The 55,491-nt window shown below is 63.1% G+C and carries 55 protein-coding genes and 1 pseudogene (1 of these 56 only partly in view); 39 read left to right on the forward strand and 17 right to left on the reverse strand.

Features of this window, described 5'->3' with window-relative positions; translation table 11 throughout:
• Positions 1-157 precede the first annotated feature (157 nt).
• The gene (locus HHL26_RS24050; RefSeq protein ID WP_254911526.1) at positions 158-271 is read left to right on the forward strand and encodes a hypothetical protein; all 114 of its coding nucleotides are present in this window, start codon (positions 158-160) and stop codon (positions 269-271) included.
• Positions 272-481: 210 nt separating this feature from the next.
• Here HHL26_RS24050 and HHL26_RS08410 read toward each other — a convergent pair whose 3' ends face one another.
• Together HHL26_RS08410 and HHL26_RS08415 are read right to left on the reverse strand one after the other, a co-directional pair.
• A complete protein-coding gene (locus HHL26_RS08410; protein WP_066559076.1) occupies positions 482-802 on the reverse strand; it encodes a hypothetical protein in 321 nt (106 codons plus the stop codon).
• Between the two features lie 40 nt (positions 803-842).
• Positions 843-1,202 carry a hypothetical protein gene (locus tag HHL26_RS08415; RefSeq protein ID WP_066559074.1) on the reverse strand — a complete coding sequence of 120 codons (360 nt, stop codon included), beginning with the start codon at positions 1,200-1,202 and terminating at the stop codon, positions 843-845.
• 113 nt (positions 1,203-1,315) lie between these two features.
• Here HHL26_RS08415 and HHL26_RS08420 point away from each other — a divergent pair, with 113 nt between their 5' ends.
• Positions 1,316-1,654 carry a hypothetical protein gene (locus HHL26_RS08420; RefSeq protein WP_066559071.1) on the forward strand — a complete coding sequence of 113 codons (339 nt, stop codon included), beginning with the start codon at positions 1,316-1,318 and terminating at the stop codon, positions 1,652-1,654.
• Between the two features lie 658 nt (positions 1,655-2,312).
• Here the strand turns inward: HHL26_RS08420 and HHL26_RS08425 are convergent.
• Together HHL26_RS08425 and HHL26_RS08430 are read right to left on the reverse strand one after the other, a co-directional pair.
• Entirely contained in the window at positions 2,313-2,579 is a 267-nt protein-coding gene (locus HHL26_RS08425) for a hypothetical protein (protein ID WP_145907345.1), read from the reverse strand.
• A complete protein-coding gene (locus tag HHL26_RS08430; RefSeq protein ID WP_066559068.1) occupies positions 2,579-3,364 on the reverse strand; it encodes a transglutaminase family protein in 786 nt (261 codons plus the stop codon). Before HHL26_RS08430 ends, HHL26_RS08425 begins: the two co-directional genes overlap by 1 nt.
• A 324-nt stretch (positions 3,365-3,688) precedes the next feature.
• Here HHL26_RS08430 and trxC point away from each other — a divergent pair, with 324 nt between their 5' ends.
• Positions 3,689-4,129 carry a thioredoxin TrxC gene (gene trxC, locus HHL26_RS08435; protein ID WP_066561884.1) on the forward strand — a complete coding sequence of 147 codons (441 nt, stop codon included), beginning with the start codon at positions 3,689-3,691 and terminating at the stop codon, positions 4,127-4,129.
• Between the two features lie 77 nt (positions 4,130-4,206).
• On the opposite strand, the gene HHL26_RS08440 is transcribed toward trxC, so the two are convergent.
• The 8 genes from HHL26_RS08440 to HHL26_RS08475 all read right to left on the reverse strand — a co-directional run bounded on the left by HHL26_RS08440 (position 4,207) and on the right by HHL26_RS08475 (position 13,970).
• Positions 4,207-4,464: a MoaD/ThiS family protein gene (locus tag HHL26_RS08440; protein WP_066559067.1), complete on the reverse strand. Its 258-nt coding sequence runs from the start codon at positions 4,462-4,464 to the stop codon at positions 4,207-4,209.
• Between the two features lie 11 nt (positions 4,465-4,475).
• A complete protein-coding gene (locus HHL26_RS08445) occupies positions 4,476-5,603 on the reverse strand; it encodes a glycosyl hydrolase (RefSeq protein ID WP_066559064.1) in 1,128 nt (375 codons plus the stop codon).
• A gap of 318 nt (positions 5,604-5,921) precedes the next feature.
• Complete coding sequence (locus HHL26_RS08450; protein ID WP_066559057.1) at positions 5,922-7,382, reverse strand: family 16 glycosylhydrolase; 1,461 nt, start codon at positions 7,380-7,382, stop codon at positions 5,922-5,924.
• 600 nt (positions 7,383-7,982) lie between these two features.
• Complete coding sequence (locus HHL26_RS08455; protein ID WP_066559054.1) at positions 7,983-8,735, reverse strand: SDR family NAD(P)-dependent oxidoreductase; 753 nt, start codon at positions 8,733-8,735, stop codon at positions 7,983-7,985.
• Positions 8,732-10,147, reverse strand: a complete 1,416-nt coding sequence (locus HHL26_RS08460; RefSeq protein WP_066559051.1) for an FAD-dependent oxidoreductase — start codon at positions 10,145-10,147, stop codon at positions 8,732-8,734. The genes HHL26_RS08455 and HHL26_RS08460 overlap by 4 nt, the downstream gene beginning before the upstream one ends.
• 4 nt (positions 10,148-10,151) lie before the next feature.
• Positions 10,152-11,000, reverse strand: coding sequence for an oxaloacetate decarboxylase (locus tag HHL26_RS08465; RefSeq protein WP_066559048.1), 849 nt, complete (start codon positions 10,998-11,000; stop codon positions 10,152-10,154).
• A 4-nt stretch (positions 11,001-11,004) separates the two neighbouring features.
• The gene (locus HHL26_RS08470) at positions 11,005-11,598 is read right to left on the reverse strand and encodes an isochorismatase family cysteine hydrolase (RefSeq protein WP_066559045.1); all 594 of its coding nucleotides are present in this window, start codon (positions 11,596-11,598) and stop codon (positions 11,005-11,007) included.
• Between the two features lie 62 nt (positions 11,599-11,660).
• Positions 11,661-13,970: a TonB-dependent receptor gene (locus HHL26_RS08475; protein ID WP_169576065.1), complete on the reverse strand. Its 2,310-nt coding sequence runs from the start codon at positions 13,968-13,970 to the stop codon at positions 11,661-11,663.
• Positions 13,971-14,111: 141 nt separating this feature from the next.
• Between HHL26_RS08475 and tcuA the strand changes: the two genes are divergently transcribed.
• Positions 14,112-15,563 (forward strand): FAD-dependent tricarballylate dehydrogenase TcuA, encoded by a 1,452-nt coding sequence (tcuA, locus tag HHL26_RS08480; RefSeq protein WP_169576066.1) that lies wholly within the window; start codon positions 14,112-14,114, stop codon positions 15,561-15,563.
• A 7-nt stretch (positions 15,564-15,570) separates the two neighbouring features.
• Here tcuA and HHL26_RS08485 read toward each other — a convergent pair whose 3' ends face one another.
• Positions 15,571-16,473, reverse strand: a complete 903-nt coding sequence (locus HHL26_RS08485; protein WP_066559036.1) for a LysR family transcriptional regulator — start codon at positions 16,471-16,473, stop codon at positions 15,571-15,573.
• A gap of 123 nt (positions 16,474-16,596) precedes the next feature.
• Here HHL26_RS08485 and HHL26_RS08490 point away from each other — a divergent pair, with 123 nt between their 5' ends.
• The 10 genes from HHL26_RS08490 to HHL26_RS08535 are packed head-to-tail and all read left to right on the forward strand — an operon-like array spanning position 16,597 to position 24,820.
• Positions 16,597-17,496, forward strand: a complete 900-nt coding sequence (locus tag HHL26_RS08490; RefSeq protein WP_066559034.1) for a VOC family protein — start codon at positions 16,597-16,599, stop codon at positions 17,494-17,496.
• 29 nt (positions 17,497-17,525) lie between these two features.
• Positions 17,526-18,413 (forward strand): alpha/beta hydrolase, encoded by an 888-nt coding sequence (locus tag HHL26_RS08495; RefSeq protein WP_066559027.1) that lies wholly within the window; start codon positions 17,526-17,528, stop codon positions 18,411-18,413.
• Between the two features lie 5 nt (positions 18,414-18,418).
• Complete coding sequence (locus tag HHL26_RS08500; protein WP_066559024.1) at positions 18,419-18,961, forward strand: flavin reductase; 543 nt, start codon at positions 18,419-18,421, stop codon at positions 18,959-18,961.
• A 23-nt stretch (positions 18,962-18,984) separates the two neighbouring features.
• The gene (locus tag HHL26_RS08505; protein ID WP_066561882.1) at positions 18,985-20,187 is read left to right on the forward strand and encodes an acyl-CoA dehydrogenase family protein; all 1,203 of its coding nucleotides are present in this window, start codon (positions 18,985-18,987) and stop codon (positions 20,185-20,187) included.
• A 1-nt stretch (position 20,188) separates the two neighbouring features.
• Positions 20,189-20,989, forward strand: coding sequence for an aspartate/glutamate racemase family protein (locus HHL26_RS08510; RefSeq protein ID WP_066559022.1), 801 nt, complete (start codon positions 20,189-20,191; stop codon positions 20,987-20,989).
• Positions 20,986-22,335, forward strand: a complete 1,350-nt coding sequence (locus HHL26_RS08515) for a flavocytochrome c (protein WP_066559017.1) — start codon at positions 20,986-20,988, stop codon at positions 22,333-22,335. Before HHL26_RS08510 ends, HHL26_RS08515 begins: the two co-directional genes overlap by 4 nt.
• The gene (locus tag HHL26_RS08520; protein WP_066559015.1) at positions 22,332-23,081 is read left to right on the forward strand and encodes a hypothetical protein; all 750 of its coding nucleotides are present in this window, start codon (positions 22,332-22,334) and stop codon (positions 23,079-23,081) included. Before HHL26_RS08515 ends, HHL26_RS08520 begins: the two co-directional genes overlap by 4 nt.
• Positions 23,078-23,848 (forward strand): electron transfer flavoprotein subunit alpha/FixB family protein, encoded by a 771-nt coding sequence (locus HHL26_RS08525; protein WP_066559012.1) that lies wholly within the window; start codon positions 23,078-23,080, stop codon positions 23,846-23,848. Before HHL26_RS08520 ends, HHL26_RS08525 begins: the two co-directional genes overlap by 4 nt.
• Entirely contained in the window at positions 23,829-24,614 is a 786-nt protein-coding gene (locus HHL26_RS08530; protein WP_066559010.1) for a fumarylacetoacetate hydrolase family protein, read from the forward strand. The genes HHL26_RS08525 and HHL26_RS08530 overlap by 20 nt, the downstream gene beginning before the upstream one ends.
• 5 nt (positions 24,615-24,619) lie before the next feature.
• The gene (locus tag HHL26_RS08535; protein ID WP_087574953.1) at positions 24,620-24,820 is read left to right on the forward strand and encodes a hypothetical protein; all 201 of its coding nucleotides are present in this window, start codon (positions 24,620-24,622) and stop codon (positions 24,818-24,820) included.
• A 152-nt stretch (positions 24,821-24,972) separates the two neighbouring features.
• On the opposite strand, the gene HHL26_RS08540 is transcribed toward HHL26_RS08535, so the two are convergent.
• A complete protein-coding gene (locus HHL26_RS08540) occupies positions 24,973-25,881 on the reverse strand; it encodes a LysR substrate-binding domain-containing protein (protein WP_066559005.1) in 909 nt (302 codons plus the stop codon).
• 205 nt (positions 25,882-26,086) lie between these two features.
• Here HHL26_RS08540 and HHL26_RS08545 point away from each other — a divergent pair, with 205 nt between their 5' ends.
• The 7 genes from HHL26_RS08545 (at position 26,087) to HHL26_RS08575 (ending at position 30,804) form a co-directional block, all read left to right on the forward strand.
• Positions 26,087-27,199, forward strand: a complete 1,113-nt coding sequence (locus tag HHL26_RS08545; RefSeq protein ID WP_066559002.1) for an S-(hydroxymethyl)glutathione dehydrogenase/class III alcohol dehydrogenase — start codon at positions 26,087-26,089, stop codon at positions 27,197-27,199.
• Positions 27,200-27,319: 120 nt separating this feature from the next.
• Positions 27,320-27,721 (forward strand): VOC family protein, encoded by a 402-nt coding sequence (locus HHL26_RS08550; RefSeq protein WP_066561877.1) that lies wholly within the window; start codon positions 27,320-27,322, stop codon positions 27,719-27,721.
• A gap of 10 nt (positions 27,722-27,731) precedes the next feature.
• Positions 27,732-28,574: an S-formylglutathione hydrolase gene (gene fghA / locus HHL26_RS08555; RefSeq protein ID WP_066561875.1), complete on the forward strand. Its 843-nt coding sequence runs from the start codon at positions 27,732-27,734 to the stop codon at positions 28,572-28,574.
• The gene (locus tag HHL26_RS08560) at positions 28,574-28,978 is read left to right on the forward strand and encodes a ketosteroid isomerase-related protein (protein ID WP_066559000.1); all 405 of its coding nucleotides are present in this window, start codon (positions 28,574-28,576) and stop codon (positions 28,976-28,978) included. The genes fghA and HHL26_RS08560 overlap by 1 nt, the downstream gene beginning before the upstream one ends.
• Positions 28,975-29,565, forward strand: coding sequence for a GNAT family N-acetyltransferase (locus HHL26_RS08565; protein ID WP_082748620.1), 591 nt, complete (start codon positions 28,975-28,977; stop codon positions 29,563-29,565). Before HHL26_RS08560 ends, HHL26_RS08565 begins: the two co-directional genes overlap by 4 nt.
• 41 nt (positions 29,566-29,606) lie before the next feature.
• Entirely contained in the window at positions 29,607-30,377 is a 771-nt protein-coding gene (locus HHL26_RS08570) for an NUDIX domain-containing protein (RefSeq protein WP_066558998.1), read from the forward strand.
• 154 nt (positions 30,378-30,531) lie between these two features.
• Positions 30,532-30,804, forward strand: a complete 273-nt coding sequence (locus HHL26_RS08575; RefSeq protein ID WP_066558995.1) for a DUF4242 domain-containing protein — start codon at positions 30,532-30,534, stop codon at positions 30,802-30,804.
• Positions 30,805-30,992: 188 nt separating this feature from the next.
• Here the strand turns inward: HHL26_RS08575 and trpE are convergent, their stop codons facing one another.
• Together trpE and HHL26_RS08585 are read right to left on the reverse strand one after the other, a co-directional pair.
• On the reverse strand, positions 30,993-32,495 hold the full coding sequence (trpE, locus tag HHL26_RS08580; RefSeq protein ID WP_066558992.1) for an anthranilate synthase component I: 1,503 nt from the start codon (positions 32,493-32,495) through the stop codon (positions 30,993-30,995).
• 25 nt (positions 32,496-32,520) lie between these two features.
• Positions 32,521-34,470, reverse strand: coding sequence for a peptidylprolyl isomerase (locus HHL26_RS08585; RefSeq protein ID WP_066558990.1), 1,950 nt, complete (start codon positions 34,468-34,470; stop codon positions 32,521-32,523).
• A 194-nt stretch (positions 34,471-34,664) separates the two neighbouring features.
• Between HHL26_RS08585 and tpiA the strand changes: the two genes are divergently transcribed.
• The 3 genes from tpiA (at position 34,665) to HHL26_RS08600 (ending at position 37,613) form a co-directional block, all read left to right on the forward strand.
• Positions 34,665-35,405: a triose-phosphate isomerase gene (gene tpiA / locus HHL26_RS08590; protein ID WP_066558983.1), complete on the forward strand. Its 741-nt coding sequence runs from the start codon at positions 34,665-34,667 to the stop codon at positions 35,403-35,405.
• A gap of 105 nt (positions 35,406-35,510) precedes the next feature.
• Entirely contained in the window at positions 35,511-35,888 is a 378-nt protein-coding gene (gene secG / locus HHL26_RS08595; RefSeq protein WP_066558980.1) for a preprotein translocase subunit SecG, read from the forward strand.
• Between the two features lie 90 nt (positions 35,889-35,978).
• A complete protein-coding gene (locus tag HHL26_RS08600; protein ID WP_066558977.1) occupies positions 35,979-37,613 on the forward strand; it encodes a CTP synthase in 1,635 nt (544 codons plus the stop codon).
• 91 nt (positions 37,614-37,704) lie between these two features.
• On the opposite strand, the gene HHL26_RS08605 is transcribed toward HHL26_RS08600, so the two are convergent.
• Positions 37,705-38,838 carry a PQQ-dependent sugar dehydrogenase gene (locus HHL26_RS08605; protein WP_066558974.1) on the reverse strand — a complete coding sequence of 378 codons (1,134 nt, stop codon included), beginning with the start codon at positions 38,836-38,838 and terminating at the stop codon, positions 37,705-37,707.
• A gap of 166 nt (positions 38,839-39,004) precedes the next feature.
• On the opposite strand from HHL26_RS08605, the gene rimP reads away from it, so the two are divergent.
• From rimP to HHL26_RS08680, 15 genes and pseudogenes are all read left to right on the forward strand, one after another.
• A complete protein-coding gene (rimP, locus tag HHL26_RS08610; RefSeq protein WP_066558972.1) occupies positions 39,005-39,529 on the forward strand; it encodes a ribosome maturation protein RimP in 525 nt (174 codons plus the stop codon).
• A 12-nt stretch (positions 39,530-39,541) separates the two neighbouring features.
• On the forward strand, positions 39,542-41,113 hold the full coding sequence (gene nusA / locus HHL26_RS08615; protein ID WP_066558966.1) for a transcription termination factor NusA: 1,572 nt from the start codon (positions 39,542-39,544) through the stop codon (positions 41,111-41,113).
• Positions 41,114-41,119: 6 nt separating this feature from the next.
• The gene (locus tag HHL26_RS08620) at positions 41,120-41,356 is read left to right on the forward strand and encodes a 4-oxalocrotonate tautomerase family protein (protein ID WP_066558962.1); all 237 of its coding nucleotides are present in this window, start codon (positions 41,120-41,122) and stop codon (positions 41,354-41,356) included.
• 162 nt (positions 41,357-41,518) lie between these two features.
• Positions 41,519-42,175, forward strand: a complete 657-nt coding sequence (locus HHL26_RS08625) for a DUF448 domain-containing protein (RefSeq protein WP_066558958.1) — start codon at positions 41,519-41,521, stop codon at positions 42,173-42,175.
• A 73-nt stretch (positions 42,176-42,248) separates the two neighbouring features.
• Complete coding sequence (infB, locus tag HHL26_RS08630; protein ID WP_066558956.1) at positions 42,249-44,855, forward strand: translation initiation factor IF-2; 2,607 nt, start codon at positions 42,249-42,251, stop codon at positions 44,853-44,855.
• A 48-nt stretch (positions 44,856-44,903) separates the two neighbouring features.
• Complete coding sequence (rbfA, locus tag HHL26_RS08635) at positions 44,904-45,299, forward strand: 30S ribosome-binding factor RbfA (protein ID WP_066558954.1); 396 nt, start codon at positions 44,904-44,906, stop codon at positions 45,297-45,299.
• 123 nt (positions 45,300-45,422) lie between these two features.
• Complete coding sequence (locus HHL26_RS08640) at positions 45,423-46,319, forward strand: alpha/beta fold hydrolase (RefSeq protein ID WP_066558952.1); 897 nt, start codon at positions 45,423-45,425, stop codon at positions 46,317-46,319.
• Positions 46,319-46,900: a thymidine kinase gene (locus tag HHL26_RS08645; RefSeq protein WP_066558944.1), complete on the forward strand. Its 582-nt coding sequence runs from the start codon at positions 46,319-46,321 to the stop codon at positions 46,898-46,900. Before HHL26_RS08640 ends, HHL26_RS08645 begins: the two co-directional genes overlap by 1 nt.
• Before the next feature lie 60 nt (positions 46,901-46,960).
• Complete coding sequence (truB, locus tag HHL26_RS08650; RefSeq protein ID WP_066558936.1) at positions 46,961-47,869, forward strand: tRNA pseudouridine(55) synthase TruB; 909 nt, start codon at positions 46,961-46,963, stop codon at positions 47,867-47,869.
• Positions 47,870-47,884: 15 nt separating this feature from the next.
• A complete protein-coding gene (gene rpsO / locus HHL26_RS08655; RefSeq protein WP_022681215.1) occupies positions 47,885-48,154 on the forward strand; it encodes a 30S ribosomal protein S15 in 270 nt (89 codons plus the stop codon).
• A gap of 291 nt (positions 48,155-48,445) precedes the next feature.
• A complete protein-coding gene (gene pnp, locus HHL26_RS08660) occupies positions 48,446-50,779 on the forward strand; it encodes a polyribonucleotide nucleotidyltransferase (protein ID WP_066558933.1) in 2,334 nt (777 codons plus the stop codon).
• Positions 50,780-50,923: 144 nt separating this feature from the next.
• Positions 50,924-51,936: pseudogene (locus HHL26_RS08665) on the forward strand (ATP-binding protein).
• 59 nt (positions 51,937-51,995) lie between these two features.
• A complete protein-coding gene (locus HHL26_RS08670; RefSeq protein ID WP_066561873.1) occupies positions 51,996-52,781 on the forward strand; it encodes an outer membrane protein assembly factor BamD in 786 nt (261 codons plus the stop codon).
• Between the two features lie 108 nt (positions 52,782-52,889).
• Positions 52,890-54,563 carry a DNA repair protein RecN gene (gene recN, locus HHL26_RS08675; protein ID WP_066558930.1) on the forward strand — a complete coding sequence of 558 codons (1,674 nt, stop codon included), beginning with the start codon at positions 52,890-52,892 and terminating at the stop codon, positions 54,561-54,563.
• 171 nt (positions 54,564-54,734) lie between these two features.
• On the forward strand, positions 54,735-55,491 hold the 5' portion of the coding sequence (locus HHL26_RS08680) for a WYL domain-containing protein (protein ID WP_082748618.1). 17 nt of this gene lie beyond the right edge of the window; the window shows 757 of its 774 coding nt (coding positions 1-757); it begins with the start codon at positions 54,735-54,737; its stop codon lies off the right edge, out of view.

Consider the following 55,491-nt stretch of genomic DNA (forward strand, 5'->3'; position numbering starts at 1 on the left):
CCGCGTCAGTGCCGGCAAGCAGCTGATCGAGAATGTCGTTCGGTATCGAGGGTTCTTTGCGTCGTGACATACCGGGTCTCCTTGTTCCCCATTATGCCTCGTCGCACACGAAATTCCTGACAGTCCCGCGATCGCCAAGAACGCTCGCGTCGACGCGATACATTCCGGCTACGGTTTCCTATCTGAGAACCCGGACTTCGCGGAAGCGCGCGCAGGCGGGGATCAAGTTCATCGGCCCGTAGCCCGACACGATGTGCTCCCTCGGCGATAAGGTCTCCGCGCATCGCGATCGAAGCCGGAGTTCCCGTCGTTCCGGCCAGCGACCCACTTCCCGACAATGACGACGAGATCAAGCGGATCGCGGCCGGAGTGGGCTATCCCCCGCAAACTATGCGCCGATGATTCTTGATCCTATCGACCCTTTGTCGCCATTCTGCTGCCGATTTTTATCTCCAAGTGCAGACCAGCGGCTTTCGCTCCGCTAGTCGCCGTTGGCATCGACCGTGAAAATCATCGTCTTGCCGCGTGACGCTGGATCCCATCCAGCGCACAACGCCGCCCGTACCCCCCTTGCGGCAATCGCGTCGTTGATGTGGGAACGCCCTTTGGGCAATCCTTTCATCAGGCGCTTGGGTGTTGGAAATTCGAGCACGGCCTCGCGCGGCATACCCTGCGCGCGCAATGAGACAGTCATGCCCTTCCACCCATCGTCAGAGGATAGCCGGGGCTCGCTCAGGAGTTGCCAATCAAATTTGGATCCGTCGATTTCGACGGTGCCGCCAAGGCTACGGGTATTGGACATGCAACGGCCCTAGCATGCCGATGGCGGCACTTCATCCTTTTCACTGATGGTGCAGCGCCTTCTCGAACCCCTCATTTGCCTTCGTCATCTTGACGAGCCTCCTGAGGTAGCTGCGAACATGCCGCTCGAACCGGACATCGTCATAGATGCTCGTCGCCGGATATTCGTCCTGGCCGATCAGTTCCTGAAGGCGTCTGGCGAACCCGGCTTGTTCATTCGTGCAATCGACAGCCTTCAGCACGCGGCAAACCCACTCTTCGGCAGCGGCCCTGTCATAATCGTCCCGCGCCTCATAGCCGCGCCGGTCCGCCGCAGCCTGATCCAGCCTCGATGCTTCGAACCGGCGCTCCAGCCATTTGCGGACCCGTTCGCCATCCCACGGCTTCAATGCTTCTGTCATCGCTGTTTCCCGTCGCGATTTTTTAGCAAGAGGCCGATTTATGAACTTACCAATATGATGCCGGCGTTCGCATCGCTATAGCCGAACCGAAATCAAGGCAGTTAAATCGATATATGGCCCGCAAGCGTTCGAAATACGATCCCTATGATCGTCTTCCGCAGGAAGACGAAGCTCCAGAGGAGCCGGTGGCCTGCTGGCTATGCGGCCGCCCGACCGGCAAGACCATCGTCTGGCATCACCCCATACCCAAGAGCCGTGGCGGTCGCGATGTCGTGCCGATGCATTCCATCTGCCAGCAAACGCTGATTGCCAATTTCACCAATTCCGAACTGCAGCGCCACGGGATGGAGGTCGCGGGTCTGCTGGAAAATCCGAATGTTCGCAAATTCGTTGACTGGGTCGCGAACAAGGATCCGGACTTCACGGCGACCATCGCAAAGAAGCAACGCTGATTGCGCGGATCATCGGCGCAATAGGGCCGCATTCGTGTACAAGCCTGATGGTCACATGGCCGTCGACCCGGCCAATCTAAACGCCATGGCTGGCCGATGACGAACGACGGCTTTGGATGCCGCCATTCGCAGGTTCGAATTCTGCCGCCCCAGCCAAGTTTTTCCCAACATACTGCCAAACCGGGGCTTTTCGAACGACGCCGGAACTGTGGTGGGGCGTTTGCTACAGAACCCTGCTACAAAGTTGGGGCTTGGTACGGATGGGAGGCATCCCGAATACGGTCAGGCGCGGGGGCGTCTATCACTTCCGGAGGGCAGTGCCGACGGCGTTGCGGGTACGGCTGGCACGCAGCGAATTGACATGCAGCCTCCACAGGCACCAATCAGGAGAAGCGCGGTTCCTGTCGCGCTGCCTGTATCTGCGGTCGGAGGAATTGTTCGTTGTTCTCGAAAGCGCCAATCTGGGCGGGGTGCCAATCTGAACATCGGCGATCGAAGCCGGGAATGCATGTCATTCGGGACGAAAAATTCTGGCTCCCCCTGATCGCGGTGTTCTCTGGAATGCGCCAGGAGGAAATCCGCCAGTTGCGTCTGGTCGATGTGCGTCAAACGGAAGGCATTTGGGTTTTCGATCTTAGGGAAGGCGAGGGACGCCAACTCAAAAACAGCAATGCAATCCGGAAGGCGCCGATCCATCAGAGCCTGATCCGGCTGGGTCTACCAATACAAGCAGCGTATCGAGATCGAGCTCATGCCGGTCGGCTAAGTTGGCGAGTTCGGCGCGTTCCGCATCGGTCCAAGCCCCTTCCGTTGCCTCACCGCCACCGGGCATAACAATATGGCTACCATTTTTGTTGGTCTGCTCGCTGCCCCAAGCGAGCCCACCATCTCTACATGAAAGCCGTCCGTCGACGAACATCATCATCAAGCCTCTTCTAACCGTGCGACACTGACCTGTTGGGTATTCAGTCTGGCTTCGCCAAAGGCTGTCAGGAAGGCGACGTCCGCCGCGTCCCGCCCGACGCCTATCTTCGCCATGTCGGCTTCCCGGGCCATGCCGGTCGCATCGACCAGATGCCATTCTCCGCCAAGAAACAGTTCAGCGACCGCGTGGAAATCCGGTGGTTCGACACCCAGCGCATAGACGCTGGCGATGCGCGCGGGAATGCCTGCGGCCCGGGCGAAGGTGATGAGCAGGTGCGCATAGTCGCGGCAGACGCCCTTTCGCATGATGAAGGTGTCTGCCGCGGTCGTGTCGCCATTGCTGGCGCCTGGAGCATAGCGCAAATGATCATGGACCCACTCGCGCATCGCCACCGCCATCGCGCCGCCCTCGGGCTCTGCAAAAGTCGCATCCACAAAGTCATGGAAACGATCGGACGGGCAATAGCGTGAGGGCATGAGATATTGCACTGTCTCGCCAGGCAATAGATGAAAGGGCACGCGATCGAGCTGACCCAAAGGCGTCAGGATGCGATTGATCGCGACGGTTGCGGTATAATCGACGATAAGTTGGTCCTGCGCGCGCATCCAGATGCGTTCTCCAATCCCGTCCTGCGCCGCGACGCTTGCGACATGCTCATAAGGGGGAAGAGTGAAAGACTGATCCTCCACCCGCTGCTCGGGGATTTGGGCCGCATGGACATGAAGCAGGATGTCCATCGGCCGCGCCAGTTCATAGTCGAGATGAATAGCAATTGAGAGCGTCATTGGCAGTTCCATTGATCGAGATAAGGCTTCCTCTGGGTGCAAGGAGCTTATGTCAGCAATAATGGCTGGAGGTCAGCCACCGGCAAACAGCCGGACGAATGGAGGGGGTCCAGGGTTCCTTGCCTCTACGGATATAACACGAAATCGACGCGAAGATTGTCATCGGAGGGACCGACCTCCTGGCCGGAAAAAGCCGACCCTTTACAGTCGTTAACCGGGACATATAGACTTCCCGGGGTGCGGACAGGCGGCTATTCGATGGCCATCGCGACCGGACGGTTTATGGCTCTCGCTTTCGCGAGCGTGAGGAAGCAAGGCAGTTTCATGACCCAAGACAAAGCTCTGATCATCGTCTGCCCACATTGCAGCGCCGCCAACCGTGTCCCACCGGATAAACGGCATGCAGGGGGCACATGCGGGCGGTGCAAGCAGCCACTTTTCGCGGGTGAGCCGGTTTCGCTAACCGCCGCCAATTTCGATGCGCATGCCGGTCGCAGCGGCGTGCCCCTCCTGGTGGATTTTTGGGCGTCCTGGTGTGGCCCCTGCCGCCAGATGGCGCCTGCTTTTGCCGGGGCAGCGCGCGACCTTGAACCCTTCATGCGCTTGGGCAAGCTCGATACGGAAGCCGAGCAGGGCATCGCCGCGCGCTACGGCATACGTTCGATCCCCACGATGATCCTGTTCTCGAACGGGCGCGAAGTGGCCCGGCAATCGGGCGCAATGCCGCAACAGGCCATCGTCGCATGGGCAAGGGCGCAATTGTAGGGGGACATCGGCGCGAGACACGCTAAAGCAAATATCGCGCAGGCTGCGAACCCGCAGCACGCCCGCGCCAACGATCGTCATCCCCCGCTGAGAGCCTGGAGGATGATGACTTCGTCCCAGGCGGACAGCGGCCTGCCTAGTTCGAAAACCTGTTCACCGTTGACGAAGCAGCGCATATTGCGGCGAAAGCGGTCCTGCTCGTCAATCATGCGAAAGCGGATGCCGGGATAGCGCGCATCAAGCGTAGCGAACAAATCGATAAGGTTCGCGCCCGACGCCTCAACCTGCGACGTGCCAGTATAGGATTGCAGCGCGCTGGGAATCGACACATTCATGCCACTTCTCCTCAGGCCAGGACGGCCGTTTCCACGGCATAGACTGGCGGTAGATGCTGCGCGATCATCGACCATTGCTCGCCTTCATCCGCGCTCATCCACAGGCTGCCGCTGGACGTGCCGACATAGATGCCGACCGGATCACAGGCATCGTTGGCCATCGCCTGGCGATAGACCGTCCACCAGGCGCCGTTCTGAGGCAGGCCGGCATCCTGTCGCGACCAGGACTCGCCGCCATCGCGAGTGATATAGGCTGCAGGCTTGCCCCCCGGGCTGGTGCGTGGCCAAACGTCGGTGCCGTCCATCGGGAATACCCAGGCAATCCGGTCGTCGCGTGGGTGGGTTATGATGGGAAAGCCAATGTCGCCGACCTCCGCCGGCATGGCGCGTCCGATCCGCCGCCATTGGTTCGACGGCCGATCGATCCGGTAAATACCGCAATGGTTCTGCTGATAGAGCCGGTCGGGGTTCGAAGGGCATAGCGCCAGGCAATGTGGGTCGTGAAAGGCCCATTGGCTGGCATCGAACCCGGCGACCACCTCCAGCCCTTCGATCAACGGCATCCAGGTCTGGCCGGCATCATGTGATTCGTGCACGCCCCCACCCGACATGCCAAGGTAGAGATGGGCCGCGTCGCGCGGGTCGACCAGCAACGAATGCAGCTTCGGACCATCGGGGGTTCCGTCCTGTGTGCCACCCAAACGGTCGCGATAGGCGGGGTTGTCGTTGAAGCCCGCGACGCCTTCCCAGGTCACACCACCATCCTCGCTACGAAAGAGCGCTTGTGGTGAGGTTCCGGCATACCAGACGCCCGGTTCGGTGGTGTGACCGGGGGTCAACCAGAAACTGTGATCGACGGCGCGGCCAACCTCTCCTTCTCGCGCCTTGGGAAAGGCTGGCGGACGGCTCGCCTCGCTCCAGTTCCTGCCCAGGTCGGTCGAGCGGAAGATCGTCGGACCCAGGTGCCCGGTCTTGGCGGCGGCCAGCAATGTGCGACCATCGCGCGGATCGAGTACCAGATGATGGATGATATGGCCCAGGAAGTGCGGACCATCGGCCTGCCATTCCCGCCGTCCGACATCGCTGCGATAGATCCAGGCACCCTTTCGCGTCGCCACCAGCAGGGCAAGCTCGTGCATGTCTCGGTCTCCCGCCGAAATGGGCCGCCTGACCAATTGGCGGCGCGCTCGGCTGCGACAGTCTCGGACGGAAAGCAGCCTTGGTCAAGTTGAACGATCGACAGCGATCAGGGGGCGCCCGTTAACCGGAAAAACGGCCCATCCCAGACATTAAGTGGCCAATTCGCTTCCGCAGGAGCGGCCCGTCCGGTCACCTTGCATTATACTGCGAAAATGGCCGCTTGCAGAATAACGGCTTAGGGTGAGGCCTATTGGGTGATTGGACATCCGGCGCCGCCTCCCTGTCATCCAGGGCCGCACCCAAATTCATTCCTTGCCTTAATTGGAATAAATCTTGATGTCTTTGACGATCATGTCACCTGAGCCATCCGCATAATCGCCGGTCGTCTTCACTGCGACATCCATGATCGGGTACCAGCGGAAGCCGGCGAAAGGATTGACGGCCTGGTAGGTCTCCTTGCCATCTATGAACCAGCTTATATAGTCCGGCTGTATATCCACGGCAAAGCTGTGGAAGCTTTTCGTAAAACCGCCGATGCCATAGACCTCCTCGGTATTCATGAATATTCCTTGCTGGAAGGTGCGGGTGATATTGGCACCGCCATGCAGCGTGTTGGCGGTATAGCGATCGAAATCCCACCAGCTCTCGAAGCCGAACCCCTCATAGATGTCGATCTCGGGGGGCCAGCCAGCTGTGGAGATGAGCCAGAAAGCTGGCCATGAGCCGCGCCGGTCCGGCATCTTGGCCGTGAATTCATATTGGCCATATCCGATCTGGACCGGCTTGGTATTGTGACCGCTCAGGACGACCGAACCATAATTATAGGGAACGCCATCCCACTCCAGCGGCTGTTTGAGCTTCTGGCTATGCATGACTAGTCCATCGTCCGTGTAGCGCAGGGGCGCCTCGATCCCGGCGTCACGGTAAACCCAGCCATCAAGATAAATCCCGGTTTCCTGGTTCCCCGGCTGCGAGCGGCCGTTTGGCAGCTTGGTCGACCAGGCCTTGTCATGGCCTGCATCCGACCATTTCATTGTATCCCGGCTCATCCTCCACTGAAGCGTGCCGCTCGGCGAAAAGGTCCGAGGCTCGCGCCCGACAGTCTGCGCCGGTGTGGCCTCTTTCTGAAAGTCGCACTGCACATAGGCGCGATCGGTTCCCATCTTACCTCCCCAGGGCGCTTCGACGAAACGGACGATGAAATCGGCTTGCGGGATCCCGAGGATGATCGGCACGTCGACGGTTTTTGTCAGCGGATCGCCTGGGCGGAAGATGACGGCTTTGTATATGGGCTGATAGTTGATCCCCGCAACGCCTCTCACCAGTCCGGTGCCGTCTTCGGTCATCACCCTAGCGATAACGGTGTTGGGCGTCGGCCGGTCAAGCGAGATCGGGACATGAGCCACATTAGCCCCAGGCTGATAAGTCGCGGGCCCAACCGACGCAGTGGCCCGCTCCGGATATCGGGTGCCGTTCGCAAAGTCGAAGCTGGAAAAATCGCCTGCATCTAATGATGAGAATGATGCAATGGCAGTCGTATCAGCGGCAGCCACGTGCTGCGCGGATGCGTTTTCTATTGCGGAGCGCATGAATTCCAATGTGTCGATTTTGGCATCTGAAGCATGCCTGTCCGTTGCCGCCCCCAACGCTGGCGCTTCACGATCTGAACGTGCAAAGAAGATCGCGTTCGAGGTTAAAGCCAAGGCGCTGAAACAAACCATAAAAAGGCATGCGAATAGAGCGCCCGAAAGCGAGCGTGAGAAAAATGTTTTTTTCATGATGCGACCCCTGTTGTTCTCTTGGATGAGACTGACCGCTTTGCCGATTCCTCCTTATCCTATGCAGATAGTGCCGCTGCCCCGTTTCGGGCCAGCGGATTCTCAGCTATCATTCTGTATATCAACCTTTTTTTAGATTCGGCGAAACGACTTTTACGTTCATCTCACCGGCTTCACGGCACGATTTGTCGCCGATATGCTGGAGGTGGGTTGTTTGGGCTTGGGCAAGCGACCTGCACGGATTTGCCCGCACGCGCCTCACCACGCCCGGCTCTCGACCTCAGTGGTCGCCCGTACGATCCGATGGGCATTTGCGGGAGAAATTCATAGTGGCCCGTCTCAGGCCCAACGACTTCGGTGGCAACGGCGCCGATGTTGACAATTCGAGCCTCGCGGGAGCCTTCCAGCGCTGGGAGAACTGCCTTCGCCGCGATCATGCTTCTGCGTCTTTTCGCGCTTGGGCTACAACTTCTCCCAGGCCTTGCGCGCCATTCAGTTAGAGCGCGCCGTTCTAACGACAGCATACGTCCCGAATGATATTCACGATGGTACCACCGATGCGTCGTGAGCTATGGCCATCATCTTGTCCCGTGCTTGTGATCAATCCATCCAGAGGCCGCCGTTCACGTCGACGATCTCGCCGGTGACGAAGGCGCTCTCTCGCGTGCAGAGCCAGGCGACCATGCCCGCCACCTCATCGGACCGGCCCATGCGGCCTGCCGGGATTTGCTGTACCAGCGTGGTAGGGAAGCTGTTCGTCATCGGGCTGGCGATCGGGCCGGGCGCGACGGCGTTGACGGTGATGCCGTGCGATGCCAGCTCCCTGGCGAGGTAGAGGGTGAGCGCATGCACGCCCGCCTTGGCCGCGCCATAGGCGGCGTTGCCTGCGCGCGTCTGTTCTTGCGGGTCGATCCAGGGGCGCGGGTTGCCGCCATTTTTGGCAAGCACTGACCCGATATTGACGATCCGGCCGAAGCCAGCCGCCTTCATCGGCGCGATCACCGCCTGATTGGCGAGGAACACGCCGCGCAGGTTGATGCCATGCACCCGGTCCCATTCCTCCAGGCTGATGTCCTCAAATGAACCCAGCGACGTGATGCCCGCCGCAGTGACGAGGCAGTCGATCCGGCCGAAATCGTGGACCACCGCATCGACCAGTTCGCGCACCTGCGCCGCGTCGGAGAGGTCGAGCGCATAGCTGCGGCTGTCACCCGCCGATGATGGCGCTTCCCGGTCGGCAAGTGCCAGCCGGGCGCCGCCTTCGGCCATACGCTGCGCGATCGCGCCGCCGATCATGCCGCCCGCTCCAGTGACCAGCACGGCCATATCGTCCAGCGCAAACCGCGTCTTCATGCGCCTGCGCTCGCGTGAAGTGCAGCCTGCCGCCCGAACACCGCGCCGCGCAGCACGGAGGTCGACCCGGTATAGGTGCGATAATAGAGGCCCATCGTCTCCCCGGCAGCATAAAGGCCATCGATGGCGCGGCCGTCCTGATCCAGCACCCGGGCGTGGCGATCGACCTTCAAGCCACCGAAGGTGAAGACATTGGCCGAGATCACCGGCCAGGCGAGATAGGGCGCCCGGTCGATCGGCCGCGCCCAGTTGGATTTGGGCGGCGTGAGGCCTTGGGTGGCAAGACCGTCACGCTCCAGCGGCTTGAATTCGCCTGCCCCGCAGGCTGCATTATAGCGGCCGATGGTGTCGGCCAACACATCGCGGGGCACGCCGATCGCGTCCGCCAACGCCTCTATGCTGTCGGCCCTGACCGGCGGCTGATCGGTGCGGCTGCCCTTCTGCCAGTTGGGGACATCGTCGATCTGCGCATCGACGATCAGCCAGGCGATGCCGTCGCGCTGCTGGAAGATGCGCCGGGTGACATTTTCATAATGGGCATCGACCGTGCCGGGTGCCTCGTCGGTGAAACGCAGGCCGTCCTTGTTGACCAGTATGCCATAGGGAAAGGTGAAGATCGCCGGTTCCGCGAGGCCCGAGCGGGGATCGATCGGTTCGGCATGATAGCTGCCGAAATCGCCATTGGGCGCGGCGCCGATGTCGAGCGCCATGCGGATGCCTTCGCCTTTGTTATAATGGCCGCCCCGCGCCACGGGGCGCAGGTTGATCGCCTGCGCGCCGACGTAGCGGGCCAGCATTTCCGGATTGCCCTCGAACCCTCCGCAGGCAAGGATCACGGCGTCGCTCTCGATTGCGCCGCGGCTGGTTGCCAGCCCGGTGACGCGCCCGTCCTGTACCAGCAGCGACCGGGCGGTTGTTTCGAAGCGGAAGTCGACGCCCTTCGCCTTGCATGCCTCCGTCAGCGTCTCGACCATCGCCAGCCCGCCGCCGACCGGCAGCAAGCGCGTGGTCGTGGTGGTGATGAACGCGGTGGGCAGGAAATCGAAGCGCAGCCCGGCCCGCTCCAGCCAGCGCAGGGTCGTCCCCGCATGGTCGGCAAAGGCGGAAAGCAGGTCCGGGTCGACCATCGACTGACTGCGCGCAATGGGTGACCAGTCGGCATGGTCGCGCACCATTTCCTGTTCGATGCTGGGGTCGGTATAGCCCCCGGCATTGGCCATGAAATGGTCGATAAAGTCGTCGGCCACCTCATCCATCGACTTCATGCGCAGATAGGCTTCGGTATAGCGGGTGTTGCCGCCATGCTCGCCCTCCGCAGCGCGTTCGATGAGCGTAACCCGCGCTCCGGCTTCGGCTGCGGTCAGCGCGGCGCTCAGGCCCGCAATGCCGCTGCCCACAACGATCAGGTGCATGATTTTACTCCGGTTTGAACCGCTGTTCGAGCGCGTCCCAATGATGTTTCGCCACCGCTGCTTGCCGTTCCTCGAAAGAGGCGAGCAGGTCATGAACGGCATCGAGCGAGCCGGTGGCCTTGAGCGAACCAAGCACGGTCGCGCTGGCCCGCACCGCTGCCTGCAAGGCCGCATTGGCATAGAGGACAAGGCCGAAGCCCATGTCGGCCAGCTCGGATTGGGGCAAGGGCGGGGTCTTGCCGCCATGGACTATGTTGGCGATCTGCGGCACGGACAAGGCGGCGATGCGACGCATCTGATCCGCATCGCGTGGCGCCTCGATGAAGGTGATGTCCGCGCCTGCCTCGACAAAGGCTTCCGCGCGCTCCAGTGCGGTGTCGATGCCCTCTACCGCCAGCGCATCGGTGCGGGCGATGATCAGCGTGTCACGTGTCCGCGCATCTGCGGCGGCGCGGATCTTCGGCAGCATCTCGCCAAGCGGGATCACGCCCTTGCCGTTGAAATGGCCGCAGCGCTTGGGGAAAAGCTGGTCCTCCAACTGAATGGCGGATGCGCCCGCCCGCTCCAGCACCTTCATCGTGCGGAACGTGTTGACGGCATTGCCGAAGCCGGTGTCGGCGTCGACGATCAGCGGCAGGCTGACGGCGTCGGCTATGCGCGACACGGTTCCGGCGATGTCGTCCAGCGTCGTCAGGCCGATGTCGGGCGCGCCCAATGCCATATTGGCGATCCCGGCGCCGGTCACATAAACGCATTCGAAGCCCAGATCCTCGATGATCCGCGCAAAGAGGGCGTTGGCGGCGCCGGGTGCCAGCACGGCTTCCCGGCGCGACGCGATTTCCCGCAGCGCCATGGGATCAGCCCTCCCGCGCCGCCTGGACGAACTGGCCGCTGTTGCTGACCGTGCCGACGGCGGGGGCGATCATCGTGATGAAATGATCGTGCAGCGCCAGATTTGGGGCGGCGCAGATATCCTCGATCACGACGGGCGCGAAACCGGCATCGTCCGCGAAACGAGCGGTGCTTTCCACGACCAGATGGGTGGCGACCCCGCCCATGTAGAGCCGCTTGATGCCCTTCTGCATCAGCCAGGTCATCAGGCCTGTGTTGAAGAAGGGATTGACGCACTGTTTGGTGATCACCAGCTCGCCATCGGCTGGCGCGACATCGGGATGGAATTCGGTGCCGAACTCCCCGACGATCGCGGCGCGATTGGATTTCAACCCGCCGATCCGGGCGGCGACGCTCAGGCAATCGGCATAGTCGGGACGAAAGCCGAGCCGGACATGGACCACCGCCATGCCGGCGCTGCGGGCCGCGTCGAGGCAGCGGCGGGCATTGGCCAGCACGCCCCGTTCCTCGACGATCTTGGCCAGCCCATGCGCTCCGACCTTGCCCTTGGGGTCGACCATTTCATTTTGCAGATCGAGCAGTAGAAGCGCGGACGTCATTCATCATTCTCCGGGTTTCGGGACAGGCCGGGCGGGGACAGGTCACCGACCGGCGGAAAGGATCAGTAACGGACAGAAAGCGTCGCGCCGTAGGTCGCCGGCATACCGGCGAAGCGGGCGGATACGTCCGCGATCTTGTAGGCATTGGTCCAATAATATTTATCACCGACATTGCGGCCCCAGATGCTGAAGCGCCAGCGGTCGTTGGCGCTGGCAATTCCGGCGCGCAGGTCGATAAGAGTATAGCCGTCGATCGCCAGCGTCGGATTTTGCCCGAGTGCGCCGTTGGTCTTGCTGCGGCCGTTGATATTGCCGCCAATAAAGGCGTTGAGCGTCTGCGATACCGGGAATTCGTAATCGGCGGCCACCGACCATTGCCAGCGCGGCGTGTTGGGGAAGGATTCGCCCTTGAAATTCTCGACCACGCCATAGGGATCGAAGTTCACGAAGTCCCCGATGCGGCTGCGGACATAAGTCACGCCTGCATTCAGCGTCAGCCCCCGCACCGGACGCAGCACCGCCTGTAGTTCGGCACCCGTCACCTTCGACTTGGGAATATTGACCAGCAGGTTCAACGGGCCGAATATATTGGGCGTCAGGATGACGCTGCCCAGAGTCTGCTTGTCGCGATAGTCATAGTGGAATACCGCACCGTTCAGTTGCAGTTTCCGGTCCAGCAGCGTCAGCTTGAAACCGGCTTCATAGGCGGTCAGCTTTTCCTGCGTCACCGGCGTATATTGCGAGTCCGACGATGCCGGGATCAGCGGGAAGGCGCCGACCTTGTAACCGCGACTGACGCTGGCATAGAGCAGCGTGTCCTTATTGGGCTTGAAGTCGATGCCACCGCGCCAGGACAGATTGTCCTGCGCCAGCTTGGTGCGCGTGATCGTCGGTTGCAGAGCGGCATTGAGCTGCGTGCATTGCGGGTTGGGGCCGAGCGCCGACGGATCGCCCTGGGTGATGATACCCAGGCCGACCGCCAGGCTGCCATTGGCGCTGTTGCCGGTGCAGCCGGTGAACTTGTCCGACGTGTCGGTGTAACGAAGCCCGCCATGCAGCGTGATGGTATCGCTCACCGCCAGGTCGACATTGCCGAAGACGCCATAGGTCTTGAACCGCTGCTCCGAAGAAATCGGGATCTGGTCGGGCACCGGCAGGCCGAAGAAGACGGCGAAGGGTGCGAAGCCGGACGCTTCGGTCGAAGTCAGTCGCTGGACTTCATCCACCTTGTTGTTTTCATGGTTGGCGCCGACGATCCAGCGGCTGCCGGAGCCGAACTCGCCCGAAAGCCGGACTTCCTGGAAGAAGGCCTTGATCCGCCCGCTGTCGATCGTGTCGACCAGCACCAGTGCGGTCCCGTCAGGGTCGACCACGTCATGCGGCTTATAGTCGGAATAGGAGGTGAGCGAGGTCAGCGTCACGCTGTCGCTGAGGTCATAGTCGAACCGGCCCGTCACCTGCCACTGGCGGTCGTCGCGGCGGGGATTGAGGCCCGCCGTCCAGTCGCCCACACGGGCGTCGGATGTGACGATCGGTTGGTTCGCCAGGCGCGGATCGACGAAGGGCGGCATCAGCGGATTGACCTGGATAAGCTGCGCCGCCTGCACGTCGGACTTGTCCCAGAAGGCGTTGAAGCCGATCTTTGCCTTCAAACGCTCCCCATTATAATCGATCAGGCCGCGAAGCTGGGTGAAATCCCGCTTGCCATTGCGGTCGCCGGGCCGGGTCGCGCTGTGCTGCCATTCACCCGATCCTTCATGCCGCGCAGCGATGCGCACAGCGACGTTGTCGCTGACGGGACCGGACACGAAGCCGCCCAGATCCCAGCTATCGAAGCGGCCATAGCTGGCGTCGGCCCCTGCGGTCAGATGGTCGGTCGGGCGCGCAGCGATATAGTTTACCGCGCCGCCGGTCGAATTGGACCCGAACAGCAAGCCCTGCGGCCCCTTCAATACTTCCACCCGTTCCAGGTCGAAACTGGCGCTGCGCGTCATCGCGGAAAAGGGCAGGGGCGCCTCGTCCTGATAGACCGTCACGGTCGGCGTAGAACCGATGTCGTAATTGTAGAAGCCCACGCCGCGCAGCGAATAGACCGGCGTGCTGTAGGCCGACTGGGTGAAGGTGAAGCCCGGCACGATCTTGCCCAGATCATTGGCGCTCTGGATGCCCGCCTTGACCAGCTCGTCCCCGGAAGCGGCGCTGATCGACATGGGAACATCGTTGATCGATTCCGCCCGCTTGGTCGCGGTGACGATGATGTCGGCGCCATTTTCCGGCTGTGATGCCTCTTGCGCCAGAGAGGGTCCGGCGGACAAAAAGGACATGGCAAGCGCGGTGCTGGACACCGCTGTTGCAAGGCGCGCGAACGTCATCTTCTTCTCTCCCATTGGCCGGCGGCTTGTTTTGGCTGCGCCTTGGCTTTCCTCTTGACCACAGGGCTAGAACATCGCCATCATCGAGTGAAGCGATAATTATCGATAGCGATTATCGTCTATGACGATAGGAGAGATGGAATGCGGAATGTCCTTGTGGTGGGTGCGGGTAATGCGGCGCTGTGTGCAGCGATAGCCGCGGCGGAGGCGGGCGCGCGGGTCACGGTACTGGAGCGGGCGCCCGAAGCGGCGCGGGGCGGCAACTCCGCCTTTACGGGGGGAGCCTTCCGCACAGTCTATGAAGGGGTGGAGGATATCGCCCATCTCGTTCCCGACCTGACCGAGCAGGAGCGGGACAGCAGCGACTTCGGTCGTTATGACGCGGAGAAATTCTACCTCGATCTGTGCGAACTCAGCGGCTATCGCGCCGATCCGCTGCTGATCGACATTTTGGTGCAGCAAAGCTTGCCTACCCTGTCATGGATGCGCGATCAGGGTGTGCGTTTCCTGCCCGCTTATGGCCGCCAATCCTTCAAGGTCGACGGGCGGAACATCTTCTGGGGCGGCCTGACCGTGGAGACGGCTGGCGGCGGAGTTGGCCTGGTGGACGCGCTGTTCCGCCGTGCAGAGGCGCTGGGCGTCACGATCCGCTACGACCACAAGGTCGAACATCTGATCGGCAATCGCCATGGGGTGGAGGGCGTCATCGTCAACGGCGAGGCGCTGCATGCCGATGCGGTCGTGCTGGCGGCGGGCGGCTATCACGCCAATGCGGAATGGCGGGTGCGCACTCTGGGGCAGGGCTGGGATCTCGCGAAGGTCCGGGGGTCGCGCTACAACACCGGCAATGTCATACAGGCCGCCTTCGCCATCGGTGCACGGTCGCATGGCAACTGGTCGGGCTGCCACAGCGTTTTCTTCGATGCGGGAGCCGAGGACTTCGGCAATATCGCCATGATCAACCAGCAGAAGAATTATTTCACGCTCGGTATAGTCGTGAACCGCAATGGCGAACGTTTCTTCGACGAGGGATCTGACTTCCGCAACTATACCTATTCGAAAATGGGCGCGGCGATTCTGCGCCAGCCCGGCGGCACGGGCTGGCAATTGTTCGACGCCCAGTCGATCCCTATCCTGCCCGACGAATATCGCGTGCCACGCGCCGCGCGATTCGAGTCGGATACGCTGGAAGGATTGGCGGCCAAGCTGGAAGGCATAGACCGCGACGCCATGCTGCGGACAATCGCGGAATTCAATGCAGCGGTGGATGAGGACGTGCCCTTCAACCCTGCGGTGAAGGATGGACGCGGCACCCGGGGTCTTGCGATCAACAAGAGCAATTGGGCGCGGGCGCTGCGCGAGCCGCCCTTTGTCGCTTATGAGGTCACATGCGGCATCACGCTGACCTTCGGCGGATTGGCGATCGACGAGCAGGCCCGCGTCCAGAGCGAGGAAGGCGAGGCGATCGCCGGGCTCTACGCGGCGGGCGAACTGGTCGGCGGCCTTTATTATGATCGCTATCCCGGCGGCGCGGGCCTGACCAGCGGCGCGGTGTTCGGCCGGATCGCCGGTGCCCACGCCGCCATGGGCTGATGCCGGACTACATAGCCATGATGTCGACCAGCGCCTGACGTAGCCAGGTCAGCGCAATGTCCTTCGATTGATCGGGCCGCCAGGTGGCCGAGATGTCGATTTCCGGGGTGGGAAGGGGAGGTTCGATCCATTTGAGCTTCCATTCCCCCTTCAGCGTCGTGGCCAGTCGCCTGGGCAGGATGGCGACCGCGTCGCTGCCTGCGACGATCCGGGCGAAGATCAGATAATTGCCCATGGTGAGGCGAAGGTTCGCGGCCTTGCCCAGCTCGTCCCACAACATGGTTTCATGGTTGAACGACACGCGGGGCAGCGCCGAATAACCGACATGGCGCAGCGCCAGAAATTCATCGGCCGACATTCCGGGGTAGAGCGCGTCATTATCCTCCGCGCCGATGCAGACATAAGTGTCGCGATAGAGCAATTCCCGTTCCATGCCCGATACGCGCAGCGCATTGGCCGGAAAGACGAACAGGTCGATGTCTGGCCGGGTCGAGCGGTTGAGGAATTGCGGCCGGATCTCGACAAAGTCGAAGGACAGTTGTGGAGCCTCTATAGCCGCCCGCGTCAGCAACGGCCCGCCAACCAGCGCCGCGACATAGTCTGCCGTCGCAATCACCAGCCGCCGCTCGACAGTATCGATCTGGCCGCGTGACTTGGTGATGACTGCCCGCACACCATTCAGCAATTGGGACACGTCCGGCATGATTTGTTCGGCCAGCGGCGTCGGCACCATTTCGCTGCCCGACCAGGTGAACAGTTCATCGTCCAGCGCCTGCCGCAGCCGGTTGAGCGCGGCGCTGACCGTGGACTGCGCCAGGTTCAGCGTCCTTGCGGCGTTGGATACGTTGCGGTTGGTCCAGATCGCCTCCATCGTGACCAACAGGTTGACGTCGAAATCCCTCAGTTGCATCGCTCTTACCTGCCAATCGTTTACCGCAATAGTGACTATCCAAATATATCGTTTTTGACAATAGGAAGGGCGCGCTAATCCAGTCCTATCAACTCGCGGCAAGCGAGATGCAGGAGTGGATTGATGGCAGAATTGCAAAATCTCGCCTATGTCGTCTTTGCCGTCAGCGACCTTGGAGCCTGGCGCAGCTTTGCAACCGACATCGTTGGCTTGGGCACCGTGACGACGCCCGACGGCGGCCTTGGCCTGCGCATGGACGATCATCCCTGGCGGATGCTCGCCACCCAGGGGGATGACGATGACCTGACCCATGCGGGTTGGGATGTCGGCACGGCGGAGGAACTGGACGCCTATGTCGCCGCCCTTCGCGCCAAGGGAGCGGATGTGCGCGAAGAAGATGCCGGGCGAGCGGCGGCGCGCTGCGTCACCCGGCTCTACAGCCTCACCGATCCCAACGGCGTCACCCATGAATTTTTCGGCGGGCGCACTGGTTTCGTTCAGGATGGCGGCCATCTTTCGCCCATATTGCGCGGCGCAGGTTTCACGACCGGCGACCTTGGCATCGGCCATATCCTGCCGGTCTCGCGTGACTATGACGAGGGCGTTGCCTGGTATCGCGACATATTGGGCCTGCGCTACAGCGACCGCATCCGGCAGCTCATCGCGCCGGGCGTCTATGCGGACGCGACCTTCTTCCACAGCGCTACAGGGCGTCACCACTCGCTCGCGACAGGCTCTTTCCCTTCGTCCAAGCGGCTCAATCACCTGATGCTGGAATATCGGGACATGAACGATGTCGGCCTGGCCTGCGATCGCGCCAAGAAGGCCGGTATCCCGATCGTGCTGGAACTCGGGCATCACCCGAACGACCAGATGTTCAGCTTTTACATGCGGACCCCCTCGGGCTTCGGGATGGAACTGGGTCATGGCGGTCTGGTGATCGACGATGCGAGCTGGGAGCCGCAAATCTACGACCGCATGTCGGACTGGGGCCACGCCCGCAACATGAACATGGCCGACTGAATAGTGGCCAATCCAATCAGGGAGTGATTATGTCTATCTGGATCGATTTTCTCAGCGCCGAAATCCGCTATGTCGACACGCCGAGCTTCGGCCGCGTGCGCATTGCCGAAGCGGGCAAGGGCAAACCCGAAGCGCTGTTCCTGATGCACGGCATCGGCGGCCATATCGAGGCCTATTCAAAAAATGTGGTGCCGCTGGGCGAGCATTTCCACGTCATCGCCTTTGATTTCGTCGGCCACGGCCTGTCGGAAAAGAAGACCGACATCGAATATCCCGCCAGCATCTATGCCGATCAACTCAAGGAGTTGATGGACGTGCTCGGCATCGAGAAGGCGCATATTTCCGGCGAATCTCTGGGCGGGCTGGTAACCGGCCTGTTCGCGGTCAAATATCCCGAACGCTGCCTGCGCCTGATCCTCAATACCGCCGGCGGCATTCCGATCATGACTGACAAGGGCCGCCAGGATCTGGTCAACCTCGCCACGCTGACCGAGAAGAATTACGGTAAGCCGCCCAGCTTCGAGAGCATCAAGGAACGGATGCAGTGGCTCATCTATGAAGGCAATTGGGATCTTCTGACCGATGAGCTGATCGAATCCCGCCTCGCCATCTATTCGCGGCCCGATTTCCAGAAGTCCGCGCCTCTGGTCTTCGCCCGGCTGAACCAGGCCAAGGCCGGCGGCGGCAAAGCGATGCCCGACGCGATGGAGCTGGAAAAGATCGAGCAGGAAGCCCTGCTGCTCTGGACCACGCATAACCCGATCCATGACGTCCCCGCCGCCGAGGCCGCCCTGCCGCGCCTCAAGAAAGGCAAGCTCTACGTCATGCAAAAGGATTGCGGTCACTGGCCGCAATATGAAAGCCCTGAGGAATTCGATGCCGTGGTGGTCAAATATCTGACCACCGGAGAGGTCTGACAGCCATGGCCGCCGCGCTCGCCCATCCCATCCCGTCGTCGCCCATGGCGCCCAAGCCCGACCTGTTCCGGCAGGGCATGCGGCGCCTGGCCGGGGCATGCACGATCATCACCTCGGTCGCGCCGGGCCAGGGGCGTGAGGGGTGGGCCGGGCTGACGGCGACGGCGGTGGCGTCCGTCACGGCCGAACCGGCGCGGCTGCTGGTCTGCATCAACCGCTCGACCTGGGCGCATAATATCATCAGCCAGTCGCGCATATTGGGCGTCAATGTGCTGGGTGATGATGCCCTGCCGCTGGCCAAGCGTTTTGCCGGGGGCGTTCCGCCGGAGGAGAAGTTCGCGCAAGGCAACTGGCTCACCGCCACCAGCGGCGCGCCCCTGCTCGGCAGCGCGCTCGCCAGCTTCGACTGCCTTGTGGGCGAAAGCATCGAAGCCAGCACGCACGATATCTTCATCTGCGACGTGCTGGGCGTGCTGCTGCGCGAACCGGGGGGCGACCCGCTCATCTATTTCGACGGGGCATTCCTGCCCGAACGCCCGATCCAGTGAACAAGATACAAGGAGAGCCCGCCATGTCCGTTGCCGTATTGGGCCAGAAGGCCAGTGAAATTCCTACAGCCAAGGAACTGGTCGCCCGCGCCGCCGCCATGGTTCCCGGCCTGCGCGCCCGCGCCGACGCGATCGAGGAGGCGCGCCGCGTGCCGGACGACGTGATCGACATGTTCCGCGAAGCCGGTTTCTTCCGCATCCTCCAGCCGAAAAAATATGGCGGATGGGAAATGAACCCGATCGTCTTCATGCGGGTGCTGGGGGAGCTTGGCCGCGGCTGCTGCGCCAGCGCATGGGCGATGATGATCCTGGGCGTGCACAATTGGGAATTCGGCGTCATGGACGATCGCGCCGCGCAGGATGTGTGGGGCGAGGATGACCAGACCATCATCGCATCCTCCTATCCGCCGGTGGGCGAATTGACCAAGGTGGAGGGCGGCTGGCGCCTCAAGGGCCGCTGGCCCACCTCCAGCGGCAGCGACCATGGCACCTGGGCCTTTATCGGCGCGCTGGAACGCAATGAAAAGGGCGTGCCGATCGACCGCCACGCCCTGCTGGTCAAGCGCGAGGATTATGAGATCATTGACGACTGGTATACGTTCGGCCTGTCCGGCACCGGATCCAAGAGCCTGCTGATCAAGGACGCCTTCATCCCCGATCACCGCGCCCATTCGATGATCGATTACAAGATGGACGACCGGCCGACCAATTATCTCTTCCCCTTTGCGATGGTCTTCTATTCGTCGGTGTCCTCGGTGATCATCGGTTTCGCGCAGGGGGCGATCGACGTCTTCATCGACCAGATGCAGGTGCGGGTCGACAATGGATCGGGCGCTGCGACGCGGCTCAGCCCCTATGTCAAGGATCGCCTGGCCAATGCCGTGGCAAAGGTCCGCGCTTCGCAGGCCCGCATGGAACAGATGATGGCGCATTGCACGCAGATCGTCGAACGGCGCGAACTGGTCTCCACCGAGGATCGCATCCATTATATGCTCGACATGGCGCGCATCGGGCGGGAGTGCGAGGAAGCGGTGCTGACGCTCTACAAATGCACCGGCGCGCGGGGCGTGTACAAATCCAACCCGATCCAGCGCTATCTGCGGGACACGCTCGTGGCCGCCAATCATGTCACCCAGGATGCCGATAACAATGCCGGTGCCTTGGGCGGCTATCTGCTCAGTGGCGAACTGCCGCCGCTGCTCTACGAAAAACCGAAGGCCGACTGAGATGGACATCCGCATCTGGCACCAAAGCTTCACCGTCCTCAGCGACCTTGCCGCCTATGACGACGCGTTGAAGGCGCATTTCAAGCAGGTGGCGCGGCCCGACACGGTGATCGACATGCACGGCATGCGCGAAGGCACCTATCGGACCAACTATCCGGGCGACGATATCAAGCATGTCGGCTTCCAGTTCCTGCACGCGATCCAGTTCATGCAGGGCGCGTTGATGGCGGAACGGCAGGGCTATGACGCCTTCGCGCTCAGCACCCTGCCGGAACCGGGGCTGCGGGAAATTCGTGCCCTGGTCGGCATTCCGGTGGTGGGCTATGGCGAATGCGCGGCGCGGGCGGCGGTGGACGATGGGCGGCGGTTCGGGGCGCTGCTGTTCATCCCCGAGCTGGCCGAACTCTATCGCGACAATGTCCGCCGCCACGGCATCGGCTGCCGGCTCGTCGGCGCCTGCGACGTCGGCTTCCGTTTCACTGACGTGCTTGCGGGTTTTGGCAGTCCCGGCCCGCTGATCGATCGGTTTCGGAGCGCGGCCCGTGACCTGATCGCCAGGGGCGCGGAGGCGATCGTGCCGGGGGAGGCGCCGCTCAATGTGCTGCTGGCGATGAACGGCGTCAGTGAGGTGGACGGCGTTCCGGTGATCGATTCCCTGGGCGCCTGGGTGCGGGCGGCGGAAGTGGCGGTGGATGCCCGCCGGGCGGGCAGGCAGGCGGCGGGGACAGGCTATTTCGGCGCAATGCCAGATCCGGTCAGACGCGACGAAATTCTCGATTTCTACGGATTGAACCCCGCATGACTGATGTGATCGTCATTGGCGGCGGGGCGGCTGGCTGGGCTGCCGCCCTGTCCGCCGCGCAGCATGGCCTGGAGGTCGTGCTGTTGGAAAAACTGGCCGAATCCGGCGGTTCCTCGGCCATGAGCGGCGGGTGCCTCGCCTTTGCCGGGACCGATCTTCAGGCGGCTCAAGGCGTGGCCGACAGTCCTGATCTGCTGTTCACCGACCTGCGCGAAGTGGGCAAGGACGTGAACGATGCGGATTTGGTCCGGGCTTATTGCGATGCGCAACTCACCACCTATGAATGGCTGAAGGCCGCTGGGGTGGCTTTCAGCCCTGTGATTGAGACGGCGGCGGGCCAGTCGGTGCCGCGCGTGCACAGCGTCGATCCCGCCGATATGGTCCGCGCAATCCATGCCGCCGCCGAAGAAACCGGCCATATCGATTATCGCCCGGGCACGGCTGCGCGCTCGCTGCTCCAGAATCCGGACGGGCGAGTCACTGGTGTCGTTCTCGAAAACGGCGAAACGCTCGAAGCGGCACGCGGCGTCATCATCGCCAGCGGCGGCTTTGCCAAGAACCCGTTGTTGCTCGACCGCTACGCCCCCCAATATGCCCCGGCCGTGTTCGTCGCCGGAGCGGGATCGCAGGGCGACGGGTTGCAGATGGCGCAGGCGCTGGGCGCGGACTTGCGCGACATGGATTATGTGAAGGGCACCTTCGGCAAGCATCCGACCGACGAGAGCAACGACCACAGCCTGCAGGCGGTCTACAAGGGGGCGATCGCCGTCAACCAGGACGGGCAGCGCTTCGTCGACGAGAGCATTTCCTACAAGCTGCTGGGCGATGCGGTGATGGCCCAGCCTTGGCATTGCGCCTATCAGATCATGGACCAGGCGATTTTCGATACCGGCGACAACCGCGTCCGTATCCTGGATTTCGGGCGGCGGCTGGAGGAAGGGCTCTTCTATACAGGTGATACGATGGCGGATCTTGCCGCGCAGATCGAGATGGATCCCGATGTGCTGTCAGCGACCGTGGATCGCTACAACGCCCATGTCGATGCCGGGCATGATCCCGATTTCGGGAGGTCGCATCTTGTGCATCATCATGGCGCGTTGCGCAGGATCGATCAGGGGCCGTTCTATGCCTATCCTTCGACCGCCGTGGTGTTCGGCACCTATTGCGGCCTGCGCATTGACAGCCAAGCGCGAGTATTGCGCGCCGACGGTGGCTGGATCGAGGGGTTGTACGCCGCTGGCGAAGTCACCGGCGGCTTCCATGGCGCCGCCTATATGACTGGCTCGGCCCTCGGCAAGGCGGTGGTGTTCGGGCGGATTGCGGGCGAAGCGGTGGCGGCGTCATGAGGATCATGGTGCTGATCGCAGGCGTGCTCGATCCCAAATGGCCGGTGGCGCCGGGACCGGGCGGCCTGCCCGAATGCTCCGGCGACCGGCTGCTGTTCAGTCCTTTCGATGCAGCGGCACTGGAAATGGCGCTGAGGGTCCGCGATGCCCAGCCCGATGTCGAACTGAGCGCGATCGTCGCGGGCGGTCCTGAATGCGACAAGCTGGCCCGCGCCGTCTCTGCGTTTCACGTCGCGGACGTATCGATGCTGGCTTTGGCGACGCCCTGGGATCAGGCGGCGACCGCGCGGGCGCTGGCTGTGGCGGCGCGTGGCGCGGACCTGATTCTGATCGGCCGTGAATTTGGCGATTGCGACGATGGACTGGTGCCCCCGATGCTGGCTGCCATCCTCGGCCTGCCCTTTTTCGGCCGCGTGCAGATGGTGGAGGCGGCTCCGCACCTGCGGCTGATGCGCGAAGTGGGTGCGCGTGAGGAATGGTTAGCGGTCACCGGGCCCATCGTCGCCAGCGCCACCAATGACCGGCGCACCCGGCTGCGCAAGCCGCTGATGAAGAATGTCGTGCAGGCTCGTCAGGCGCAGATCGAACGTCGGGAGGCTTTCGCGGTGGGCGCCACCGGATTCCAACTTGCTGGCAGCGGCGAATTGGCGGGCGCGCGGTCGCCCACCGATTGCCTGATGATCGCAGGCACGGTGCAGGAACAGGCGCGCGCGCTCGCGATCGTCCTCATGGGGGAACGGCTATGAAGGGGTGGCAGTGCATTCTGGTGGCGATCGGCGTGGGCAGCGATAATGATTCGGTACAGGACTGGCCAAGTGACCGCTCCCTGTTCATTCTACCAGCAACCCCCGAAGGCGAGGCGCTGGCGGGAGTTCTGGCGGCGCGTCTCGATGCCGTATTGCTGGGCCGCCTGACGGAGATCGGCGTGGACGGCGATGTGCTGGTCGCAAGGCGTCCGTCCTATGGGGGGCGTATCTTGTTTGACCTGCGGCTGACGCAGGGCATTGCCGTCGCCACCATGAACGAGCCACCCGCCTGCGACCGGATGGTGACGCTGCCGGCGCCCGGCATATCGGGGATCGACCATGTCGAACTGCCCGCCCGCGACGCCGCGCTGGAGGGCGCGCGTCTGGTGGTGAGTGGGGGGCGGGGACTGGACGCCGAAAGCTTCGCCACCCTCGGCCAAATCGCGCAACGGCTCGACGGGGCGCTCGGCGCGAGCCTGCCCGCGGTCGACCTCGGTCTTGCGCCTGTGTCGCGCCAGATCGGCCAGTCCGGCCATTTCGTGACTCCCCGGCTTTATCTGGCCGCCGGCATTTCGGGGACGCCGCAACATCTTGCCGGAATCGGCATGGCAAGCCGGATCATCGCGATCAACAGCGACGCTGACGCCCCGATCTTCCGCTATGCCGAGGTCGGGATGGTGGCTGATGCCAAGATATTGTTGCCTCTGGTGCTGCAATCGCTCGAAGAGAAAGAGAGGAACGAAATCGATGCCGTCCCCCAATCGTGAAGACCTCGCCAGCCGTTTGCGGAATGCCTATGCCGACGGTGCGGTGCCGCCGATGCGCGACGGGCTGGAGCCGCAGGATGCCGACGGCGCCTATGCGATCCAGACGATCAACACCCGTTATTGGGAAGCGCAGGGACGGCGCATCGTCGGCCGTAAGGCCGGGCTGACCGCCAGGGCGGTGCAGCAGCAACTGGGCGTCGACCAGCCGGACTTTGGTGTGCTGTTCGATGATATGCGGATCGCCGATGGCGGCACGCTCGATCCCGCACGGGTCTTGCAGCCCAAGGCCGAGGCGGAAATTGCCTTCATCCTTGGCGCGGACCTGCTCGATCCCGACACCACGCCCGCCATGGTCGGGCAGGCCGTCGCCAGCGTCCATGCCGCCATCGAGATCGTCGACAGCCGCATCGCGGACTGGAAAATCAGCTTTGCCGATACGGTTGCGGACAATGGCTCCTCGGCTTTCTTCGTCCTCGCGCGGGATGGAAAGCGGCTCGAAGGGCTCGATCTCTACAGTTGCGGCATGGTGATGGAAATCAACGGCGCACCCGTATCCTTTGGCGTGGGCGCGGCGGTGCTGGGCAATCCGCTGAACGCCGCCGCATGGCTGGCGCAGACGCTGGCGCGGCGCGGCGAGCCGCTCAAGGCGGGCGATATTCTGCTGGCCGGTGCGCTGGGGCCGATGGTGGCGCTCAATCCCGGCGATCAGGTCCGGGCCGTCATCGGCGGCATCGGCGAAACGAATTTCACCTATGGAAAGACTTGAAGGCCATGGCCAAGATCAAGACGGTTATCATCGGTTCGGGCAATATCCGCACCGACATGATGATCGAGATCATGCGCCTGCGTCATCATGACTTTCAGTTTGGCAATGCGCCGTCAAGCAGGTTGAACGCGACATCCTTGAGCGAGCCAGGAGGCGCTCATGCCGGCAAACGCTGCGGCAACCGCTCAAGTGAGACGAACAGGTGATGCGGCAGTTTTCCTAACCGGATCCTCTCGCTCTACTGGAACCAGACAGCTGGAGCATCGTCCGGAAAAGTGGGAACCGGTTTTCCGCTTAAAAGGATGCGACAACAAGGAATTAGAGCGCGCGCCCTGCGTCCGATTTAGCGCAGCGCGCTCTAAGAGGTAGGATGCGCTTCCCTCTTGGGGCGGTTCATCGCTGGCCCCAGCTCATGGAGCAGACAGTCCACTACCTTCTGCACCTTCGGCAAGAGATGGCGCCGCTGGGGATAGACTGCCCAGATGGGTTCGTCGTCCGGCTGAAAATTTTCCAGCAACAGCTCGACCATGCCGTGTTTAAGATAAGGCAGAATGTAGAAATCGGGCAGTTGGCAGATGCCAAGACCGGAGACGCATGCCTCCATGACAGCATGTCCGCTATTGCATCTGAAACGCCCTTTGGGCCGATGGATCATTTCCTCGCCGTCGACCTTGAAATGCCAAGTGCCTGCGGAGCCTGCAATACATTCATGCTCCCCTAGCGTCTCAACCTCCGTTGGACGTCCCGCCGACGCCAGATAGCTGGGCGCGGCGCAGGTATAGAGCGTACGTGACGCCACCCGCGTGGCAATCAGGCGCGGGTCGATGGTCGTGCCCGTGCGTACGGCCAGGTCGAACCCTTCGCCAACGAGATCGATGACGCGATTGGACAATTCGATCGACACGGCAAGCCTGGGATGCTGCATGGCGAAGCGACGGATGATCGGTGCCACGAACCTTTCGCCCATTGCGGTCGAACAAGTGACGCGCAACTCGCCCTGCGGTTCGCTTTGATCGCTGATCAGTGCGATGGCTTCGTCCCTGTCCTGGGCGATGCGCTCGCAACGTTCCAAAAACACCCGGCCGGTGTCGGTCAGCCGGACGGTACGGGTGGTCCGATGGAATAGCTGCGCCTGCACGCGCTGCTCCAACGCCATGATCGAACGGCTGACATGCGTGGTGGACACGCCCAATGCTCTTGCCCCTCGCGTGAAGGAGCCGGCTGTGGCGACGCTGATGAATTCATCGATGCCATCCCAATTCGACATCCGATTGTCCCATTCCAGAAATAATGATTTTTTAAAACACCATATTATCACCACTGCGGAATAGCGCTAGGGTGGCGTAGCAGAGAGAGAGGGCGTGCCGATGAAACGGCTTGGAAGAATTCCCGCATGGTTATGCGGGAATTCTTCCAATTGTGCCGAGCCATGCTCCTTCCTCTCGAAATTGGACCATGACGAGGAATGAGAGATGAAGACCCGCGCCGCCGTCGCCTTTGAAGCGAAGAAGCCCCTGGAGATCGTCGAGGTCGATCTGGAAGGCCCGAAGGCGGGCGAGGTTCTGGTCGAGATCATGGCGACGGGCATCTGCCACACCGACGCCTACACGCTGGACGGCTTCGACAGCGAGGGCATCTTTCCCTCGATCCTGGGCCATGAGGGCGCGGGCATCGTGCGCGAAGTCGGCGTGGGCGTGACGTCTGTGAAGCCGGGCGACCATGTGATCCCGCTCTACACCCCCGAATGCCGCCAGTGCAAAAGCTGCCTTTCGGGCAAGACCAACCTGTGCACAGCCATCCGCGCGACCCAGGGCAAGGGGTTGATGCCCGACGGCACGACCCGTTTCAGCTATAAGGGCCAGCCGATCTTCCATTATATGGGTTGTTCGACCTTCTCCAACTTCACCGTCCTGCCGGAGATCGCGGTGGCGAAGATCCGCGAGGACGCGCCGTTCCAGTCGAGCTGCTATGTCGGCTGCGGCGTCACCACCGGCGTCGGCGCGGTCGTCAACACGGCCAAGGTGCAGGTCGGCGAGAATGTCGTGGTCTTCGGCCTGGGCGGCATTGGCCTCAACGTCATCCAGGGCGCGAAGATGGTCGGCGCGGACAAGATCATCGGCATCGACATCAACCCGGACCGCGAGGAATGGGGTCGCAAGTTCGGCATGACCCATTTCCTCAACAGCAAGGGTCTGTCGCGTGAGGAAACCGTCGCGAAGATATTGGAGATCACGGACGGCGGCGCCGACTACAGCTTCGACGCGACCGGCAATACCGAAGTGATGCGCACCGCGCTGGAATGCTGCCATCGCGGCTGGGGCGAAAGCATCATCATCGGCGTGGCCGAAGCGGGCAAGGAGGTGAGCACCCGCCCGTTCCAGCTCGTCACCGGCCGCGTCTGGAAGGGCACGGCCTTCGGCGGCGCCAAGGGTCGCACCGACGTTCCCAAGATCATCGACTGGTACATGAACGGCAAGATCGAGATCGATCCCATGATCACCCACGTCCTCACGCTGGAGGAGATCAACAAGGGATTCGACCTGATGCACGCGGGCGAGAGCATCCGCAGCGTCGTGCTGTTCTGAACGGCAGATCTACCCGCCTGCACGGCAGGCAAAGTGTGGCCTGCGCCAAGTTCCGACCAGATAGTGGAGGCGCTTAAACCCCGCCGACGCGCCGATTTCAAGACAAGCAAGGAGGAATATATGGCAGTGATTTCCGGTGACGGCATATTCAGCCATGTTTTCATTGGCGCAGCCGATGTTGATGCTTCGGCCAAATTCTACGATGCTGCGCTTGGAGCGTTGGGCATCGGGAATCTCGGGCCGTTCGGCAATGGCTGGATTCTCTATGGCAAGGAGAAGCCTGCGTTCATCATCGCCAAGCCCGGCAATGGCGAAGCTCCATCGAGCAACGGCGTGACGATCGGTTTTGCCGGTGCCACTCCGGCGCAAGTCGATGCCTTCCACGCCGCCGGTCTGGCCAATGGCGGCACGGATGAGGGCGCTCCAGGCGCTCGCAGCCATCTGCCCGGCGCCTACGCCGCTTATCTCCGCGATCCTGCCGGCAACAAGGTCGTCAGCTACGCCTTCACGGACGGACACTGATCCCATGACATTGGAGCAGGTCAGCGCGAACAAGGCCTTTGGCGGGGTGCAGGGCGTGTATCGCCACGCATCCTCCGCAACGGGCACCGAGATGACCTTCTCGGTCTATGTGCCGCCTCATGAGCAAGGGGCGAAACTGCCGGTCGTCTGGTATCTGTCGGGGCTGACCTGCACCCACGCCAATGTCACTGAAAAGGGTGAGTTCCGTGCGGTTTGCGCGGAACTGGGCCTGATCTTCGTCGCCCCGGATACCAGCCCGCGTGGCGAGGACGTGGCGGACGATCCGGACGGCGCCTATGATTTCGGTCTGGGCGCCGGATTCTACGTCGATGCGACGCAGCATCCCTTTGCGGCCCATTATCGCATGTGGTCCTATGTGACCGAGGAACTGCCCGCGCTGGTCGCGGCGCATTTTCCCGCCGCCATGGAACGCCAGTCGATCATGGGGCACAGCATGGGCGGCCATGGCGCACTCACCATCGGGCTAAACCATCCCGACCGGTTCAGGGCGGTATCGGCCTTCGCGCCGATCGTCGCGCCGGGCAGGGTGCCCTGGGGACGGAAGGCGCTGGGCGGCTATCTGGGTGAGGATGTTGCGGCATGGCGGCGGCATGACGCGGTCGCGCTGATCGAGGATGGCGCTCGCGTCCCTGCGCTGCTGGTCGATCAAGGCATGGCCGACAATTTTCTCGAACAGGAATTGCGTCCCGAACTGCTGAAGGCGGCCTGCGAGACGGCGGGCATCGACCTGACGCTGAACCTGCGCGAAGGCTATGACCACAGCTATTATTTCATTTCCACCTTCATGGCCGACCATCTGCACTGGCACGCGGCTCGGCTCGTTAAGGACTGATGAGCGAGACTGTGCTGTCCCTTTATTATGATGCCTTCAACCGCGGCGATGCCACGGCGATGCTGGATCTGCTGACCGATGATGTGGTGCACGAACCCTCGCAGGGCGAGCCGCGTCACGGCAAGGCGGCCTTCGCGGCGTTCCTCGACCATATGAACCGCTGTTACAGGGAACGGGTGATCGACCCCGTTTTCCTGACCTCCGCCGACGGCGCGCGCGCAGCGGCGGAGTTCCATCTGGAGGGTGAATATCTTCAGACCGACAATGACCTGCCGCCCGCGAACGGACAGCGGTACCGTTTGCGGGTGGGCGCGTTCTTCGAAATCGTGGACGGTCGGATCGCCCGCGTCAGCAACCATTATAATCTGGCCGACTGGCTGCGGCAGGTGAGCGGCGCGGCATGACGACCGATCTTGTCGCGCCGCTGGTGATCGAGCGGATCGGCCGGGACGATATGTCCCTGCGCGCGCTCGCCACCCTGCGGATGACGGTGTTTCGCACCTGGCCTTATCTTTATGATGGCAGTCTGGATTATGAGGCCGGCTATCTGGCGGAATTTCTGAGTGACGCTGATGCGATCCTCATCGTCGCGCGAGTAGGCGAGATTCCAGTTGGCATGGCGACAGCCTCGCCCATGGCAACGCAGTCCGATGCGATCAAGGCCTCCTTCCTCGCAGCGGGCGTTGATCCCCGCGCGGTCCATTATTTCGGGGAATCAGTGCTGCTGCCGCAATTTCGCGGGCAGGGCATCGGCCATCGCTTCTTCGATGAACGGGAGGCGGCGGCAAAGGCGGCGGGCGCGGATTGCGCCGCATTCTGCGCGGTGGCGCGCGAAGAGAATGATCCCCGCCGCCCCGCAGGAGTCCGGGATTTGGCGGATTTCTGGCATAAGCGAGGCTACCGCATTGCCCCACTTCTGGTTGAAGAATATTTCGCGGGAGAACGGGGCAACGACCTTGGGGTCGGCAGTCCCTTCGCGGAATTGACCTAAGGGACTTTACCGCTTGCGATTTCAACGCCTATTGCGGTTCCATGACAGAGAATATGCCACAAGGACGCGCCGCCGCGACGGTGGTCATCCTGCGTCATCGACCGGGCGCGGCGCCGGAAATCCTAATGATGGAACGGGCGTCGAGCATGGCCTTCGCGGCGGGCGCGCTGGTCTTTCCGGGCGGAGCGGTGGATGTCGGCGATCATGCCCTGGCCGCGAAAATCGCCGGCGGCCTGCCGCTGGACGAAGCGGCGGCGCGCATCGCCGCGATCCGCGAGACGCTGGAGGAAAGCGGCCTGGCCATCGCCTTCACCCGTCCGCTGGAGCCGGACCGGATCGGCGCCATGCGGCGGGCGCTGGCGGAGGGAGCGGGCCTTGGAGACATTCTGGGCGCGCATGGGCTGGAAGTCGCGCTGGATGCGCTGGTCCCCTTTGCCCGCTGGCATCCAGCCCGACTGGAACATGCACGGCGCGTGTTCGATACCCGCTTCTACCTCGCCCGGGCGCCGGAGGGACAGGCGGCGAGCGTCGATGAAACCGAAAATGTGCAGCTTTTCTGGAGCGGCGCGACGGAGACGCTGGAGCGTTGCGATCGGGGGGAAGGACAGGTCATCTTTCCGACGCGGCGCAATCTGGAGCGGCTGGCGCAATTCGGCAGCTTCGATGATCTGGCGGCGCATGCCCTGTCGATCCCGGTCGAAAAGGTGACGCCCTGGTTCGAGGAGAGAAATGGAGAGAGGCATCTCTGCATTCCCGGTCACCTTGGCTATCCGGTGACGTCGGAACCAGCGGGAACCGTCCGGCGTGTCTGAAGCATGCGCCGGGTCCATGCCTTTTCCGCGCCGCCTCGTTCGTCTCGCGGCGGTTGGTGCTGGCGGCCTGTCGTGATGACTAACCCGATATCGCCTCTCGAACCGGGCGCGTGAAAGGCGTACACTCCGCCCGTCTTCAGATGGGGAGGATGCCATGCCGCAATATGTGATCGAACGGGACATGCCGGGCGTCGGCCAATTGTCGGGCGATCAGCTCAAGGGTGCGTCGCAAGGGTCTTGCAATGTCCTGCGCCAGCTTGGCCCGGATATCCAATGGGTCCACAGCTATGTGACGGATGACAAGATCTACTGCGTCTATCGCGCCCCCAGTGAGGAACTGATCCGCCAGCATGCGGAAATGGCTGGCTTCCCGGCCAACAGCATCGCTCAGGTGCGCGCGACGATCGATCCGACGACGGCGGATTAAAGCGTTCAGGGACTGAGTGCGTGGGAGCGGTGTCACCAAATGGGTAGAAGACGGACAGTCGTTGACGTGCTCCTGCGGAGGCAGGAGCCCAGTTCCGCCGTCTGATCTGGGTTCCTGCCTTCGCAGGAACACGGTGCACTCAATCGCTGAAAATGGCCCATTTCAACCACAGGCCAATCCCAATAGGGCTACTGCCCGAAACCCGCCGAGCGCGCCAATGCCACGGCTTCCCTTGCCGCAGCGAGCAGCGCGCCGCTCTTCGCTTCGCATTCGCGCTGTTCATATTCCGGCGTCGAATCCGCCACGATGCCCGCGCCCGCCTGGACATGCATCACGCCATCCTTGAGCACAGCGGTGCGCAGGACGATGCAGCTATCCATATTGCCGTCCGGCCCGAAATAGCCGACACCCCCGGCATAAGCCCCACGCGTCTCCGGCTCCAACTTCGCGATGATCTCGCAGGCGCGCACCTTGGGCGCGCCTGAAACCGTGCCCGCCGGGAAGCCCGCGAACAGCGCGTCCAGCGCATCCTTCTCCGGCGCCAGCCGCCCCACGACATTGGAGACTATGTGCATGACATGGCTGTAGAATTCGACGGTATAGCTGTCCGTCACGGTGACGGTGCCCGCCGCCGCGACCCGGCCGACATCGTTGCGGCCGAGGTCGAGCAGCATCAGATGTTCCGCCCGTTCCTTGGGGTCAGCCAGCAGGCTTTCTCGGTTGGCGGCGTCCTCGACGGCATTCTTGCCGCGTGGGCGGGTGCCGGCGATCGGGCGGATGGTGACTTCGCCGTCGCGCGCCCGGACCAGGATTTCCGGGCTGGATCCGATCAAGGCAAAGCCGGGCAGGTCGAGATAATAGAGGAAGGGCGAGGGGTTGATCCGCCGCAATGCGCGGTAGAGCGCGATCGGCGGCAGGGTGAAGGGGCTGGTGAAGCGCTGCGCCAGCACGACCTGAAAAATGTCGCCCGCGACGATATAGTCCTTCGCCTTGTTGACCATGGCGGCATAGCGGCCCGGCTCCAGCACCGGCGTCACCGCGACATCGGCAATCTCGGCCGGGGCGGTCTGTACGGGCAGGGGCGCCGCCAGCCGCGCAGCAATGGCGTCGATCCGCTCCAGCGCCTGTTCCACGGCGCGATCGGCGTCGGCAAAGCTGCCCTTCCACACCGGCGCGACCAGAAAGAGCGCGTCGGCCAGCCGGTCGAACACCAATATGACCGTCGGCCGCACGAACAGCATGTCGGGAAGCGCGATGGGATTTTCCGCGGGGCGGGGCAGCTTTTCGACCAGCCCGACCGTCTCATAGCCGAAATAGCCGACCAGACAGGCCAGAGCAGCGGGTAGTGCCGGATCAAGCTCCGCCCGGCACTCCGCGACCAGCGCCCGCAGCGCATCCAATGCGTCCACGCTTTCCGGCACAAAGGCTTCCCGGTCGGTCGCCCATTGGCGGTTGATCTCGGCCGCATGGCCCTGCGCCCGGAAAACGAGGTCGGGGGCCAGCCCGATCAGGCTGTAGCGGCCCCGCACCGCGCCGCCTTCGACCGATTCCAGCAGGAAGTCGCCGCGATCGGCCTCGAACAATTTGAGCGCGGCGGAAATCGGCGTGTCGGTATCAGCGATCTGGCGCCGCCACACCAGCGCGGATTGCCCCGCCGCCAGTGCCTTGCGCGCGCTCTCGATGCCGTCCATCCCTGCCGGTCCCCCCGCAACCATCTTACTGACCGCCATTATTGGCGCTGGCGAGAGCGCGCTGGACGCTGGCCACCGCATTGGCGTTGCGCTTGACGCCCAGCTCCTTCTCGACGGCGCGCTCGAACTGCTGGCCATATTCCTGGCCGACGACGTCGCTGAGCTGGTCGCGGACCTGATTGACCAGCGCCTTGTCGCTGCCCGCGTCACCGCGCTTGATGGCGTTCAACTGCACCACGAAATAGCCGCGATCCTGCCCGGCGGGCAGCGTCTTCACGCTGTTGGGCGCCATGGTGAACAGCATCGCGACCTCGGCGGGCGGACGCTGCCCGTCGCGCATGATGTCGGCGCGGCGACCACCCACCACCTGAGGCTTGGGCAGGGCGACACCGGCGGAGGCTACCGCCTCCTCCAGCTTCATGCCCTTGGCGACCTTGGCGCGGATCTGTTCGGCCAGCGCCTTCGCCTTCTCATTGCCCTGGGCGAGCTTGTACTGCATCGCCACCAGCGCCTTGACCTTGGCGAGCGGCGGCGGCGCGGCGGCTTGGATGTCGCCGGGCGCGGCCAGCGCATAGCGCTTGTCGGCAGCGATCGGGATCAGTTGCGCATCGTCATCCTGGCTCATCCCGAAGACGGGGGCGAGCAGCGGCTTCACATCGGGGGAGAGCTGATAGGCCGCATCCTCGACCTGCTTGCCGGAGGAAACGAGGAAAGGCGTGGTCTCCAGCTTCAGGCCATTATCCTTCACCACTTCCTCGAAGCTGCCGCCATTGGCGATCTGATCCTCGATCTTGCCGGTGAAGTCGTTCAGCAGCTTCTTTTCCTTCTGCGTCCGCAGCGTGGCGACGATTTCGCTCCGCACGGCTTCCAGGGCGCGCGCGGGCGTCGACTTGACGGCCGTGACGCGCAGCAGCGCCCAGCCCAGCGACCCGCGCATCGGGCCGACCAGCTCGCCCTGCTTCGCAGCAAAGCCCGCATTGGCCAGAGCGGCGGAAGAAGCGGCAGTCAGCGCCTCACGGCTCTGGTCGGTCAGCTCGGACACGGAGAGACCAGCGCCCTGCGCCGCGGCGGCGAGCGACTTGCCGCCCTTCACCTGATCTGCAATCGCCTTGGCGCCTGCCTCGGTCGGCAGGATCAATTGCTCGAAGCTGCGGCTTTCCCTGGCGGCATAGGCGGCCTTGTTCTGGTTGTAGGCGGCCGCGATCTCCGCCTCGGTCGGCTGTGCCGCCTGGGTGAAGCGTTCGGCATCGATCACCGCGTAGCGGATGCGGCGCTGTTCCGGAATCGTGTAGCGCGCGGCATTCTGCTTGTAGAAGTCATTGAGTTGCGCGTCGGTCGGATCCTTGATGTCCCTGAATGCGCTGGCGGGAACGACGGCGATGGTTCCCTGGCGCGCCTCCAGCAGCAGCGAGGCATAGGGCAGCACCATGGAGTCGGTCAGCTTCACGCCCAGGCCCAGGGGGGCGAGCATCTGCCGCTCCAATATTTCGCGGCTGATATCGTCGCGCAGCGCCTGTTCCGTGATCCGTTCCCGCAGCAGCAATTGCCGGAAATTCTCCTGGCTGAAATTGCCCGCCGCGTCCTGAAAGGCCGGGATCTGCGCGATCTGCGCGTCGACCAGCCGCTTGGAAATATGGACCTTCTGGTCGCCCGCATATTCCTTCAGCGTCATCGATGCGACGAGTTGATCATAGACTTGCGCTCCGCCGCCTTGGGCCAGGAAATCGCTGATCTGAAGGCCCGGATTGGAACGGCGCGCATTTTCGAACACGCGCTGCACCCGGTCCTGAAATTCCGTCATCGTCAGGCGCGATCCGCCCGCCTTCGCCGCGGTTTCTCCGGCGCCCAGCGACGTGCCGAACTTGCCGCTGGTGAGGTCCCCCATGATGAAGGCGGCCGCGACGATCCCAAGGAAGATCAGGGCCGCGAAGGCGCCGAATTTGGAGTGGATGAAACGGCGAAAGACTGAAAGCATGGAGGAAAGTCCGTAAATGCGGCTTTGATGGCGGCCCGCTTTAAGGGCGGATCGTCGCGTGGGCAAGGGGCGCGACGGGCGCAAGGCTGGACAAATGCCCGTGCGCCGTTCATCGGCTCGGCCAACTCGACGGTTCGCATTGGAGAGCGGCGCCGTTGGGCACCGTGCAGCAATAACCATAAGGGGAAAGATCGATGAGCAGGCGGAAGCTGGTTGTCGGGAACTGGAAGATGAACGGCCTTCGTGCCCAATTAGGCGAGGTGGAGGCGATCGGCGGCCTTGCGCGCGAATATCCGGCGGTGGATGTCGGGCTGTGTCTGCCCGCGACGCTGATCGCGGCGGCGGACGGCGTGAAAGGCGCGGCCTTCGTCGGCGCGCAGGATTGCCATATGAAGGCGAGCGGCGCGCAAACCGGCTGCCTTTCCGCTGCGATGCTGGCGGAGGCCGGTGCGAGCTGGACCATCGTCGGCCATAGCGAGCGGCGGCAGGACCAGGGCGAAACGGATGCCGATGTCGCGGCGAAAGCACTGGCGGCGAAGGCGGCGGGGCTGAAGGTCATCCTCTGCGTCGGCGAAAGCCTCGACGTCCGGGATGCGGGCAATGCGGAGGCGGTCGTATCGGCGCAATTGCTGGCATCTTTGCCGGACGGGGCGGCGGCGGACTGGCTGGCGATCGCCTATGAACCGATCTGGGCGATCGGCACGGGGCGAATCCCGACGATGGAAGCGGTCGCCGCCATGCACGCCGCCCTGCGCGCCGCGCTGGCGAGCCGGATCGGCGGGGAGGCCGATGGGATGCGAATCCTCTATGGCGGGTCGATGAACGGCGACAATGCGGCGGAGCTTCTGGCGCTGGCCGATGTCGACGGCGGCCTGATCGGCGGCGCAAGCCTGACGGCGGAGAAATTCGCTCCGGTAATCGCAGCGGCCGCCTGAATAAGCCCTCTGCAGGCGGGAGGGGAGAAGAGGGGCGGTTGCCCCCGCGCCCCTTCATCGCTATGTGCGCGGCAACGCACCCATTACCAGACAGAGTTCGCCCCCATGTTCACCTTCATCCTCGTCGTGCAGGCCATTGTCGCTGCTCTGCTGGTCACCGTCATCCTGATGCAGAAGTCGGAAGGCGGCGGCCTGGGCGTCGGCGGCAGCCCGGCGGGGTTCATGTCTGCGCGCGGCGCGGCCGATTTCCTGACCCGCTCGACCACGATTCTTGCCGCTATCTTCGTGACTCTGTCGGTCGTGCTGGCGGTCATCGCATCGATCCAGCACCGCCCGAGCGACATCGACACATCGCTCGTGAAGCAGGCGCCCAGCGCTCCGGCGACCGCTCCGGCTCCGGCCACCGGCAATGATCCGCTGGCCGGCGCTGCGGGCGCGGCGAGCAGCAACGCTGCAAATGGTGCGGTTCCGCTCGCGAACTGAACGACTTAACCGTCAATTTCGCTTTTTTTGCTCGCGCGTGGATTCGCGCGCTTGCTTAACTCGTTTGTAAAAGGCTAAGCCTCTCCTCCCATGGCGCGGTATATTTTCATCACCGGCGGCGTGGTCTCCTCGCTTGGCAAGGGCCTGATGGCCGCTTCGCTTGCAGCTTTGTTGCAAGCGCGAGGTTTCCGTGTGCGCATTCGGAAATTCGATCCCTATCTCAACGTCGATCCGGGCACGATGAGTCCGTATCAGCATGGCGAAGTCTATGTGACTGATGACGGGGCGGAAACCGACCTCGACCTTGGCCATTATGAGCGCTTTACCGGCGTTTCGGCGCGGCAATCCGACAATGTGACCCAGGGCCGCGTCTATCAGACCATCATCCAGCGCGAGCGGCGCGGCGACTATCTGGGTGCGACGGTGCAGGTGATCCCGCACGTCACTGACGAGATCAAGGCCTTTGCCCTCGCCGAATCCGACGATCTGGATTTCGTGTTGTGCGAGATTGGCGGGACGGTGGGCGACATCGAATCGCTGCCCTTCATGGAGGCGATCCGCCAGCTTCATAATGATCTGGGGCGCAGCCAGTCGATTTTCGTCCATGTGACGCTGGTCCCCTATATCGCGGCGGCGGGCGAGCTGAAGACCAAGCCGACCCAGCATAGCGTGCGCGAACTGACCTCGCTCGGCATCCAGCCCGACATATTGCTCTGTCGCTGCGAACATCCGTTGCCGGAGAGCGAGCGGCACAAGATCGCGCTGTTCTGCAACGTCCGGCCCGAAGCCGTCATCCCGGCGCTCGACGCGAGCAGCATCTATGCCGTGCCGACGCAATATCATGCCGAGGGGCTGGACGATGAAGTGCTGCGCGCTTTCGGCATGGAGGGTGCGCCCGAGCCGAAGCTCGACCGCTGGCACGACATCATGGACCGCCAGCAAAATCCCGAGGGCGAAGTCACCATCGGCGTGGTCGGCAAATATGTCGGCCTGCCCGATGCCTATAAGTCGCTTCACGAAGCCCTACACCATGGCGGTTTCGCCAACCGGGTGAAGGTCAACATCAAGTGGATCGACGCCGAATTGTTCGAGGAAGAGGGGGCGGACATCGCCGCCCGGCTTGAGCCGATGCACGGCATCCTCGTCCCCGGCGGCTTCGGCGTGCGCGGGTCGGAGGGCAAGATCGCCTCGGTCAAGTTCGCCCGCGAGCGCAATGTGCCTTTCTTCGGCATTTGCCTGGGCATGCAGATGGCCTGCATCGAGGGCGCGCGGAACACGGCGGGCATCGACAATGCCTCGACCACCGAATTTGGCGAAACCAGCGAGCCGGTCGTCGGCCTCATCACCGAATGGATGAGCAAGGAAGGCCTGCAAAAGCGCACGGCGGAGACCGATCTGGGCGGCACGATGCGTCTGGGCGCCTATCCGGCCAAGCTCACCGGCAACAGCGTCGTGTCGGGCATCTACGGCGCGAGCGAGATCAGCGAGCGGCACCGCCATCGCTATGAGGTCAATGCGGGCTATCGCGAACCGCTGGAAAAGGGCGGCCTGATCTTCTCGGGCATGTCGCCCGACGGCATGTTGCCGGAAATCGTCGAGCGGCCGGACCATTCCTGGTTCGTCGGCGTGCAGTTCCACCCGGAACTCAAGTCCAAACCCTTCGACCCGCATCCGCTGTTCGCCAGCTTCATCGAAGCGGCGGTCAAGCAGAGCCGGTTGGTTTGATTGCATGTGTCATCCCAGCGAAAGCTGGGATCTCGTGCGGCTATGTCTCGCGCTTCGGCTTGAGACCCCGGCTTTTGCTGGGATGACGATATCAGGCAGGCGTCAGCTTCAATAACCGTCCCTGCGACCCATCCTTGCCATCCTCCAGCAGCCAGAGCGCGCCATCCGGCCCTTGCTCCACCTCCCGGATTCGCGCGCCCATGTCCCACCGATCGGCTTTGACGGCCTTGTCTCCGTCCAGCTTCACGCGCACCAGCGACTGGCTCGACAGCCCGCCGATGAACAGCGAATTCTTCCACTGCGGGAACAGGTCGCCCGAATAATAGACAAGCCCACCGGGCGAGATCACCGGATTCCACCAGAGCTTTGGCGCTTCGAACCCGTCGCCCGGCTTGTGATCGGGAATGTCGCGCCCATCATAATGGCTGCCGTTGGAAGCGAGGGGATAGCCATAATTCAGCCCCGGCTTGATCAGATTGAGTTCATCCCCGCCTCGCGGCCCCATTTCCTGCTCCCAGAGCCGCCCGTCCTTGTCGAACGCGATCCCCAGCAGGTTGCGATGCCCATAGGACCAGACCGCCGGATGAAATCCCTTGGCCGCCAGCGGATTGCCCGCCGCAGCCGTCCCATCCAAATTCAACCGCAGCACCTTGCCCAATGTCGATTTCGGATCCTGCGCCGGATCGAATTTCTGCCGCTCGCCATTGGTGAAGAACAGATATTTCCTATCCGGGGAAAAGGCGATTCGCCCCGAATAATGGCCGTTGCCGTCGACATATTGGCTGGCACGGAAAATCACCTTCACGCCATCCAGCTTCGTCGTCCCGTCGCTTGCCTGATGGAAGGTGCCGGTGGCGAGCGCCACACCCTTGCCGCCCTGTCCGGTTTCGGAGAAGCTGAAATAAACCCTCTTGTCCTGCGCAAATCCGGGCGCCAGCACGACATCCATCAGGGCGCCCTGGCCTGCGCTGTCGACCTTCGGCATTCCCGCGACGGGAATTTTCGTTCCGTTTCCCGGATCGAACAGGATTATCTCGCCGGCCTTCTCGGTAATCAACATCCGCCCGTCCGGCAGGAAGGTCATCGCCCAGGGAGAATCGAAATCGGCAATCACCGACGTCTTGAATGGCTTGTCCGTCGAGGCGGCGCTATTTTGCCCCACGGCATTGTCCGGCGAACAGGCGATAAGCGCCAGGGGCAGGGCGGTCAGGGCGAATTGGCGCATCGAATCTCCTCTCGTCCGGGCATGAAATGCCCTGCAACAAATGTTGTTGCAGCAGCGCGGCATCCCGCCTATATCGCCGTTGCTTCCTTACATCGTCAAACATGTCGGGGTCGCAGGCAAGAGCCTGCGGCGACGAAGAAGCTGCACATTTGCTTTTGGAGACTGCATGGCGGACATCGCCGAACTGACAGCCCTGATCGAACCGGAGGTGAAAGCCCTGGGCTTCGCCCTCGTGCGCATCAAGCTGTTCGGATCGGGCGACGAATATACGCTGCAGATCATGGCCGAACGGCCGGAAACGAAGCAGCTCGTCATCGAGGATTGCGCCACCATCTCCCGCCGCCTCTCGGACGTGCTGGACGAAGCCGACCCGATCGAGGAGGCCTATCGCCTCGAAGTCAGCTCGCCTGGCATCGACCGTCCGCTGACCCGCCTGCACGATTTCATCGAATGGGCCGGGCATGAGGCGAAGATCGCCGCCGCCGAAACCGTCTCGGGCCGCAAGAGCTTCCGGGGCGTGCTGAACGGCGTCGAGGGCGAGGACATATTGTTCACCGACGTCAAGGCCGGTGAAGTGGTCATCCCTTTCGCGCTGGTCGGGGATGCCAAGCTGATACTGACCGACGCGCTGATTGCTGCTAGTATGCCGCTCTCCTCCGATGGGGCGGACGAGTTCGAAACCGAAGAATAAGGGTTCACGACCATGGCCAACGCCATTTCCGCCAACAAGGCCGAACTGCTCGCCATTGCGAACAGCGTCGCCAGCGAGAAGATGATCGACAAGGCGATCGTCATCGAGGCGATGGAAGACGCGATCCAGCGCGCCGCCCGCGCCCGCTATGGTGCGGAAAACGACATCCGCGCCAAGCTGGACCCGGAGACCGGAGACCTGCGCCTGTGGCGCGTCGTCGAGGTGGTCGAGGCTGTGGACGACTATTTCAAGCAGGTCGATCTGCGCCAGGCGCAGAAGCTGAAGAAGGATGCCGTGATCGGTGACTTCATCGTCGACCCGCTGCCCCCGATCGACCTGGGCCGCATCGACGCCCAGTCGGCCAAGCAGGTGATCTTCCAGAAGGTCCGCGACGCCGAGCGCGAACGCCAGCATGAGGAATTCAAGGACCGCGTGGGTGAGATCATCACCGGCGTCGTGAAATCCGTCGAATTCGGCCATGTCGTCGTCAATCTGGGCCGCGCCGAGGGCGTCATCCGCCGCGATCAGCAGATTCCCCGCGAAGTCGTCCGCGTGGGCGACCGCATCCGCTCGGTGATCCTGAACGTGCGCCGCGAAAATCGCGGGCCGCAGATTTTCCTCAGCCGCGCACACCCCGAATTCATGAAGAAGCTGTTCGCGCAGGAAGTGCCCGAAATCTATGACGGCGTGATCGAGATCAAGGCCGCCGCCCGCGATCCGGGCAGCCGCGCCAAGATCGGCGTCATCAGCCGCGATTCGAGCATCGACCCGGTCGGCGCCTGCGTCGGCATGAAGGGCAGCCGCGTGCAGGCCGTCGTGCAGGAAATGCAGGGCGAAAAGATCGACATCATCCCCTGGAGCGAGGACACCGCGACCTTCGTCGTCAACGCGCTTCAGCCCGCGCAGGTCGCCCGCGTCGTCATCGACGAGGAAGAGGAACGCATCGAAGTCGTCGTGCCCGACGATCAGCTCTCGCTCGCCATCGGCCGTCGCGGCCAGAATGTCCGTCTGGCCTCGCAGCTCACCGGCAAGGCCATCGACATCATGACCGAGGCCGACGCGTCCGAGAAGCGCCAGAAGGAATTCGTCGCCCGCTCCGAACTATTCCAGAACGAGCTGGATGTGGACGAGACGCTCTCGCAGCTTCTGGTGGCGGAAGGCTTTGGCGAGCTGGAAGAAGTCGCCTATGTCGGCGTCGAGGAACTGGCCGCGATCGAGGGCTTCGACGAAGACCTCGCCGCAGAATTGCAGAGCCGCGCGCAGGAAGCGCTGGATCGCCGCGAAGCCGCTGCCCGCGAAGAGCGCCAGGCGCTGGGCGTCGAGGACGCGCTGGCCGGCATGCCGCACCTCACCGAAGCCATGCTGGTGACGCTGGGCAAGGCGGGCATCAAGACGCTGGATGATCTGGCCGACCTCGCCACCGATGAGCTGATCGCGAAGAAGCGCGTCGACCAGCGCCGCCGCCGCAACGAAAGCAGCGAGGACAAGGGCGGGATTCTGGCCGAATATGGCCTGAACGAAGAGCAGGGCAATGAGATCATCATGGCCGCCCGCGCGCACTGGTTCGAAGACGAGGAAGCGTAAGAACAGATGCCCTTTGTCGACATCCGTCTGGCCGGAAACGCCACCCGTGAGCAGAAGGCGGCTATCGTCGCTGACGTCACCCAGTCGCTTGTCGAGCGGCTGGGGAAGTCGCCTGCTGCCGTGCAAGTGGTGATTTCCGAGATTTCGACGGAAAATTATGGGTCGGGCGGGCAGCTTATCGCTGACCGCGTGCCGGCCTCCAAACCTGGGGAGGACGCCAATGCTGCGGTCACTTCCCAATGAGAGGCTGAACGCCGACATCGCTGTTCGGCTGATGGGCTCCTGCGAAGGCAGGAGCCCATCCCCGCCGTCGCATCTCCTCGATAGCGCTGAACTGGGTTCCTGCTTTGGCTTGCGCTGCCCTTCGGGTCGCAGGAACATGGCAGTTGGCGGGGAGGCGCTGGCATGACCGAACGCAAATGCATTCTGTCCGGCGACCGCGCCGACCCGGAAATGCTGGTGCGCCTCGCCTGCGGCCCCAATGGCGAAATCCTGCCCGACATCCGCGCCAAAGCCCCCGGCCGGGGCGCCTGGATCGGCGTCACCCGCACCGAACTCGAACAGCCGCACATGAAAGGCAAGCTCAAGGGCGCACTGGCCCGCGCCTTCAAGACAGGCGAGTTGCAAATCCCCGACACGCTGCCCGCCCTCATCGAGGACGGCTTGCGCAAGGCTCTGCTGGACCGTCTGGGGCTGGAGGCGAAGGCTTCCATGGTCCTTACAGGTTCGGAAAAGATCGATGTCGCTTGCCGCAAAGGGGACGTGACCCTCTTGCTTCATGCCGCCGATGCGGCTGCAGACGGCAACCGCAAGCTCGATCAGGCGCTCCGCGTCGGGCAGGAGGCGGAGGGCACCGATTTGGCGGGCATCGTCTTGCCTGTGGACCGACACGCCCTATCTATGGCAATGGGGCGGGACAATGTCGTCCATATCGCAGTGACCGACTCGCGTGCGGCGTCGCGTCTGCGTGCGGCCATAGGCCGCTTGGAAAGCTATCTGGGTTGCGCTAACGAGGCGCCGGTGCATGGGGAGCAGGACTCTGCCGGTGCGCTGGGCGCCTGAAGTGGTTGTTGGAATTGAAAGGCGCCGGCGGGCCTTACCAGCCGGGTTGATGTGAAGGGTATAGTTCAGTCGTATGAGTGACAGCAAGGAAGACAAGCCGGTTCTGGGCCGCAAGCCGCTGGGGATCAAGCGCACGGTCGAGTCCGGTCAGGTGCAGCAGCAGTTCAGCCATGGCCGCAAGAATACGGTCGTGGTTGAGGTGAAGCGGCGCCGCATCCTGGGCAGGCCGGGTGAAGCCGGCGCCTCTGCGCCTGAGCTTCAGGCCGATCCCGCGCCTGCGCCTGTCGCTCCGGCGGCTCCGGCTTCCCCGCCGCAGCAGACTCGCGCGCCGCAGCCTGCCGCTCCCGTGCGCCAGTCGCCGCCGCAAAGCCTGATGTCGCGTCAGGAATTGCAGGCCAAGCTGCTGCGCGAGGCGGAAGAGGCCCGGATGACCGCGCTGGAAGATGCGCGCCGCCGCGAGGATGCCCAGCGTCTTGCCGCGACCGAGGAAGAAAAGCGCCGAGCCGAGGAAAATCGCTTGGCTGCCGAAGCCGCTGAGGCGGAAGCCACGCGTCAGGTCGAGCAACAGGCCAAGGCTGTCGAGGAAGTCGACGAGGCTCCGGCCGCGCCTGCGCCAACCGAAGAAGCTGCGCCTGCCGCCGAAGCCGCGCCCGCTGCCGCCGATCAGAAGCCGGCAACGCCCGGCGCCTCCGCCATGCCTCCGCCGCGCCGCTTTACCCCGGTCGCGCCGGTCAAGCGTCCGGAACCGGCCAAGCCCGACCGCGCCAAGCGTGGCGACGACAATCGCCGTCAGGCCGGCAAGCTGACCGTGACCCGCGCTCTGGCGGACGACGACAGCGCTCGCGCCCGCAGCCTCGCCGCGCTCAAGCGCGCCCGCGAGAAGGAACGCCGCGCCCATTATTCGGGCGGTGCCCAGGCTCGCGAAAAGCAGTCGCGCGATGTGGTCGTGCCGGAAAGCATCACCGTTCAGGAACTCGCCAACCGTATGGCCGAAAAGGGCGCGGATCTGGTGAAGGCTCTGTTCAAGATGGGCACTGCCGTCACGCTCAACCAGCCGATCGATCAGGATACGGCGGAATTGCTGGTCGAGGAATTCGGTCACCGCATCCAGCGCGTGTCCGATGCCGACGTCGAAATCGGCATCGAAGGCGATGTCGACGCGCCCGAGACGCTGAAGCTCCGTGCGCCGGTCGTAACCATCATGGGCCATGTCGACCACGGTAAGACCTCGCTGCTCGACGCGCTGCGCGGGACCGATGTGGTCGCGGGCGAAAGCGGGGGCATCACCCAGCATATCGGCGCCTATCAGGTGACGACCAAGGGGGGCGACGTCATCACCTTCCTCGATACGCCGGGCCACGAAGCCTTCTCTGAAATGCGCGCGCGCGGCGCCAACGTCACCGACATCGTCATCCTCGTGGTGGCGGCCGATGACGGGCTGATGCCGCAGACCATCGAAGCCATCAACCACACCAAGGCCGCTGGCGTCCCGATGATCGTGGCGATCAACAAGTGCGACAAGCCGGAAGCCAATCCGCAAAAGGTGCGCGAGCGTCTTCTGGAGCATGAGATCGTCGTCGAGGATATGGGCGGCGACGTGCAGGACGTGCAGGTATCGGCGCTCAAGAAGACGGGTCTGGACGAGCTGATCGAGAAGATTCTGCTCCAGGCCGAGGTCATGGAACTGACCGCCAACCCCGAACGCGCTGCCGAAGGCAATGTGATCGAGGCGCAGCTCGACAAGGGCCGTGGCGCGGTTGCCACCGTGCTGGTCCGCAGGGGCACGCTCAAGGTCGGCGACACCTTCGTCATCGGCGCGGAGAGCGGCAAGGTGCGTGCTCTGATCAATGACAAGGGCCAGAATGTGAAGACCGCCGGTCCCTCGACTCCGGTCGAGGTGCTGGGTCTTTCGGGTGTTCCCATGGCGGGCGACCAACTCACCGTCGTGGAAAATGAAGCCCGCGCCCGCGAAGTCGCCGCTTACCGTCAGGAACAGGCGACCAAGAAGCGCACCACCACCGCTCCGACCAGCTTCGAGCATATGTTCTCGGCGCTGAACACGACCGTCATCGAATATCCGGTGGTGGTGAAGGGCGACGTGCAGGGTTCGGTCGAAGCGATCGTGTCGTCGCTCAACCGCATCTCGACCGACGAGATCAAGGTGCGCATCCTGCATTCGGGCGTCGGCGCGATCACCGAAAGCGACGTCACGCTGGCAGCCGCCAGCCGTGCGCCGCTGATCGGCTTCAACGTCCGTCCCAATGCCAAGGCGCGTCAGTTGGCGGAGCGCGAGAAGATCTCGCTGCGCTATTATGACGTGATCTACGACCTGCTCGAAGAAGTCCGTGGCGAAATGGCGGGCCAGCTCGCGCCGGAGCGTATCGAAACCATCGTCGGCCGGGCCGAGGTGCTTCAGGTGTTCCCGGCGGGCAAGAAGGACAAGGCGGCCGGTCTGCTCGTCCTCGACGGCATCATCCGCAAGGGTCTCAATGCGCGCCTTACCCGCGACGATGTCATCGTGTCGCGCACCCACATCGCCTCGCTGCGCCGCTTCAAGGACGATGTGTCCGAAGTCCGTGCAGGCATGGAATGCGGTGCGGTGTTGCAGGACACCAACGACATCAAGCCCGGCGACACGCTCGAACTGTTCGAGGTCGAGGAACGCGCCCGCACGCTGTAACCATCGAATGAGCTACCCCGGTGCAAGCCGGGGTGGCCAGGATTTGCAATGGCTCAACAAAATGAAGGCCCCTCCGTTCGTCTGCTCCGTGTAGGCGAACAGGTGCGCCATGTCCTTTCCGACATCCTCCAGCGCGGTGACGTGCATGACGATGTGCTGGCCAGGCATGTCGTCAGCATCACCGAAGTCCGCATGTCACCCGACCTGCGCCACGCGACCGTGTTCGTGAAGTCGCTGCTGGGACAGGATGAGGAAGCGGTGCTGAAGGCTCTGCGCACCAATACCGCCTATCTCCAGCGCGAGGTTGCGACCCGCATCCGCCTCAAATATGCGGCGAAGCTTAAATTCCTGGCGGATGAGAGTTTCGATGAGGGTACCCACATCGACAAGCTGCTTCGCGACCCCAAGGTTGCCCGCGATCTGGAAACGCCTGAAGACGAATGAGCGCGCAGTGCTTCTGTGCGGGACTAGGCTCTCCGTGAAGCGAACTGATTCTAATCCCGTCGACGGGACGGCGCAGCCCGGCTAACAACGCCTCTCCCGGACAAGAACCAAGGGGCAGGGCATATGAAAAGAATCGGGATATTTTCGGGCGGATTATTGGCCCTCGCTGCGCCGCTGGCGGCGAAGGAAGCGCCGATCCACCCCGCCGTCATCAGCGATCCCGCGCCCGACAGCGCCTATCCGGCTGGCGTGAGCGCCTTCGTCATCCCCTCCGAGGATGGCGCGCTGAACGCGGTTCTCTATACCGCTGCCGGATCGGGCCTTCACCCGACTCTGCTTCTGCTCCACGGCTTTCCCGGCAATGAGCAGAATCTGGACATCGCCCAGGCCGCCCGCCGCGCCGGATGGAATGTCCTGACGCTTCACTATCGCGGCTCCTGGGGCAGTCCCGGCAGCTTCTCTTTCACCCACGCCTCGGAAGATGCCTGGAACGCGCTGCAATATCTCCAGCAATCCGCCACCGTGGCCAAATATCGTATCGATACCAGCACCATCGTCGTCGCAGGCCACAGCATGGGCGGCTTCATGGCCGCTGATGTCGCCGCCGCCGAACCCCATGTCGCCGGCCTGTTCCTGATCGACCCCTGGGACCCGGCCGAAACCGTTGCCGCGCTCTCGACGCCGCAGGGCGAAGCCGCCTGGAAGGCCGAAGTCGCCAGTGACCTGCCGCCGCTTGAAGGCGCGACCTATGACAGCCTGACCGGCGAAATCCGCGCCCAGCCGCAAAAATTCGACCTCGGCCGCCGACTGGTCGGCTATGGCCGCCGCCCGCTCACCATCATCGGCGCGGAGCGGGGCATCGGCGCTATGGCCCGCAAGGTCACCGCTGACGCGCAATCCGCCAATCCGGACACGCGGCTGATGGTCTGGCCGACCGACCATAGTTTCTCCGACAAGCGCATTGCGCTGGGAGATGCGCTTGTGCGCTTCCTCAAAAGCGTTGCTCCGATGGCACGCTGATGGCGAAGCTCTATTTCTACTACAGCTCGATGAACGCGGGCAAATCGACCACCCTGCTGCAATCAAGCTTCAACTATCGCGAGCGCGGCATGGAAACCATGCTCTGGACCGCCGCGATCGATGACCGCTACGGCCAGGGCCGGATCGTGTCCCGCATCGGGCTGGAGGCGCAGGCGCATCTCTTCGACGCGGCGACCGATCTTTTCCAGTCCGTCGAGGCGCGGCAGGCGGAGACCCCCTTGTCCTGCGTGCTGATCGACGAAGCGCAGTTCCTGAACACCGATCAGGTCTGGCAGCTTGCCGCGGTGTGCGACCGGTTGGGCATCCCCGTGCTCTGCTATGGCATCCGCACCGACTTCCAGGGGCGATTGTTCGAGGGCAGCGCGGCGCTGCTGGGCCTTGCCGACACGTTGACGGAGATCAAGACAATCTGCGAATGCGGGCGCAAGGCGATCATGAACCTGCGCGTCGATGGGAAAGGACGCCCGATCCGCGAGGGCGAGCAGACTGAAATCGGCGGCAATGACCGCTATGTCGCGCTCTGCCGCCGCCATTTTGCTGAAAGGCGATCGGGCGACTGATTTGTCTGCCGGCCCAAGAAGGGCTGACAATAGGCCGCATGACGGTTAGAGCCCGCCGCCATGCACGGCTGGATCATCATCGACAAACCCCATGGCCTGGGGTCGACCCAGGCAGTGAGCGCCGTGAAGCGCGCCCTGCGCCAGAGTGGCGCGGGGAAGTGGAAGGTCGGCCATGGCGGCACGCTCGACCCGCTGGCGACTGGCGTGCTGCCCATCGCGATCGGTGAAGCGACCAAGCTCGCCGGGCGGATGCTGGACAGCGACAAAATCTATGATTTTACCGTTGCCTTCGGTGTCCAGACCGACACGCTCGACCTGGAGGGCAAGGAAATCGCCGCCAGCGAGCATCGCCCGACGCTGGCCGATGTCGAAGCCGTGCTGCCGCGGTTCACCGGCCCGATCGAGCAGGCTCCGCCTGCCTATTCGGCTATCCTGATCGACGGCCAGCGCGCCTATGACCTCGCCCGCGCAGGGCAGGAGGTGGAGATGAAGACCCGCGCCGTCACCATCCACGCCCTCTCCATCACGGGGCAGGAGCCGGAAGGGCCAGAACTCGAGGAAAACAGGTTTGCCTCCGTCACCCTCACCGCTCATGTCTCCAAGGGCACCTATATCCGCAGCCTTGCCCGCGACATTGCGCTCGCGCTTGGCACGGTGGGCCATGTCACGATGCTCCGCCGGGTTAAGGCGGGGCCGTTCACCCTGGAATCCGCGATTTCGCTGGACAAATTGAACGAAGCTGCTAGGGGCGGCGGCATCGCGCAGTGCATGCTGCCGTTGACCGCAGGGCTGGACGACATCCCGGCTCTCGCAGTCTCTCCCGATGACGCGCTGGCTCTCCGACAGGGGAAGGTGCTTATGGGGAAACCGCATACCGGCCTGATGCTGGCGATGGACGGGCAAACACCCGTCGCGCTGGTCGAAGCCAGTGGCCCGGAGATCCGGGTGGTGCGCGGCTTTAATCTCTAAAATGAAAGGAAGCCGATGTCGATTACTGCTGAGCGCAAGGAAGCGCTGATCAAGGAACATGCCCGCGCCGAAGGCGATACCGGTTCGCCGGAAGTCCAGGTGGCGATCCTCTCGGAGCGCATTTCGAACCTGACCGAGCATTTCAAGGGTCACCACAAGGATAACCACAGCCGTCGCGGCCTGCTTATGCTGGTCAACAAGCGCCGTTCGCTGCTGGACTATCTGAAGAAGAAGGATGGGGCGCGTTACACCGACCTCATCGCCAAGTTGGGCCTGCGCAAGTAAGTGACCCAATCGTTCGGCCCGCTTCGGCGGGCCGATTACGTATTGGTCAAATAGGTCTGGGGCGCCCCCGCGAAGGCGGGGATCCAGGACAAAGACCAGAACTGGGTTCCTGCGTTGGCTTACGCCGCCCTTCGGGTCGCAGGAACACGGTAAGCAGGTGAGGAGATTGTGCAATCCGGCGCGATCCCTCGAAACAAGGGGCCAGACGATGCCCCGAAACCGCCGCGCGCCGGATAGCGCGCAACACAGGCCCCGCCCGGCAATAGGGCCGCGCGGGCGAAGGAAAAATCTATGTTCGATGTAAAGAAGGTATCAATCGAGCTGGCAGGCAAGACCCTGACTCTCGAAACCGGCCGTATTGCGCGTCAGGCCGACGCCGCCGTGCTGGCGACCTATGGCGAGACGGTGGTGCTGTGCGCCGTGACCGCCGCCAAGTCGGTGAAGGAAGGACAGGACTTCTTCCCGCTGACCGTCCATTATCAGGAAAAATATTCGGCCGCCGGTCGCATTCCGGGTGGCTTCTTCAAGCGTGAGCGTGGCGCCACGGAAAAGGAAACGCTGGTTTCCCGCCTGATCGACCGCCCGATCCGCCCGCTCTTCCCCGAAGGTTTCTATAACGAAATCAACGTCATCGCTCAGGTTCTGAGCTTCGACGGCGAGAGCGAGCCCGATATCGTGGCGATGATCGCCGCTTCGGCCGCGCTGACCCTGTCGGGTGTGCCTTTCCTGGGTCCGATCGGCGCTGCCCGCGTCGGCTACAAGGATGGTGAATATCAGCTCAACCCGTCGCTGGACGAAGTGAAGACCGGCGAACTCGACCTGGTCGTCGCCGCCACCGGCAGTGCGGTGATGATGGTCGAATCCGAAGCCAAGGAGCTGTCGGAAGAGGTCATGCTCGGCGCCGTCCTGTTCGCCCATGAAGCCAGCAAGAAGATCGTCAACGCGATCATCGACCTTGCTGAAAAGGCGGCGAAGGATCCGTGGGACGTTGCCACGGGCGACAATCTGGATGACCTGAAGAAGAAGCTCAAGAAGCTGATCGGCAAGGACATCACCGCCGCCTACAAGCTGACCGACAAGTCGGCCCGCTCCAACGCGCTGAACGAAGCCCGCGCCAAGGCGAAGGCACAGTTCACCGCTGACGGCCTGGACGCCCAGACCGTCATGGCCGGCATCAAGCTGACCAAGAAGCTGGAAGCCGAGATCGTGCGCGGCGCCATCCTGAAGGACGGCAAGCGCATCGACGGCCGCACCACCACGCAGATTCGCCCGATCGAGGCGATCGTCGGTTTCCTGCCCCGCACCCATGGTTCGGCGCTGTTCACCCGTGGCGAAACGCAGTCGATCTGCACCACCACGCTGGGCACCAAGGACGCCGAGCAGATGATCGACGGCCTGAACGGCGTCTATTATGAAAACTTCATGCTGCACTATAACTTCCCGCCCTATTCGGTCGGTGAAGTCGGCCGCTTCGGCGCGCCGGGCCGTCGCGAAGTCGGTCATGGCAAGCTGGCATGGCGCGCCCTGCACCCCGTCCTGCCCAGCAAGGACGAGTTCCCCTACACCATCCGCGTCCTGTCCGACATCACCGAGTCCAACGGCTCGTCCTCGATGGCGACGGTCTGCGGCGGTTCGCTGTCGATGATGGACGCGGGCGTTCCGCTCAAGCGTCCGGTGTCGGGCATCGCCATGGGCCTGATCCTGGAAGGCAAGAATTTCGCTGTCCTCAGCGACATTCTGGGCGACGAGGATCATCTGGGCGACATGGACTTCAAGGTGGCGGGCACGGAAGCGGGCATCACCACCATGCAGATGGACATCAAGGTTGCCGGCATCACGCAGGAAATCTTCGAAGTCGCCCTGCGTCAGGCCAAGGAAGGCCGTGCCCATATCCTGGGTGAGATGAGCAAGGCGCTGTCCTCGACCCGTTCCGAGCTGTCGGCCCATGCCCCGCGCATCGAGACGATCCAGATCGACAAGTCGAAGATCCGCGACGTCATCGGCACCGGCGGCAAGGTCATCCGCGAGATCGTCGCGGAAACCGGCGCGAAGGTCGACATCGACGATGAGGGCATCATCAAGATCAGCTCGTCCGACATCGCTCAGATCGAAGCCGCCAAGGCGTGGATTCTCGGCATCGTCGAGGAAGCGGAAGTCGGCAAGATCTACACCGGCAAGGTCGTCAACATCGTCGACTTCGGTGCGTTCGTGAACTTCATGGGTGGCAAGGACGGCCTCGTCCACGTCTCCGAAATGAAGAATGAGCGCGTCGAAAAGCCGACCGACGTCGTGTCGGAAGGCCAGGAAGTGAAGGTCAAGGTTCTGGAGATCGACCCGCGCGGCAAGGTTCGCCTGTCCATGCGCGTCGTCGATCAGGAGACCGGCGAAGAGCTGGAGGACACCCGTCCTGCCCGCGAGCCGCGTGAACCGCGCGGCGACCGCGGTGATCGTGGTGATCGGGGCCGTGGCCCGCGTCGCGATGGCGGCGACCGTGGCGGTCGCGGTGGTGAAGGTCGTGGCGATCGTGGCCCGCGCCGTGACCGTGGCCCGCGTGGCGAAGGCGGCAAGGGCGGTGATGATGACGGCTCGAACGCCGGTCTGCCCGACTTCCTGACCCAGGACTGATCGCGCAAGCACATCGCTGAAACAGCAGGAAAGGGCGTCCGGATCATCCGGGCGCCCTTTTCGATGGAATCGAGTCTTTCCTGATCTCAATCAGTTGGCGGGAATGAAAGTTATGATACGGTAACAAAGGGTTTGGGGGGACATATGCAGCGCAGGAACGAAAAATTCGTGGAGCGCCTGCCGCTTGTCCTGCGGCGACCGTGGCAGGCCTATCTGCTGACGACAGCCTTCTGCCTGATCGCATTTGCGATCCGGAGCGCCGCCGAAATCGTCATGCCGGTCGGCTATCCTTTCGTGTCCTTCTTTCCTGCCGTCATTCTCTCATCCTTCCTCTTCGGCGTACGGCCGGGCATCTATGCGGGCCTGCTGTGCGGCGCGCTTTCCTGGTATTTCTTCATTCCGCCGCGCATGGGCATTGCATTCGATCCGGGTGTCCTGCTGGCCCTTGGCTTTTACGGCGCCGTCGTGGCGGTCGACATCGCGCTCATCCATTTCATGCAGAGGCGAATTTCAACCTCGCGATCGAGCGGGAGCGCAGCCGCGCGCTGGCGGAAAATCGCGAGCTGCTGTTTCACGAATTGCAGCACCGCGTGTCCAATAATCTTCAGGTCGTGGCCGCGATGCTCTCGCTCCAGCGGCGCGATGTCGACCATGACATCGCCCGCCGCGCCCTGGACGACGCCTCGGCCCGGCTGGCGCTGGTCGGACGGATCAGCCGTGCGCTCTACAATCCGTCGGGGGAGGGGCAGAATATCCGCGCCTTCTTAACGACATTGACCGCCGATGTGGTGGAAGCCAGCGGCCGTGATGACATAGCGCTGACCATCGAAGCGCCGGAAGACCTGATTCTCGAACCCGATATCGCCGTGCCGCTGGCGCTGATCGTGACGGAAGCGGTCAGCAACGCCATCGAACATGGCCTGCCGCATCGGGCGGGTCGCATCCATGTCGGTCTGGACATGGCGGACGGCGGGATCACGCTCCACGTAACCGACGACGGCAAGGGGATAGAGCCCGATTTCGACCTGGGCGGCAGTCAGAGTCTGGGCCTGCGCATTTCCAACGCGCTGGCGGGGCAATTGAACGGCCGTTTCTCCCTCCAGCGCTCGGCGCAGGGCGGCGCGACCGCACGGCTGGACCTGCCAGTCCGCGCATAGTGACGCTTGCCACCATTCTGCCGCTTGGCGCGGCGCATTCGCTCGGCTATGACCCGGCCATGCTGACGAAAACCATGACGCGCATCGGCGCGGCCACCGCACCGCTTCTGCTTGCCGCCCTGCTCGCCGGCTGCGCGACGTCGAAGAACAAGGCCGACACCCAATATGTCGCCCGCGACGTGTCCACGCTCTACAATGCGGGCAAATATCGGCTGGATCGGGGGCAGTACAAGCTCGCCGCCGCGCTGTTCGACGAGGTGGAGCGCCAGCATCCCTATTCGCCCTGGGCGCGCCGGGCGCAGCTCATGTCCGCCTTCAGCTATTATATGAATCAGGATTATCCCGAAGCGATCGGCGCCGCCCAGCGCTTCCTGTCGATTCATACCGGCAACAAGGACGCGCCCTACGCCTATTATCTGATCGCGCTTTGCTATTATGAACAGATTGCCGATGTCACCCGCGACCAGAAGATCACCCAGCAGTCGCTGGACGCGCTGGGCGAGCTGATCCGCCGCTATCCCGACACGCGCTACGCCGCCGACGCCCGGCTGAAGCTCGACCTCGTCAACGATCATCTGGCGGGCAAGGAAATGGAAGTCGGGCGCTTCTACCAGCGCCGGGGTCAGTGGCTGGCGGCGACGCTGCGCTTCCGCACGGTGATCGACAAATATCAGACGACCACGCATACGCCGGAAGCGCTGGAGCGTCTGGTGGAAAGCTATCTCTCGCTCGGCATTCCCGCCGAAGCGCAAAAGGCTGCCGCGGTACTGGGCAAGAACTATCCCGGTTCGAAATGGTATGAGCGGTCCTACAAGCTCATGCGGGAACATGCGCCCAAGGCTTAATCGGATGATATCGTCACCCCAGCGCAAGCTGGGGTTTCAGGCGTCCGGGCGCGACCTGGCGGCCCGAGATTCCGGCTTTCGCTGGAATGACATTCGCGGACCATCGTCATGTTGACCGCCCTGTCCATCCGCAATGTCGTGCTGATCGAGGCGCTGGACCTGGATTTCGGTTCCGGCCTGGGCGTGCTGACCGGCGAGACGGGGGCAGGCAAATCGATCCTGCTCGATTCGCTGGGTCTGGCGCTGGGGGCTCGCGCCGACAGCGGCCTCGTCCGCAATGGGGAGGCGCAGGCCAGCGTCACCGCCACCTTCGACACGCCCCGCGCCGATCATCGCGCGACGGACCTGCTGGCCGACAATGGCATCGACCTGGAACCGGGCGAGCCGCTGATCATCCGCCGCATGGTCAAGGCCGATGGCGGCAGCCGCGCCTTCATCAACGACCAGGCCTGTTCGGCCGCCTTGCTGCGTGACCTTAGCAGCGCATTGGTGGAAATCCACGGCCAGCACGACGATCGCGGTCTGCTCAACCCGCGTGGGCATCGGGCCTTGCTCGATTCCTATGGGCGCTGCGACACTGGCGCTGTCTCCGGCGCCTATCAGGCCTGGCGGGCCGCCGCCGACCGCCTTGCCGAAAGCCGCGCCAGCGTCGAAACGGCTGCCCGCGACCGCGATTACCTGACCCATGCGGTGGACGAACTCACCCGCTTCGCGCCCGAACCCGGCGAGGAAGCCCTGCTGGCCGAGGAACGCGCCACCATGCAGAAGGGTGCCCGCCTGTCCGACGATCTGTCCGCCGTTACCGAATGCTTCACCGGCTCCGATGGCGGCCTTGCCCAGTTGCGGCAGGCTGCCCGCCGACTCGACCGGATCGTCAGCGAATATGAGCTGCTGGCCGAGGTTCTCGCCGCGCTCGACCGTGCCGTGATCGAGGCGAGCGAAGCGGAGGACCGCCTGAACGAAGCCGCCGAGGCGCTGAGTTTCGATCCCGCCCGGCTCGACGCCATCGAGACCCGCCTGTTCGACCTGCGCGGCCTGGCCCGCAAGCATCAGGTGCAGCCCGACGATCTCGCCGCCCTGCGCAACGACATGGCCGCGAAACTGGCCGCGATCGAAGGTGGGGAGGAGCATCTTGCCGCCCTTGAAGCGGAGACGAGGGCCAAGGCGGCCGCCTATCGTGAAGCAGCGCAGGCTCTGTCCGCCGAACGACAGATGGCGGCGGGCAAGCTCGACGCCGCTGTCGCCGCCGAACTGGCGCCGCTGAAACTGGACGCCGCCCGCTTCCGCACCGTGGTCGCACCGCAGGGGGAGGGGCAATGGGGCGCCCATGGCATGGACCGGGTGGAGTTCGAAATCTCCACCAACCCCGGCGCGCCCTTCGCGCCGCTGGTCAAGATCGCTAGCGGAGGCGAATTGTCCCGCTTCATCCTCGCGCTCAAGGTCGCGCTGGCGGAGCAGGGCGGGGCGGACACGCTGATCTTCGACGAGATCGATCGCGGGGTAGGGGGCGCGGTCGCATCCGCCATCGGTGACCGCCTTGCGCGCTTGTCGAAGACCAATCAGATATTGGTCGTCACCCACAGCCCTCAGGTCGCGGCGCGGGGTGCGGGCCATATGCTGATCGCCAAATCGAGCGCCAATGTGAACGGGGGCACGGTCACGCGCACCGGCGTCCATGCTTTGAGCGATGGCGAACGGCGCGAAGAAATCGCCCGCATGCTCTCTGGCGCGGAGATCACCGCAGAGGCGCGGGCGCAGGCGGAAAGGCTGCTGGGAGTTTAGGATTTTTGTTCGAAGGAAAGTGGTGCTCCTGTGAATGCAGGAGCCCAGTCCTGCCGTTTGAACTGTGTTCCAGCCTTCGCAGGAGCACATTGCGCTTCAATCAAATCGAGGCAAACTCTAAAAGCTGGGGCTGCCGCAGAGGTGCGGCTGGATTTCTAAGGGGGCAAAAGGATGAGCAGTTTGTGGACGGAGGTTCGCGGGAAGTTTGTCGCAGCAAGAGCAATCCTCACCGACTTTGTTGTCCCCGATGAGGACGATCACCCTGCCTCTGTTCCCGAAGACGGGCTGCCTGCGTGGCAAGAAAAACTCATTTCGGTTTCTGGCCTACCCTTCGTTCTTACCTATCCGGCAAGCAAAGGCGAGGTTACTCAGCGGCTTGTAACCTGCCAACGATTGGATCGTGCCGCCGATACGCTCTATTTATGGGCTTTCTGTCATCATCGGGCGGCGGTGCGTCAATTTCGTGTCGATCGCATCACGGATATTGCTGATGCGGCGACGGGAGAGTTACTCGGTTCGCCATTGGCTTTCTTTGCACAATTTGAGATCGACAGATCGCAACGCTCGAAACCGGGTTGGGGTTTGAACGTTCGTCAACGAGCCGATTTCGTTGCTGTTCTGAATGCCCTAATGTTCATGGCTCGCTGTGATCGCGAATATCATCCGCTGGAACGACAGGCTCTGGAGGATTGTATTGCGCGCTACTGGTTGCGGTTCGAGGCTCCCGGTGATCCAGATATGGAGGCTATTCTCAACCATGCCGACCGGCTGGCGCCTGATGCGGAAACCTTTTTTGTCTCTTTGAACCGATGTGCTGCCGAACCGCGTTTGGTTCGGCTGTTAAAGGAGAGCGCTGCCGAGATTATCGATGCAGATGGTGTTCACGCGCCCCATGAAGTCTATTGGGGTTCGAAGATAGACGAGTTTT

This window comes from Sphingobium sp. TB-6 (genome assembly GCF_012927365.1).
Taxonomy (GTDB): domain Bacteria; phylum Pseudomonadota; class Alphaproteobacteria; order Sphingomonadales; family Sphingomonadaceae; genus Sphingobium.

Excerpts from the sequence above, each read along its gene's own strand:
- HHL26_RS08560 (WP_066559000.1), top strand. The coding sequence starts at position 28,574 with ATGAGCGAGACTGTGCTGTCCCTTTATTATGATGCCTTCAACCGCGGC.
- HHL26_RS08450 (WP_066559057.1), bottom strand. The coding sequence starts at position 7,382 with ATGAAAAAAACATTTTTCTCACGCTCGCTTTCGGGCGCTCTATTCGCA.
- HHL26_RS08540 (WP_066559005.1), bottom strand. The coding sequence starts at position 25,881 with ATGTCGAATTGGGATGGCATCGATGAATTCATCAGCGTCGCCACAGCC.
- tcuA (WP_169576066.1), top strand. The coding sequence starts at position 14,112 with ATGCGGAATGTCCTTGTGGTGGGTGCGGGTAATGCGGCGCTGTGTGCA.
- HHL26_RS08600 (WP_066558977.1), top strand. The coding sequence starts at position 35,979 with ATGGCGCGGTATATTTTCATCACCGGCGGCGTGGTCTCCTCGCTTGGC.
- HHL26_RS08455 (WP_066559054.1), bottom strand. The coding sequence starts at position 8,735 with ATGAAGACGCGGTTTGCGCTGGACGATATGGCCGTGCTGGTCACTGGA.
- HHL26_RS08545 (WP_066559002.1), top strand. The coding sequence starts at position 26,087 with ATGAAGACCCGCGCCGCCGTCGCCTTTGAAGCGAAGAAGCCCCTGGAG.
- HHL26_RS08565 (WP_082748620.1), top strand. The coding sequence starts at position 28,975 with ATGACGACCGATCTTGTCGCGCCGCTGGTGATCGAGCGGATCGGCCGG.
- HHL26_RS08460 (WP_066559051.1), bottom strand. The coding sequence starts at position 10,147 with ATGCACCTGATCGTTGTGGGCAGCGGCATTGCGGGCCTGAGCGCCGCG.
- HHL26_RS08470 (WP_066559045.1), bottom strand. The coding sequence starts at position 11,598 with ATGACGTCCGCGCTTCTACTGCTCGATCTGCAAAATGAAATGGTCGAC.
- HHL26_RS08510 (WP_066559022.1), top strand. The coding sequence starts at position 20,189 with ATGGACATCCGCATCTGGCACCAAAGCTTCACCGTCCTCAGCGACCTT.
- nusA (WP_066558966.1), top strand. The coding sequence starts at position 39,542 with ATGGCCAACGCCATTTCCGCCAACAAGGCCGAACTGCTCGCCATTGCG.
- HHL26_RS08430 (WP_066559068.1), bottom strand. The coding sequence starts at position 3,364 with ATGACGCTCTCAATTGCTATTCATCTCGACTATGAACTGGCGCGGCCG.
- HHL26_RS08575 (WP_066558995.1), top strand. The coding sequence starts at position 30,532 with ATGCCGCAATATGTGATCGAACGGGACATGCCGGGCGTCGGCCAATTG.
- HHL26_RS08530 (WP_066559010.1), top strand. The coding sequence starts at position 23,829 with ATGCCGTCCCCCAATCGTGAAGACCTCGCCAGCCGTTTGCGGAATGCC.
- HHL26_RS08625 (WP_066558958.1), top strand. The coding sequence starts at position 41,519 with ATGACCGAACGCAAATGCATTCTGTCCGGCGACCGCGCCGACCCGGAA.
- trxC (WP_066561884.1), top strand. The coding sequence starts at position 3,689 with ATGACCCAAGACAAAGCTCTGATCATCGTCTGCCCACATTGCAGCGCC.
- rbfA (WP_066558954.1), top strand. The coding sequence starts at position 44,904 with ATGGCTCAACAAAATGAAGGCCCCTCCGTTCGTCTGCTCCGTGTAGGC.
- HHL26_RS08620 (WP_066558962.1), top strand. The coding sequence starts at position 41,120 with ATGCCCTTTGTCGACATCCGTCTGGCCGGAAACGCCACCCGTGAGCAG.
- trpE (WP_066558992.1), bottom strand. The coding sequence starts at position 32,495 with ATGGACGGCATCGAGAGCGCGCGCAAGGCACTGGCGGCGGGGCAATCC.
- HHL26_RS08420 (WP_066559071.1), top strand. The coding sequence starts at position 1,316 with ATGGCCCGCAAGCGTTCGAAATACGATCCCTATGATCGTCTTCCGCAG.
- HHL26_RS08505 (WP_066561882.1), top strand. The coding sequence starts at position 18,985 with ATGTCCGTTGCCGTATTGGGCCAGAAGGCCAGTGAAATTCCTACAGCC.
- HHL26_RS08425 (WP_145907345.1), bottom strand. The coding sequence starts at position 2,579 with ATGATGATGTTCGTCGACGGACGGCTTTCATGTAGAGATGGTGGGCTC.
- rpsO (WP_022681215.1), top strand. The coding sequence starts at position 47,885 with ATGTCGATTACTGCTGAGCGCAAGGAAGCGCTGATCAAGGAACATGCC.
- HHL26_RS08440 (WP_066559067.1), bottom strand. The coding sequence starts at position 4,464 with ATGAATGTGTCGATTCCCAGCGCGCTGCAATCCTATACTGGCACGTCG.
- HHL26_RS08495 (WP_066559027.1), top strand. The coding sequence starts at position 17,526 with ATGTCTATCTGGATCGATTTTCTCAGCGCCGAAATCCGCTATGTCGAC.
- HHL26_RS08570 (WP_066558998.1), top strand. The coding sequence starts at position 29,607 with ATGACAGAGAATATGCCACAAGGACGCGCCGCCGCGACGGTGGTCATC.
- HHL26_RS08645 (WP_066558944.1), top strand. The coding sequence starts at position 46,319 with ATGGCGAAGCTCTATTTCTACTACAGCTCGATGAACGCGGGCAAATCG.
- HHL26_RS08670 (WP_066561873.1), top strand. The coding sequence starts at position 51,996 with ATGCTGACGAAAACCATGACGCGCATCGGCGCGGCCACCGCACCGCTT.
- truB (WP_066558936.1), top strand. The coding sequence starts at position 46,961 with ATGCACGGCTGGATCATCATCGACAAACCCCATGGCCTGGGGTCGACC.
- pnp (WP_066558933.1), top strand. The coding sequence starts at position 48,446 with ATGTTCGATGTAAAGAAGGTATCAATCGAGCTGGCAGGCAAGACCCTG.
- HHL26_RS08640 (WP_066558952.1), top strand. The coding sequence starts at position 45,423 with ATGAAAAGAATCGGGATATTTTCGGGCGGATTATTGGCCCTCGCTGCG.
- HHL26_RS08410 (WP_066559076.1), bottom strand. The coding sequence starts at position 802 with ATGTCCAATACCCGTAGCCTTGGCGGCACCGTCGAAATCGACGGATCC.
- HHL26_RS08605 (WP_066558974.1), bottom strand. The coding sequence starts at position 38,838 with ATGCGCCAATTCGCCCTGACCGCCCTGCCCCTGGCGCTTATCGCCTGT.
- HHL26_RS08490 (WP_066559034.1), top strand. The coding sequence starts at position 16,597 with ATGGCAGAATTGCAAAATCTCGCCTATGTCGTCTTTGCCGTCAGCGAC.
- rimP (WP_066558972.1), top strand. The coding sequence starts at position 39,005 with ATGGCGGACATCGCCGAACTGACAGCCCTGATCGAACCGGAGGTGAAA.
- HHL26_RS08525 (WP_066559012.1), top strand. The coding sequence starts at position 23,078 with ATGAAGGGGTGGCAGTGCATTCTGGTGGCGATCGGCGTGGGCAGCGAT.
- HHL26_RS08485 (WP_066559036.1), bottom strand. The coding sequence starts at position 16,473 with ATGCAACTGAGGGATTTCGACGTCAACCTGTTGGTCACGATGGAGGCG.
- HHL26_RS08550 (WP_066561877.1), top strand. The coding sequence starts at position 27,320 with ATGGCAGTGATTTCCGGTGACGGCATATTCAGCCATGTTTTCATTGGC.
- HHL26_RS08515 (WP_066559017.1), top strand. The coding sequence starts at position 20,986 with ATGACTGATGTGATCGTCATTGGCGGCGGGGCGGCTGGCTGGGCTGCC.
- HHL26_RS08520 (WP_066559015.1), top strand. The coding sequence starts at position 22,332 with ATGAGGATCATGGTGCTGATCGCAGGCGTGCTCGATCCCAAATGGCCG.
- HHL26_RS08445 (WP_066559064.1), bottom strand. The coding sequence starts at position 5,603 with ATGCACGAGCTTGCCCTGCTGGTGGCGACGCGAAAGGGTGCCTGGATC.
- HHL26_RS08415 (WP_066559074.1), bottom strand. The coding sequence starts at position 1,202 with ATGACAGAAGCATTGAAGCCGTGGGATGGCGAACGGGTCCGCAAATGG.
- HHL26_RS08475 (WP_169576065.1), bottom strand. The coding sequence starts at position 13,970 with ATGACGTTCGCGCGCCTTGCAACAGCGGTGTCCAGCACCGCGCTTGCC.
- HHL26_RS08585 (WP_066558990.1), bottom strand. The coding sequence starts at position 34,470 with ATGCTTTCAGTCTTTCGCCGTTTCATCCACTCCAAATTCGGCGCCTTC.
- HHL26_RS08500 (WP_066559024.1), top strand. The coding sequence starts at position 18,419 with ATGGCCGCCGCGCTCGCCCATCCCATCCCGTCGTCGCCCATGGCGCCC.
- HHL26_RS08535 (WP_087574953.1), top strand. The coding sequence starts at position 24,620 with ATGGCCAAGATCAAGACGGTTATCATCGGTTCGGGCAATATCCGCACC.
- infB (WP_066558956.1), top strand. The coding sequence starts at position 42,249 with ATGAGTGACAGCAAGGAAGACAAGCCGGTTCTGGGCCGCAAGCCGCTG.
- secG (WP_066558980.1), top strand. The coding sequence starts at position 35,511 with ATGTTCACCTTCATCCTCGTCGTGCAGGCCATTGTCGCTGCTCTGCTG.
- HHL26_RS08465 (WP_066559048.1), bottom strand. The coding sequence starts at position 11,000 with ATGGCGCTGCGGGAAATCGCGTCGCGCCGGGAAGCCGTGCTGGCACCC.
- recN (WP_066558930.1), top strand. The coding sequence starts at position 52,890 with ATGTTGACCGCCCTGTCCATCCGCAATGTCGTGCTGATCGAGGCGCTG.
- tpiA (WP_066558983.1), top strand. The coding sequence starts at position 34,665 with ATGAGCAGGCGGAAGCTGGTTGTCGGGAACTGGAAGATGAACGGCCTT.